The sequence below is a fragment of the Paenibacillus sp. alder61 genome (genome assembly GCF_020179875.1).
Lineage (GTDB): Bacteria > Bacillota > Bacilli > Paenibacillales > Paenibacillaceae > Fontibacillus > Fontibacillus faecis.
Map to the genome: position 1 here is coordinate 57,672 of NZ_JAIUDG010000019.1, position 57,671 is coordinate 115,342.

General features: G+C 50.9%; 50 protein-coding genes and 1 pseudogene (1 of these 51 only partly in view). 16 read left to right on the forward strand and 35 right to left on the reverse strand.

What is annotated here, in order from left to right; all coding sequences use genetic code 11:
• Positions 1–211: the beginning of a phosphoenolpyruvate synthase gene (gene ppsA, locus LBW89_RS19580; RefSeq protein WP_225039939.1), read on the reverse strand. The gene continues 2,390 nt to the left of window position 1, outside the view; the window shows 211 of its 2,601 coding nt (coding positions 1–211); it begins with the start codon at positions 209–211; its stop codon lies beyond the left edge, outside the window.
• A gap of 570 nt (positions 212–781) precedes the next feature.
• On the opposite strand from ppsA, the gene LBW89_RS19585 reads away from it, so the two are divergent.
• The 6 genes from LBW89_RS19585 to LBW89_RS19610 all read left to right on the forward strand — a co-directional run bounded on the left by LBW89_RS19585 (position 782) and on the right by LBW89_RS19610 (position 9,989).
• Positions 782–4,303 (forward strand): S-layer homology domain-containing protein, encoded by a 3,522-nt coding sequence (locus tag LBW89_RS19585; RefSeq protein ID WP_225039941.1) that lies wholly within the window; start codon positions 782–784, stop codon positions 4,301–4,303.
• 144 nt (positions 4,304–4,447) lie between these two features.
• A complete protein-coding gene (locus LBW89_RS19590) occupies positions 4,448–5,797 on the forward strand; it encodes a sodium-dependent transporter (protein WP_225039944.1) in 1,350 nt (449 codons plus the stop codon).
• A 187-nt stretch (positions 5,798–5,984) separates the two neighbouring features.
• On the forward strand, positions 5,985–7,520 hold the full coding sequence (locus LBW89_RS19595) for a spore germination protein (RefSeq protein WP_225039946.1): 1,536 nt from the start codon (positions 5,985–5,987) through the stop codon (positions 7,518–7,520).
• A complete protein-coding gene (locus tag LBW89_RS19600) occupies positions 7,517–8,701 on the forward strand; it encodes a Ger(x)C family spore germination protein (RefSeq protein WP_225039948.1) in 1,185 nt (394 codons plus the stop codon). The genes LBW89_RS19595 and LBW89_RS19600 overlap by 4 nt, the downstream gene beginning before the upstream one ends.
• Positions 8,698–8,895 (forward strand): hypothetical protein, encoded by a 198-nt coding sequence (locus tag LBW89_RS19605; protein WP_170287195.1) that lies wholly within the window; start codon positions 8,698–8,700, stop codon positions 8,893–8,895. Before LBW89_RS19600 ends, LBW89_RS19605 begins: the two co-directional genes overlap by 4 nt.
• A gap of 11 nt (positions 8,896–8,906) precedes the next feature.
• The gene (locus tag LBW89_RS19610) at positions 8,907–9,989 is read left to right on the forward strand and encodes a GerAB/ArcD/ProY family transporter (RefSeq protein WP_170287196.1); all 1,083 of its coding nucleotides are present in this window, start codon (positions 8,907–8,909) and stop codon (positions 9,987–9,989) included.
• Positions 9,990–10,002: 13 nt separating this feature from the next.
• On the opposite strand, the gene LBW89_RS19615 is transcribed toward LBW89_RS19610, so the two are convergent.
• The 3 genes from LBW89_RS19615 to LBW89_RS19625 all read right to left on the reverse strand — a co-directional run bounded on the left by LBW89_RS19615 (position 10,003) and on the right by LBW89_RS19625 (position 14,713).
• Positions 10,003–10,767, reverse strand: a complete 765-nt coding sequence (locus LBW89_RS19615) for a TerC family protein (protein ID WP_148457680.1) — start codon at positions 10,765–10,767, stop codon at positions 10,003–10,005.
• A 189-nt stretch (positions 10,768–10,956) separates the two neighbouring features.
• On the reverse strand, positions 10,957–12,588 hold the full coding sequence (locus tag LBW89_RS19620) for a catalase (protein WP_148457681.1): 1,632 nt from the start codon (positions 12,586–12,588) through the stop codon (positions 10,957–10,959).
• A 145-nt stretch (positions 12,589–12,733) separates the two neighbouring features.
• A complete protein-coding gene (locus LBW89_RS19625; RefSeq protein WP_225039950.1) occupies positions 12,734–14,713 on the reverse strand; it encodes a stalk domain-containing protein in 1,980 nt (659 codons plus the stop codon).
• 229 nt (positions 14,714–14,942) lie between these two features.
• On the opposite strand from LBW89_RS19625, the pseudogene LBW89_RS19630 reads away from it, so the two are divergent.
• A pseudogene (locus tag LBW89_RS19630) lies at positions 14,943–15,169 on the forward strand (IS1595 family transposase); the annotation flags it as partial.
• A 33-nt stretch (positions 15,170–15,202) separates the two neighbouring features.
• On the opposite strand, the gene LBW89_RS19635 reads toward LBW89_RS19630, so the two are convergent.
• The 7 genes from LBW89_RS19635 to LBW89_RS19665 form a co-directional block, all read right to left on the reverse strand.
• Entirely contained in the window at positions 15,203–15,649 is a 447-nt protein-coding gene (locus LBW89_RS19635; RefSeq protein WP_018885565.1) for a DinB family protein, read from the reverse strand.
• A 73-nt stretch (positions 15,650–15,722) separates the two neighbouring features.
• A complete protein-coding gene (locus tag LBW89_RS19640; RefSeq protein ID WP_211373381.1) occupies positions 15,723–16,163 on the reverse strand; it encodes a 2-hydroxyacid dehydrogenase in 441 nt (146 codons plus the stop codon).
• Between the two features lie 50 nt (positions 16,164–16,213).
• Complete coding sequence (locus LBW89_RS19645) at positions 16,214–17,134, reverse strand: VanZ family protein (RefSeq protein WP_318249416.1); 921 nt, start codon at positions 17,132–17,134, stop codon at positions 16,214–16,216.
• Between the two features lie 300 nt (positions 17,135–17,434).
• On the reverse strand, positions 17,435–22,717 hold the full coding sequence (locus LBW89_RS19650) for a tandem-95 repeat protein (RefSeq protein ID WP_225039952.1): 5,283 nt from the start codon (positions 22,715–22,717) through the stop codon (positions 17,435–17,437).
• 215 nt (positions 22,718–22,932) lie between these two features.
• Positions 22,933–23,826 carry a hypothetical protein gene (locus LBW89_RS19655; protein WP_225039953.1) on the reverse strand — a complete coding sequence of 298 codons (894 nt, stop codon included), beginning with the start codon at positions 23,824–23,826 and terminating at the stop codon, positions 22,933–22,935.
• Positions 23,827–23,943: 117 nt separating this feature from the next.
• The gene (locus LBW89_RS19660; protein WP_225039956.1) at positions 23,944–25,149 is read right to left on the reverse strand and encodes an MFS transporter; all 1,206 of its coding nucleotides are present in this window, start codon (positions 25,147–25,149) and stop codon (positions 23,944–23,946) included.
• Between the two features lie 139 nt (positions 25,150–25,288).
• On the reverse strand, positions 25,289–25,873 hold the full coding sequence (locus tag LBW89_RS19665; RefSeq protein ID WP_148457687.1) for a TetR/AcrR family transcriptional regulator: 585 nt from the start codon (positions 25,871–25,873) through the stop codon (positions 25,289–25,291).
• 206 nt (positions 25,874–26,079) lie between these two features.
• Between LBW89_RS19665 and LBW89_RS19670 the strand changes: the two genes are divergently transcribed.
• Complete coding sequence (locus tag LBW89_RS19670; RefSeq protein ID WP_225039958.1) at positions 26,080–27,786, forward strand: DUF4127 family protein; 1,707 nt, start codon at positions 26,080–26,082, stop codon at positions 27,784–27,786.
• Positions 27,787–27,881: 95 nt separating this feature from the next.
• On the opposite strand, the gene LBW89_RS19675 is transcribed toward LBW89_RS19670, so the two are convergent.
• From LBW89_RS19675 to LBW89_RS19715, 9 genes are all read right to left on the reverse strand, one after another.
• A complete protein-coding gene (locus LBW89_RS19675; protein ID WP_225039960.1) occupies positions 27,882–29,228 on the reverse strand; it encodes an LLM class flavin-dependent oxidoreductase in 1,347 nt (448 codons plus the stop codon).
• Between the two features lie 95 nt (positions 29,229–29,323).
• Positions 29,324–29,791 (reverse strand): DinB family protein, encoded by a 468-nt coding sequence (locus LBW89_RS19680; protein ID WP_148457690.1) that lies wholly within the window; start codon positions 29,789–29,791, stop codon positions 29,324–29,326.
• Positions 29,788–30,966: a M20 peptidase aminoacylase family protein gene (locus LBW89_RS19685; protein ID WP_225039961.1), complete on the reverse strand. Its 1,179-nt coding sequence runs from the start codon at positions 30,964–30,966 to the stop codon at positions 29,788–29,790. The genes LBW89_RS19680 and LBW89_RS19685 overlap by 4 nt, the downstream gene beginning before the upstream one ends.
• A gap of 29 nt (positions 30,967–30,995) precedes the next feature.
• Entirely contained in the window at positions 30,996–32,045 is a 1,050-nt protein-coding gene (locus tag LBW89_RS19690) for an LLM class flavin-dependent oxidoreductase (protein ID WP_225039962.1), read from the reverse strand.
• Between the two features lie 12 nt (positions 32,046–32,057).
• Complete coding sequence (locus tag LBW89_RS19695; protein WP_213505733.1) at positions 32,058–32,810, reverse strand: amino acid ABC transporter ATP-binding protein; 753 nt, start codon at positions 32,808–32,810, stop codon at positions 32,058–32,060.
• Entirely contained in the window at positions 32,807–33,517 is a 711-nt protein-coding gene (locus LBW89_RS19700; RefSeq protein ID WP_225039965.1) for an amino acid ABC transporter permease, read from the reverse strand. The genes LBW89_RS19695 and LBW89_RS19700 overlap by 4 nt, the downstream gene beginning before the upstream one ends.
• Positions 33,514–34,299, reverse strand: coding sequence for an amino acid ABC transporter permease (locus LBW89_RS19705; RefSeq protein WP_148457694.1), 786 nt, complete (start codon positions 34,297–34,299; stop codon positions 33,514–33,516). Before LBW89_RS19705 ends, LBW89_RS19700 begins: the two co-directional genes overlap by 4 nt.
• A gap of 32 nt (positions 34,300–34,331) precedes the next feature.
• Positions 34,332–35,165 carry a transporter substrate-binding domain-containing protein gene (locus tag LBW89_RS19710; protein ID WP_225039967.1) on the reverse strand — a complete coding sequence of 278 codons (834 nt, stop codon included), beginning with the start codon at positions 35,163–35,165 and terminating at the stop codon, positions 34,332–34,334.
• Positions 35,166–35,299: 134 nt separating this feature from the next.
• Positions 35,300–36,181, reverse strand: coding sequence for a LysR family transcriptional regulator (locus LBW89_RS19715; RefSeq protein WP_148457696.1), 882 nt, complete (start codon positions 36,179–36,181; stop codon positions 35,300–35,302).
• Between the two features lie 269 nt (positions 36,182–36,450).
• Here LBW89_RS19715 and LBW89_RS19720 point away from each other — a divergent pair, with 269 nt between their 5' ends.
• Complete coding sequence (locus tag LBW89_RS19720) at positions 36,451–37,002, forward strand: GNAT family N-acetyltransferase (protein ID WP_225039968.1); 552 nt, start codon at positions 36,451–36,453, stop codon at positions 37,000–37,002.
• A 102-nt stretch (positions 37,003–37,104) separates the two neighbouring features.
• Here LBW89_RS19720 and murI read toward each other — a convergent pair whose 3' ends face one another.
• Positions 37,105–37,893, reverse strand: coding sequence for a glutamate racemase (murI, locus tag LBW89_RS19725; protein WP_225039970.1), 789 nt, complete (start codon positions 37,891–37,893; stop codon positions 37,105–37,107).
• A gap of 210 nt (positions 37,894–38,103) precedes the next feature.
• Here murI and LBW89_RS19730 point away from each other — a divergent pair, with 210 nt between their 5' ends.
• The gene (locus LBW89_RS19730; RefSeq protein WP_225039971.1) at positions 38,104–38,844 is read left to right on the forward strand and encodes a hypothetical protein; all 741 of its coding nucleotides are present in this window, start codon (positions 38,104–38,106) and stop codon (positions 38,842–38,844) included.
• Here the strand turns inward: LBW89_RS19730 and LBW89_RS19735 are convergent, their stop codons facing one another.
• Complete coding sequence (locus tag LBW89_RS19735) at positions 38,845–39,681, reverse strand: SPL family radical SAM protein (protein WP_225039973.1); 837 nt, start codon at positions 39,679–39,681, stop codon at positions 38,845–38,847.
• A 151-nt stretch (positions 39,682–39,832) separates the two neighbouring features.
• On the reverse strand, positions 39,833–40,504 hold the full coding sequence (locus LBW89_RS19740; protein ID WP_225039975.1) for a L,D-transpeptidase family protein: 672 nt from the start codon (positions 40,502–40,504) through the stop codon (positions 39,833–39,835).
• 227 nt (positions 40,505–40,731) lie between these two features.
• Between LBW89_RS19740 and LBW89_RS19745 the strand changes: the two genes are divergently transcribed.
• The 3 genes from LBW89_RS19745 (at position 40,732) to LBW89_RS19755 (ending at position 42,970) form a co-directional block, all read left to right on the forward strand.
• A complete protein-coding gene (locus LBW89_RS19745) occupies positions 40,732–41,406 on the forward strand; it encodes an SOS response-associated peptidase (protein ID WP_225039977.1) in 675 nt (224 codons plus the stop codon).
• A 116-nt stretch (positions 41,407–41,522) separates the two neighbouring features.
• On the forward strand, positions 41,523–42,389 hold the full coding sequence (locus LBW89_RS19750) for a helix-turn-helix domain-containing protein (RefSeq protein ID WP_225039979.1): 867 nt from the start codon (positions 41,523–41,525) through the stop codon (positions 42,387–42,389).
• 14 nt (positions 42,390–42,403) lie between these two features.
• Positions 42,404–42,970, forward strand: coding sequence for a DUF5823 family protein (locus LBW89_RS19755; protein WP_225039981.1), 567 nt, complete (start codon positions 42,404–42,406; stop codon positions 42,968–42,970).
• Between the two features lie 40 nt (positions 42,971–43,010).
• Here the strand turns inward: LBW89_RS19755 and LBW89_RS19760 are convergent, their stop codons facing one another.
• The 4 genes from LBW89_RS19760 to azlC form a co-directional block, all read right to left on the reverse strand.
• The gene (locus LBW89_RS19760; RefSeq protein WP_148457704.1) at positions 43,011–43,946 is read right to left on the reverse strand and encodes a helix-turn-helix domain-containing GNAT family N-acetyltransferase; all 936 of its coding nucleotides are present in this window, start codon (positions 43,944–43,946) and stop codon (positions 43,011–43,013) included.
• Positions 43,947–44,582: 636 nt separating this feature from the next.
• Positions 44,583–45,113 (reverse strand): hypothetical protein, encoded by a 531-nt coding sequence (locus LBW89_RS19765; protein WP_225039983.1) that lies wholly within the window; start codon positions 45,111–45,113, stop codon positions 44,583–44,585.
• Between the two features lie 61 nt (positions 45,114–45,174).
• A complete protein-coding gene (locus LBW89_RS19770; RefSeq protein ID WP_148457706.1) occupies positions 45,175–45,507 on the reverse strand; it encodes a branched-chain amino acid transporter permease in 333 nt (110 codons plus the stop codon).
• Complete coding sequence (gene azlC / locus LBW89_RS19775; RefSeq protein ID WP_148457707.1) at positions 45,504–46,217, reverse strand: azaleucine resistance protein AzlC; 714 nt, start codon at positions 46,215–46,217, stop codon at positions 45,504–45,506. The genes LBW89_RS19770 and azlC overlap by 4 nt, the downstream gene beginning before the upstream one ends.
• Before the next feature lie 112 nt (positions 46,218–46,329).
• Between azlC and LBW89_RS19780 the strand changes: the two genes are divergently transcribed.
• A complete protein-coding gene (locus tag LBW89_RS19780; protein ID WP_225039985.1) occupies positions 46,330–47,721 on the forward strand; it encodes a PLP-dependent aminotransferase family protein in 1,392 nt (463 codons plus the stop codon).
• 31 nt (positions 47,722–47,752) lie between these two features.
• Here the strand turns inward: LBW89_RS19780 and LBW89_RS19785 are convergent, their stop codons facing one another.
• The 4 genes from LBW89_RS19785 to LBW89_RS19800 form a co-directional block, all read right to left on the reverse strand.
• Entirely contained in the window at positions 47,753–48,547 is a 795-nt protein-coding gene (locus LBW89_RS19785) for an SDR family NAD(P)-dependent oxidoreductase (protein WP_225039987.1), read from the reverse strand.
• A 115-nt stretch (positions 48,548–48,662) separates the two neighbouring features.
• Positions 48,663–49,673: a helix-turn-helix transcriptional regulator gene (locus LBW89_RS19790; protein WP_225039989.1), complete on the reverse strand. Its 1,011-nt coding sequence runs from the start codon at positions 49,671–49,673 to the stop codon at positions 48,663–48,665.
• 21 nt (positions 49,674–49,694) lie between these two features.
• Positions 49,695–51,050: a sensor histidine kinase gene (locus tag LBW89_RS19795; protein ID WP_225039990.1), complete on the reverse strand. Its 1,356-nt coding sequence runs from the start codon at positions 51,048–51,050 to the stop codon at positions 49,695–49,697.
• Between the two features lies 1 nt (position 51,051).
• On the reverse strand, positions 51,052–51,741 hold the full coding sequence (locus LBW89_RS19800) for a response regulator transcription factor (protein WP_148457712.1): 690 nt from the start codon (positions 51,739–51,741) through the stop codon (positions 51,052–51,054).
• Positions 51,742–51,928: 187 nt separating this feature from the next.
• On the opposite strand from LBW89_RS19800, the gene LBW89_RS19805 reads away from it, so the two are divergent.
• Together LBW89_RS19805 and LBW89_RS19810 are read left to right on the forward strand one after the other, a co-directional pair.
• Complete coding sequence (locus tag LBW89_RS19805; RefSeq protein WP_148457713.1) at positions 51,929–52,972, forward strand: DJ-1/PfpI family protein; 1,044 nt, start codon at positions 51,929–51,931, stop codon at positions 52,970–52,972.
• The gene (locus LBW89_RS19810; protein WP_148457714.1) at positions 52,969–53,649 is read left to right on the forward strand and encodes a DUF2306 domain-containing protein; all 681 of its coding nucleotides are present in this window, start codon (positions 52,969–52,971) and stop codon (positions 53,647–53,649) included. The genes LBW89_RS19805 and LBW89_RS19810 overlap by 4 nt, the downstream gene beginning before the upstream one ends.
• A 211-nt stretch (positions 53,650–53,860) precedes the next feature.
• On the opposite strand, the gene LBW89_RS19815 is transcribed toward LBW89_RS19810, so the two are convergent.
• From LBW89_RS19815 to LBW89_RS19830, 4 genes are all read right to left on the reverse strand, one after another.
• Entirely contained in the window at positions 53,861–55,108 is a 1,248-nt protein-coding gene (locus LBW89_RS19815; RefSeq protein WP_148457715.1) for a cytochrome P450 family protein, read from the reverse strand.
• A gap of 42 nt (positions 55,109–55,150) precedes the next feature.
• Positions 55,151–55,912, reverse strand: coding sequence for an SDR family oxidoreductase (locus LBW89_RS19820; RefSeq protein ID WP_148457716.1), 762 nt, complete (start codon positions 55,910–55,912; stop codon positions 55,151–55,153).
• A gap of 177 nt (positions 55,913–56,089) precedes the next feature.
• On the reverse strand, positions 56,090–57,004 hold the full coding sequence (locus LBW89_RS19825) for a TetR/AcrR family transcriptional regulator (protein WP_148457717.1): 915 nt from the start codon (positions 57,002–57,004) through the stop codon (positions 56,090–56,092).
• 120 nt (positions 57,005–57,124) lie between these two features.
• A complete protein-coding gene (locus LBW89_RS19830; RefSeq protein WP_148457718.1) occupies positions 57,125–57,592 on the reverse strand; it encodes a cupin domain-containing protein in 468 nt (155 codons plus the stop codon).
• Between the last annotated feature and the right edge of the window lie 79 nt (positions 57,593–57,671).

Here is a 57,671-nt window from a genome sequence, read left to right on the forward strand (position 1 = left end):
CTTCTTTTAGCGTGGCTAGTCGATTCAATAACGCATGATACATTTCATTATGTTCGATGGCTTGTCGATATCCCGCGGTTGTGACACAAAATCCTTCCGGAACGCATATTCCTTGGATGTTGGATAGTTCCCCCAAATTCAACCCTTTTCCTCCGACGAGCGAATGCTGTGTCTTATCCATTTCCTGAAAGCCTAGAACAAGAGAACTCATTGAACATCTCTCCTAACCATCGATTTGAGAAAAAAACAGTTGACACAAGTTTGCCGCCATGATACTATAAAGATGTAAGATGCGATACTTATGACAATAAGACATAAAAAACTTGCGTTCTGATTATAACATCGAGTTTTCTTATATGCAATCCACAAACCTGATAAACCATCAGGTTTTTTTATTTTCCACTCCCCTATCTCTTTATTTGATCTCCCCTACCTTTTCTAAGTGCATCCGATCTTGACCGATGGCCGCCGCTATGCCTGCGATTCGACTGTTTCGATGACGGCGCCAGATATGCAAGCTCTAGTAAGAAATGCCTGCAGATTTGCATCTTTTTAGGAGTTAGAAGAGTCGGAAAATGCGCCAGGCCTTTGATCTCCGAATGGTTCAATATAATTTTTCTCCTACTACGATGTCTGAAGGGGCACTAGTCCCTCCCCCTCCCTTTGCGAACTCTTCACCGCCTCTTTTTCCATCAAATTTGAAACAAAGACGGAACATTTAGTTTGCTTAAACATACTATAATTTTTTTCAGTTACGGTTTACATAAAAGGGGAGTGTTAAATGAAGAGACGCAAATCAACGATGGCAATCCTGCTTGCCGGCCTCATCCTCATAGGGCAGATAGGGCTATACGGCATACCTGCTCTTGCCGGTTCCCATGCGGACCCTCAAGGGGCTGTACCGCCGATGGAGAACGGCTGGGTGCTGCTGTCCGCACCGGAGCAGCTGGCCTACATTAACCGGAATCAAGAGCAATATCTGGACAAGCAAATCCGCCTGGTCAACGACATCGACCTAACCGGAGTGACCTGGGTTCCGTTCGGCGGCAATGACTTTGCTCCATTCAGCGGAATCTTCGATGGGCAGGGTCATACGATTACGGGTCTGAACATTGAGGGCGATACCCGGCTTAACGTCGGTTTCTTCGGGGAAGCCAACGGCAGCATTCGCAACCTTAGTCTCAAGGTGAACATAACCGGCGGCTCCATTACAGGCGGAGTGGCGGGTTACCTGTCGGGTGGCAGTATCGTGGGAGCGTATACGGAAGGTAATGTGACCAGCCTTGTACCCCGCGACCCAAATAAAGTGACCTCTACCGGCGGGATCACCGGGATATTGGGACATGCAAGGATCGAGCGTTCCTCTTCGTCCGCTTCCGTCACCGCCAGCTGGGGTTTTAACATGTATGGCGGAGGCATTTCCGGCTACGTTTTTGGCGCCTCCATCCTCGACTCCTTTTTTACAGGACAGATCCGCAACGTGGCCGATGCTGGTAACTCTCATGTATACACGTCCGGAATAGGCGCCTACTTTTCCGGCACACCGGGGAATGAAAATACCGTCAGGAACACGTATTCCCGCGGACGGATTCATCCGGAGAATCCGGGCTGGTATACAGGCAGGTCCGCGATCGCAGGCTATACGAACACAACCGGCATATACAGTTCTTACTTCGATAAAGAAACTTCAATGGTTAGTGTAGGCGTGGACAGCACTTATAATTCTGGTCCGCTCGAAGCCGCAGGGTTGACGACCGCCGAGATGAAGCAGCGGGTTAATTATATCGGTTGGGATTTCGAACACACCTGGAATATCCATGCCAACGTCAACGACGGTTATCCGTATTTGCGGCCTCGGGTGCTAACCGAGGAGATCCCTTTTGCGGTGCAGGGCGAGCCTTACTCATTGATGCTGGCTGGCTTCGACGGAACGCACGCCGGTTTGACCTGGAGCGCCACAGGCCTTCCCGATGGCCTGAATCTTAACCCCTCGGGAGAGATCCACGGTACGCCGACTTCCGCTCTTTCCGGCAACTCGAGTTATGATGTTATCATTACAGCGACCGATGAAGGCGGAGCAACAGTAGTGCGTTCATTTCAGCTTGATCTAAAAACGATGGCTCCCCCGCTCGAAAACGTCTCGGTGCAGCCTGGTGCGGAGATCGGTACGACGGCTATCACGGTAACACCGCTGCAAACCGGCGCTACCTTGGCCTTTGTTCTGGACCGGACGGACGCGGAACCTCCGTTGTACGAAGATACGTTACCGCCGGACGCCGTATATTATGTACCCGGTTCGGATATTCCCGGTATGCAACCGGGGCAAACCGTTGACTTGTACGAAATAGATGCCCGACAGCGCATTAAGGCCTGGCATCGCTTGATCCTTGAGGCGGACCATATCCGACAGTTTATCCCGGTCAACGGCATTTGGGTTGAACCGTCGGATCTCACGCTCATGGTTGGTGATGAACCGGTCAAGCTTAACCTGATCCTGGAGCCGGAGACAGCCACCAATAAAGAAGTAACATGGGTGTCCGCCGATCCGGCCGTAGCCGAGGTTAATAATCTGAACGGCGAAGTGCTGCCTGTAAAACCTGGGCAAACCGTTATTACAGCCACTGCTTCGAGCGGCTTGACGGCAAAAGCCGCCATTACGGTCCAACCCGCTACGGGAAGCGTAACAGGTGCCGTGTACAGCACCGTGAGCAGTTCTGTCTATGACAAAGAGCTGATCCCGCTGGCGGGGGCATCGGTATCCATAGGCGGGGGCAGCGTATTAACAAATATTCAAGGTGACTTCAAACTTGATGAGGTTCCCGTTGGACCGCAGACATTGACCATAGAGGCTTCGGGGTTTGCTCCTTTTGTGCAGCGTTTGGATGTTCAGGCTAATCAAATTTTGGATACGGGGATCATTGTGCTTGCTGCCGACAAGACCCCCGAGCCTGAACCACAGCCTGACCCGGAACCGCACGAGCCTTCCCCATCATCTCCTCCGGAGCCGGGGACCAATGCTGCTTCGGGTCGTTCCGCACCCGCCGCTGAGAGCAACGCCCGTTCGTCATTAGCGCAGTTAACCATCAACCATTCCAAGGTCTGGGTTGCCGCGTCGCGGGAGACTACAACCGACGGACAGACCGCTATTCGTCTAAAGCCGGACGCCTCTGCACTGGCTCGGGTTTTCACGGCGAATCATGAAGTGCTTATGGAATATCAGGCCGACGATACGCCCGCCGTATATCTTGACCTGCCGGGGAAATTTTTGGTGGATATGCTGAAACGGGCGGATACAATTGAATCCGGTTATTCCATCACGTTCAAAGTGAACGGTACCGGCTTTCAACTGCCATTACATTGGCTAAACGGGAGCAGGCCCGCGTTAGATCCCGACAGCGTAGTCACCATCGGGGTCCGTCAACCCGCACCAACTATAGTAGGCAATCTAAGTGCCGTGCTTGCCCAGCGGGGAGCGAAGCTAATAGAAAGTCCCGTCGCTTTCTCGGTTGAAATCAATGGGCAGCCGACAGAAGAAAGTATCCCAAACGGACAAGCGAACAGGTATTGGAATAAGACGATCGCCCTCCCCGCTTCAGCGGATCCGGTAAAGTCTACAGTTGTATGGGTGGACGGCCAGGGCGGGATGCATTTTACTCCATCGGTATTCCACAATGATCCGAGTGAAGCGACGATTTATTCGCAGCAATATGGCCTGTTTGCAGTTATTTCGTCCCAGCACACCTTTGAGGATATCGCAGGACATTGGGCCAAAGACGAGATTGAACTGATGGCTAATAAATGGATCGTACAAGGCAGAAGCGACGGTTTCTTCTCTCCGGATGCCCATATGACACGTGCCGAATTGGCTGCGCTGCTGGTACGCTCGCTGGGTCTGACGGATTCCGTGGCAAAGAAAGGCAGCCCGTTTGCCGACATTTCCCCCGATGCCTGGTATGCCGGAGCTGTTCGCACGGCCCTGGAAAGAGGCCTCTTTACCGGGGATCACGACGGGATGTTCAGGCCGGATGCGTGGATCACACGCGAGGAGTTGGCGGTCGTCGTCGCCCGTGCGCTGAGCTTCAATGCAAGGGCACCGCAACCGAATTCTGCGGCACTGGGAGCCTTTTCCGATGCAAACACCATTTCCGCTTGGGCTGCCGAGCCCGTGGCGAAGCTTACGGAGTCCGGTCTCCTTCAAGGTACCTCAGCAGCTTGCTTTTCACCAAGGAAGTATGCAACCCGCGCGGAGAGTGCCGTCATGCTAAAACGGATGCTGCAATATTTGAAGTTCATCAACAGCTAGTCGAATAAAGTACAGGTTTATAAAAAATGACGCATCGGATCGGTCGATTCGATGCGTTCTATTTTTTGCAATAATTTCATATCCCTTTCCGTCGAAATATGCAATATAATAATAGGATACAAAATTTAAACTGGGGGAAGCTTTATGACATCATCGCAACACAACCCAGTAGAGGGAAAAAACGATCGTTTTTCCTCATCTGGGTTCATATTGGCCGCCATCGGAAGTTCCGTAGGTTTGGGCAATATGTGGAAATTTCCTTATATTACGGGTGAGAACGGAGGTGCCGCGTTCTTTCTGCTGTTCATCGTCTGCTTGATCCTGATCGGCCTGCCTCTGCTTTTGGCCGAACTGGCTATTGGACGTTCCGGAAGAGGCAGTGCGGCTACGTCCTTCGTAAAAGCCGGCGGCTCCAAAGTATTCGGTCGCCTCGGTCTGCTGCAGGTCATTGCGCCTTTCCTGATTCTGACCTTTTACGTGATCGTTGCCGGCTGGACGCTTCATTATGCCGTGCAATCTTTCAGCGGTGCCCTTTACAGCAACTCCGACTATAGCGGACAATTCGGCGCGTTTACCCAAGGCTACATGCCGATCGTTTGGCAGGCAGTGGCGATTCTGATCACCGGATGGGTTGTCGGCAAAGGCATTTCCGGAGGTATCGAAAAATTCAACAAAGTACTGATTCCCGGTATGATCATCCTTCTGATCGTATTGATGATCCGTGCCGTTACCTTGCCGGGAGCCGGAGCTGGCGTATCCTTTTTTCTCCAGCCCGATTTCTCGAAATTAAGCCCGAATGCGGCATTGGTAGCCCTGGGACATGCCTTCTTCTCCCTGTCGCTCGGGATGGGTATTCTGCTTACCTATGGAGCTTACGTGGACAAGCGTCAGTCCCTTGGAGCGGCTACGCTTGCGATCGGAGCCGGGGACTTGATATATGCGTTCATCGCGGGGCTTATCATATTCCCGACAACCGCTTCTTTCGGCATTCAGCCCGACGCGGGTCCCTCCCTCGTCTTCATGGCGCTTCCCGCCGCATTCTCGGCGATGCCGCTCGGAGCATTCTTCGGCGGACTGTTCTTCGTACTGTTGGCGATAGCGGCGTTAACTTCCGCGGTATCGCTGCTTGAAGTACCGGTGTCCTTCGCCATGGATCGTTGGGGCTGGGGACGGGTGAAGTCGGTAGTACTGATCAGCGTCTTGGTGCTGCTGGTCGGACTCCCTTCGGCCTTCTCCTTTGGAATCACGCCGGCTCTAACGGATATGGGCGGGAAAAGCTTCTTTGACTGGCTTGATTTCATCACATCGAATATTCTGCTGCCGGTAGGCGGGCTCATAACGACCGTGTTTGTGGGATATTTCTGGAAGAACGCTGCGGAAGCCGCAGGGCTTAAAGCGGGCTGGTTCCGGGTGTGGTTGTTCATGGTCCGGTATATCGCTCCGGTTCTCGTGTTCCTGGTGTTGCTGCACACCACCGGAATTCTTAAATTGTAGAAAAAACAAAGGCAATCTTCAGGTGGTGCGTCACCGTGAAGATTGCCTTTTTTATTGTTTTTTTCATTTTACCTTTTTCCCCCAAGAAACAGCGCATAAATAAATTCCTGCTGTGGCAAACTTTGGTTGTCGATGATGCGGAATTCAAACAGCGCTTATGAGCCGGGTTAACGGGGGAAGATCCAGGATGTCCAATAAAGAAGCCGCCATACCGACGGGGAAACTCGTCCTCGAATTGGATCGCAACGTTCAAACGCTGCAGGACGTATTCACCGATTGTGCCGATGTGATCTTTCGGCAACTAACCGTGGTGAACGGAACGAAAGCGTGCCTTATCTATATCGGCGGATTAGTGGAAACGAAGGAATTGAGTGATAATGCCCTTCGCCCGTTCATTGAAGCCTCCACCGCTCTCGGGGACGAGTCGTCTCCGGCGAAGCTTCTGAGTGAAAGTCTTCTCTCTGTTCCGTCCTCCACCACCTTCACGCGGTTGGCCGATATCGTCAGCGAGCTAACGGAAGGCAGCGCCGTTCTGTTGATGGATCAATGCGCCGAAGCGGTTATCGTTCGCGTCAAGGGTGGCTCGAGACGATCTGTCGAGCAGTCGACGACGGAAGTAAGCATCCGCGGTCCGAAAGAAGCGTTTACGGAGGATATTCAAAAAAATACCGCCCTCCTCCGCTTCAAAATGAAAACGCCTCAGCTAAAGATGGTATCGGCCCTCGTTGGGGAGCAAACCAAAACGACGGTGTATGTCGCTTATTTAAAAGATGTGGCCGATGAGCAAATCGTTCAAAAAGTGTTGGAGCGCATTCGGGCCATTCAAATCGACGGCGTCCTTGAAAGCGGGTATATCGAAGAGTTTATCGAAGATCATCCCTTTTCCCCCTTTCCGCAGCTTCAGTACACGGAACGGCCGGATACCGCCGCGGCGATGCTGCTGGAAGGACGCGTGATCGTTCTGGTCGACGGTACACCGTTTGTCCTGTCGGGGCCAATCACCTTTTGGCAGTTGATGCATTCTAGCGAAGATTACTATGAACGTTATTTTATCGGGAATTTGTTGCGATGGCTTCGTTACAGTTTCTTATTCGTTGCGCTGTATTTGCCCGCTCTGTATATTGCCGTGACGACGTTCCATCAAGACATGTTGCCTACCAGCTTAGTGTTCAGCATCGCAGCGGCACGGGAAGCGATTCCTTTCCCCGCCCTGATCGAGGCGCTGATTATGGAAATTTCGTTCGAAGCGCTGCGGGAAGCGGGCATTCGGTTACCGAAAGTCATCGGACAAGCAGTCAGCATATTAGGAGCATTGGTGATCGGACAATCCGCCGTGGAAGCGGGAATCGTGTCCGCGCCGGTGGTGATCGTCGTTTCTTTAACGGGTATCGCTTCGTTTACGATTCCTAGGTTCAATTTGGCGATTACTGTACGGATGCTTCGATTTCCGTTGATGCTGCTTGCCAGCATGTTTGGAGTTTATGGCGTCGTCATGGGGACGGTTTGGACGGTGATCCATCTGTGCGGACTGACCTCTCTTGGTGTACCGTACCTCACCGGGGTCGCGCCATTCCGCAAGGGAGATCAGAAAGATATTCTCATTCGCGCCCCTTGGTGGGCAATGAGCCGGCGTCCGTCCTTTTCGTCGCGTAACCGTAATCGGATGAAGAACGGAAGGCTCTCGCAAGGCGGTGATTCAAAGGATGGTGGAAAGTCTCCATGAAAAAAATAGGTATCTCGATCGTTTGTCTGGTGCTGCTGGCCGGTTGTTGGGATCGGAAAGAAATCAACGACGTTGCCTTTATCGTTGGCTCCGCCATCGATATGGAAGATGGAGGCTATCGCAGTACGATGCAGATTGCAGCGGTCGGACAAATGGGAGGTCCGCAGGGCGGCGGCGGAAGTTCGGGTTCGAAAGCATGGCACGTAGAATCCGCCTTTGGCCGGACGATCCACACCACAAGGGAGGCGGAACAGAAGCATCTTTCGCGGATTCTCCACTTCTCCCACCGCCGGGTGCTGATCGTCAGTGATTCGCTTGCTCGGCAAGGCGTCATTCCTCTATTCGATTCGATTTTCCGGTTTCCCCAAAACCGGTTGAGTTCGTTCCCGCTCATTGCGATGGGCGAAGCCAAGGAAGTGCTCACCGCGGAAGCTCCGCTCGAGAGAACCCCTGCGGAAATGATTCGTGAACTTGCTCAAATGGCCACGCTTGAACCGATCAACATGCGAATCTTTGTGTATTCCCTGTTGACCGAAGGGATTGACCCGATCGTTCCGGCGATCCGTAAAATTCCGGCGGCGGCGAATTTGAAAAAGGACCAAAAGACTACCGTTGAGTTGGCGGGCATTGCTGTATTCAAACACGATAAATTAGCGACCATACTGGAGGACCGCTTAGCTACCGGTTTATTGTTGGCGATGGGTCAAGCGCGGAATCCGGCGATCGAAGTAATGGTTCCAGGAGAGGAACGAAATAGAAGAGCGATTGTTCTTCAGATTAGTAAGTCCGAGTCGCAAATTAGACCTAAGCTCAAGAACGGCCGGATCGAAATGGACCTTTCGTTGACCATGACGGCGAACCTTGCCGAAAATACGTCCGATTATGATTCGACGGACTACCGTTGGCGCGCCTTGTTGGAGCGTGCGGCGGAGCAACGGGTAACGCGGTTGGTCGAAGACGCCGTCGCCGCCTTGCAAAAGCATAAATCGGATGCTTTAGGCTTCGGAGACGCTGTGCACCGGCGTTACCGAAGCCACTGGGCCCGCCTGCGCGATCGCTGGGAGGAATCCGAATTTCCCCAAATCAAAGTTACAGTCAAGTCTGACGTTAATATGGAGAATGACGGAGCGTTGATTCGATCGCTCGACCGAAAATCAAAGGAGTTGAAGCCTTCCTCATGAAAGATTTTGCCCCGGTCGTCGTCTTGATTGTCCTTGCTCTCGTTTCGGAGTGGAAAGGATATAAATCCGCCGTCGCGGCGAACCGGTGGTTTGCCGCGGCTCTATATACAGCAAGCATTCTAATCTGGGTATGGATGACGAGCCGCCCCGATCTCCCGCGACCGGGGAATTGGATAGACGGTATCTTTCGTTAGGGGGTTGCCGGATGCAACAAAACGTTTCCAAGCTGCAAACGAATATGATCGCCGTGCTCTTTATGGTGTCCATTGGGATCAAACATCCGCCTGTTCCGATGATTCTTGCGGCACGGCAGGATGCCTGGATGGGATACATTGTAGCGGGAATCGCCGTCCTCCTTCCCCTGTGGCTGATGGACGCTGTGCAGCGGCGTTTCCCGGATGTTTCGCTGGTTGAAGCCATGATTTCACGGCGGCCTTGGGTCGGTAAAGGCGTTCTTCTCCTTTACGGATTTGTTTTTTTCTTTACCATTTCGCACGACATCCGTTTTCTGGTCAGTTTGCTTAGTGTTTACCTGCTCCCGATGACCCCCTTGTTCGTCCTTGCCGGTACCGCCGTCTTTACGGCCGTGCTTTTTGTCAAAAGCGGCATCGTCGTAACGGCTAGAGCGAGCGTTATTCTGGGGCCCCCATTCGTGGTTATGGTGTTTTTCCTTCCGGCGCTTTTGACGGGGCAAGCCCGCTTGGCTTTTTTAAGCCCCGTGCTGGAGCGGCCGCTCGGCGTCGCGGAAGCGTCCTTATATGCTTTCGGTCATTTTGCCGAGTTGATGCTGATCCCGTTGTTATTCGGACAACGGACCTTCCGCCTTGCCGAAATATTGCCTGGCATCGCCGTCGGAATCGCCGTCACGACCATTATGATTTTAGGTGAATTGGTGCTGTTCGGACCCGACCTCACGACGATGTTTTGGGATCCGCCGTATGAACTGATCCGGCAACTCCGGGTTACCGATTTCCTGGATCGGCTCGATATGGTGATCGCAGCGGCGTGGATGCCTACGGCGCTGCTTAAAATCGGGATCACCCTTTATTTTTTGTGCCAAGTCGCATGCTTAATCGTACCGAATTTGAACGCTAAGCTGGCCGCTGCTCCCGTCGGCATATTGGCTCTCGTTTGTTCCATGTGGTTCTTCGATTCGGCCGTGCAGTTGGGCGAGTTAACGGAGAGCCGTCCTATCCTGTTCGGGGTCTTCGCACTATTCGTACCGCTACTGCTATTCGTGGTGCTCCGGCCCAAGAAAACGAAGAACAAAGTACTGCACAGAAAGTAATCCGCGACTTTTATTAATATTTCGACTTTTTACTGAACGGAGCAAACCACCCAAGAAGTGCAATCAGAACCAAAACCCCATAGAAAATAAGTGTCCAAGATGTACTGTGCGGGAAATGCGGATCCAATATTCCAATATCTTCATGGGCGAGAGTAATTACGGTAAGCTTGACCCCCACCCAGGCAACGATGGCATAGGCTGTCGTCTCCAGAGAGGGGCGCTGCTCCAGCAATTTCACAAACCATGTAGCCGCAAACTTGATCAGAATTAATCCGGCAATGCCGCCAAGGACGATCACAATGAACTGTCCTCCGTCCATTCCTCCAAACTCCCCCAGTGGAGAGTCCGGCAGCCCCAAGGCGAGTGCTACCGCCGCGAGAATGGAGTCGATGGCAAAGGCCAGATCCGCAAAGGCGATCTTCCCGACAGTAGGCCAAAAACCTTTGCTGGCGGGTGGTTCTGCCGCTTCAGCATGCAGCGGCTCCGCATCTTTACTTTTGCGCGCTTTAATGATGTGTTTTAACCCGAGATATAAAAGATAAATTGCCCCTATCGCTTGTACTTGCCAAACATTGGCTATAAAGGAAATGGCAAAAAGAGCGGCGAACCTAAAAACAAACGCCATAAGGATTCCGTAATTTATCGCTCTTTTTCTTTGTTCAACCGATAAGTGTTTTGCAATAACCGCCAATACAAGCGCATTATCCGCCGACAACAAACCTTCCAACCCAATCAGAATAAGTAAAGCCCACACATATTGCAGCCAAAATGTGTCCAATCACCAGCGCTCCTTTCGTTCGCCTGCTCCCTTCGCCAACTATAGGCTTAAGGAAAAGATGTGTGATGCTCCTAATCGTCATTTATTATTTGATATTGCTCTTCGCATTATCACACAAAATTGAAAAAGGGTCCCCGGGGACACCAGAGACCGGAAAACGGTTATTTCATTCGGTATCGTACGTTTGATTTAATACGGGTCAGCTTTATGGCTTTGCTTGACTGCTTCCTCCGCCGCCTTGGTCGCCGCACGTGGCCCTTGGCCAAATTTCGATTGACCCGCTTCTCGACCGGGAACTTGGTGCTCTCTCTTCATTTCTTCAGTTATCTTAGCGATACCCTCCTTCACCCGACGACCATAATCTTCATCGGCTTGGGTAAAGTGATGGATCATCGCCTCCTGAATTCGTTGATCGCAAACCGCAAGGGCTTCCGATAAGTTTTTAATCAATTCATTACGTTCCCAATCTTCAAAACTGCGATAGGTATGACCGGCTTGGCCGTAGTTGTTGGGACGGTCGATCGGAGCGCTCATGACCGCCGCGTGATACATCGGTTGATGCGGTATCCGATCTTCTTTGCTCGCCTCTTGATATCCTCCCACCATGGAAGGCTCATAGTTGATATGCGGGTTTTCACCGGACTCCTTAGGGTCCCGAATATCCATTTGCCCGCGATGCTGGTTCGTGCGTACAGGTACTTTCGGCGCATTTACCGGCAGCTTCAGGTAGTTTGCGCCAATACGGTAACGCTGCGTATCGGAGTATGAGAAGGTGCGCCCCTGCAGCATTTTATCGTCCGAAAAATCCATCCCGTCGACAAGAACCCCCGTACCGAAAGCGGCTTGCTCAATCTCCGCGTGAAAATCGACAGGATTCCGGTTCAACACCATACGACCCACCGGCAACCAGGGGAACTTGTCCTCCGGCCACAGTTTGGTATCGTCAAGAGGATCAAAATCCAGCTCAGAATGGTAATCATCTTCCATTATCTGGACAAAAAGCTCCCATTCCGGATATTCTCCCCGCTCAATGGCCTCATATAAATCTTGCGTCGCATGCCCCACGTTCTTGGCTTGAATGCTTGCGGCCTCTTCTTGCGTTAAATTGCGAATTCCCTGTTTGGGCTCCCAGTGATACTTCACCAACACCGCGTCGCCCTTGTCATTTACCCATTTGTAGGTGTTAACGCCAGAACCTTGCATGTGCCGGTATGTTGCCGGGATCCCCCAAGGTGAGAAAAGAAAAGTGATCATATGCGTGGCTTCAGGCGTACGGGAAACGAAATCAAACATACGCTGGGGGTTGGGCACATTCGAAGCCGGATCCGCTTTAAACGCGTGAATCATATCCGGGAATTTCATCGCATCGCGAATAAAGAAAATCTTCAGATTGTTTCCAACGAGATCCCAGTTCCCGTCTTCCGTATACATTTTCACGGCAAACCCCCGTGGGTCCCGCGCGGTTTCCGGGGAGTCCTTCGCTCCTGCGACGGTGGAAAACCGGACCATGAGAGGCGTCCTCTTCCCTGCGCCCGAAAAAACTTTGGCACGCGTATATTTCTCGACCGGTTCATCCCCTACTTTTCCGTAAGTTTCGAAATATCCAAACGCCCCGGTTCCGCGGGCATGTACCACACGCTCGGGGATCTCCTCCCGATCAAAATGGGAGATTTTTTCTATGAAGTGGTAATTTTCAAGTGTGGCGGGACCGCGATTCCCGACAGTACGAATATTTTGGTTATCCGTCACGGGATGACCCTGCCGAGTTGTTAATGTTTCGCGTTTTACATCTTGCTCATTTGAAGAATTTCCTTCAGCCAATGTAAATTCCTCCCTATAAGGTGTTTTACCTATTTTGCCCAATAAGCAGCGTCATCATAAGTACACCATCGGCAGCGCTCCCGATCAAAAGAAACGCGACAACCGGGGAATGGCTGGTGCTCTTCTTTTTTACATTTTAAGTATATCAGTTAATAATGACCTTCACTTTGCCATTAACGAATGCGACGGTATCGAAATTGGCGTATACCCAGGTTTCGATGGTTTTGCCGTCCGCCTGAGTCGCACTTTTACCAGCGGGCTCTCCCCAGGAAAGGAGCACCTGCTCTTTCGTCATGCCTAGAGCGATATGCCCTGCTTTAATTTGGTTCCAGACGGAAGAGGACCATTGATACTTCTTATAGGGATCAAAATTAAAGAAGGCCGTTCTGTTACTGAGCAACTCCGCTACATGACCAGAGGTCATAGAGTAGCTTTTCAGCGTTTTGCCGGTTGCGGTTTTAAATACGATGACGAAACTTCCTGTATCATCGGGCAGAATATCCGTAACCGTTACTTTCATAAAACGGTCCCACCCTTGGAAATAATTAACCCAATAGCTTTTCCCGACATAATTAGCCAAACTGCCCTGCATCGCTTTCTTGACCAAAGCGGCCGTTTCTGTCGATACAACCGTCATATTGGCAGACCCAATAGAAATATTCGCCTCTTGCCACTGACTATCCCACTTAACTGTCGCTCCCAGAGCCTCCGTTAACAAGGAAGTTGGAATGAGCGTCTCGCCCTTCTCGGTTATGGGGGCAGCCTTTAGTTGAATATTCCCTTCGTTCAACTTGGCACTCTTTTCATTCGCTTTAAAAAACAGCGAGACAGCACCAACCTTAGCCTCAAGCCCGCCGCCGGAGGAAGCGACCGTACCGCCCAACGCCTGAACAACCGCTTTTGCGGGAACGTATACGGTTCCTCCGACAACCTTGGCGTATTTTAAGTTATTTCGCAAGCTGGCCGAAACCGTTACCGTTTTCGAAAGGCCGCTTGAGTTTACGGTGACGTTAGATTCGCCCACGCCAAGCACTTTAAGGCTTCCGTCCGATTCAACCCGAAGCAAGTGAGGATGATCGACTGTAACATTTGTAGAATCGCCTTTCACTTTGATGTCAGCCCCGTTCGTGTAATGCTCTTGAATATCCACCGAAATCTTGTCACCTACGAACGGGTTGGCTTCCGATACCGAAACATTCAAAGCGCTCACCCGCGGGGCATCCACCGGTTTTATCTCGCCTTCTTCATACAAAAGCCAGCTGCCGTCACTGCGCTGCGCGTAAAAATGGTCCATGTCCGAGAACACGGACGTTCTGACGATCTGGCTTAACCCCGGGTATTGCTCGGTCAGTTTTATCCGGTCCCGGTAATCTCCCGTCGCCCACACCGTGCCGTCCTTGCGCGTAACGATCATCGCATCCAGGGAGCGCCCTTGTCTGCTTTTGGCAAACGTGATATGAATCGCATCATCCGTTACGGTAAAGGGGATCGGTTTGCCGTTGTCATCAAAATCGAAAGTTTGATAAAGTACTACCTTGCCGTTGTTATATAGCAGTGCAGCGCGCTCATCATAAACGGCAATTCCCGTCACAGCCGACGGATCGGGTACCGTTCCGACCTTGTGGAACACGTACGCTTGGTATGAATCTTGAAAGTAAAGTTCCCCACTCGACGACAAAGCCGCAAAAAAACGATCTCCGTAACCGATATGCTCGATATTCTCGAGGCCTTTCATTTTGCCCTTGCTGGTCCAGACCGTTCCATCCTCTTTTAGCCAATAATAGCCCGCGACCTGCTTTAGTCCCGTTTGACCTTCCACCGCGCGTGGACTGAGGCCCATATCCCATTCGATCAGCTTACCGTCCCGGGTAACCCCCAAACCGGCATACCTGGAAGTCTCGGAAATCGAAGCGACATTACCGGGGGTCAGCACCTTCCCTTTTCCATCAATCATCAAAGTCCACATGCTGCCATCATCCATCAGAATGGCATTGTCGTATGCAATATCTTTGATTTGCTGCCCTCCCTCAGCTGCCGCATCGGCCATGTTCGGTCCCCAGATGCCCTGCCCTAAAACCAGCATTAAGCCGATCGTCAGGATGAAATTCAATGCTTTTTTCATCATTTGTCCCTCTCTCAATTGAACTTTTCACGACCTTATAAATTTCCCCAAAAATAGACATAATTCCTTCTGTGTCGGGTAAGGAAAATTGGTCGGATAAGTGCCATAAGCCCTAAGCCCGATTCGAAATCTGACGCTAAAGAAAAAAGCCGCGGTTTCCGCGACTTTGCTAGGGTGTGATCGAATGCTTTTTTAATAAAATGGCTTTGCTAAACTTTGTTGTTGATATTCGATAGCGCATGTCACCTTGTTTTATTGGCGGCATAAGATTCTCTCTGCTTTAAAGCAGATTCCAACCGATGCGTTTCAAGATACTGTTGAAATGGACGTGACTTATTTCTTGTTCTCTGAAAAAGGTAGACGTAACATCACCGAACGCAAGCCACGTAACGTGGAGGTAAAGCTAATTATCGTGGTATAAGCCACGATCAAGTGTGCGTACTGGTTACCAAACTTCGGATTTCTGCTTATTCTTGGTAAGCTAACTGGCAGTTATGTACTAAAAATTTGTTCGAGATGGTGTTCCAAGTGCTCAACATAGTCTTTTATAAGCCACTCTAACGTAACAAGTTTTTCTTCACCAATGTCGCATAAATACAGCAACTTGTCTTCAGGAATGTTTGCAATGACTTCAGCCACTTGCTTATTCAACATAACCCATAGAGCCAAAATATGATCAATACTTAGGTTTTGGTAGTTCATGAGTTCCACCCAATGATTCTGGGCGTATTTTAACACTGAGTAAGGTTGAGATTCATATTGAGAACGCACAAATCGTTGTAAATTAGTAAGTGCGGAGTCACACAGATGCCCTAATATTTCCTTTTTTGACCAACTGTTTGGTCGGGTTCGAATAGAAAAATCGAGTTCAGAATAAGTATGGATTCTGGATGGAACATCCGTAATCCTAAAATTAAGATGTTGTAAGATAGCTTCCATGGTATTTCCTCCAATTTGTTTTATAGATTGTACCAACACTGATTAAGCTTGCTTTCAGGTTCTTCACCGTTTTTTATATGGTTCTGTTTTTTAAAGCAGCTATTAAGTCATTTTCATTGACAATCCCGCCACGAGCCGTATTGATAAAAAGTGCGGTATTCTTCATCTTTTTGAATACTTCTTGATCAATCAGCTGTTTGGTTTGCGGATTCAGTGACGCATGTACAGTGACTACATCTGATGCACTTACAAGATTATCGAAATCCGTCATTTGAACATAGCTGTCAGGTTGTACACCGGCTTGTCTAGCATGAACCAGCACATTCATATCAAAAACCATGAAACTATCCAGGTAGGGTATGTTTTTATAATAAGACAACATCAGCGCCATCACATGCTCGGCCACTGCCTGCGCATTCACTCCTGCAGCATTGGCTGCCCAAATACCGAGTTGCGTGCATGCATCAATATCTACTTTATCATACCCTGCACCCGTTTGTAATTGGTGTAAAATGGCCTACTATAAGAATTTTCATGATGAAGCCACCTCCCATTTCTTTGCTCTTACTCCCAGAAATATTTCATCTCTTTATAGCCGATATCCCACACTTTTTCATTTCCCTCCACGGTGATCTTAAGCTCGTCCGCCTGTTCGAAAAACCATTCGAAACGATTCGGCGCATGGCCTTGAATATCTGCGGAATTGGACAGGATTTGCTGACCGTCTACCACGACGCTTATACTTCCTTTAAAATTGCCTTGATCGGGAATTCCGTACTGCATAGAAAAATAAAGCTCCTTATTCTTCAACTTATAGGTGTAGGTTTTCGCTTCTTCTCCTTCGGCGCTGTATACATTGAATTGAGGCGTAATCTCTTGACCGCCTATTTTAAAATGATAGGGTTTTGTGTTCTTCGCCGCATGACCGAGGCTATCGTCCAATTCGCTCAACGCCACAAACGGACCTTCTTGTTTGGTGAGAACCGAATCGATGGCGCTGCCGATTCCCCACACTCCGATCAGGAGGATGACGGTGGAAAGGCCTGTCACGGCAATTTTCCGCCACATGCCGGTTGCGCGTCTTCCCAATGCGTAAGCTCCGAACCCGATCGCCGCGCCGGATGAATTTTGCAAGACATCGTTAATATCGAAGCTGCCGAGCAAAGTAAACGCCTGTATGGTTTCGATGACGAGAATCGACAGGATAAACCCGGCAAGGAATCGAACGAATCTAATCGGATAGAGCAAGGGAACCAGGATGCCGAAAGGGATGAATGCTGCGGTATTTCCAATACTTACAAGATCCATCAGGGTAGGGTGTAGGAGATCTGACGGATTCGGCAGCTTTAAGAAATTTTCGGGCAAAAAAATAAAAGTGTAGCTCGTCGCTTCGGAACTTGCCCGGTCGAACGCGAAAAACATACAATAAAGAACAAAACAGGTATAGAGTAGAGTTGCGGCTAAAATCGCCTTGCGTTGTTTCAACAAAATCAGCTCCTATTTTTTTCCCACTCAGCTTCCTATAATCCGTCCAAAATAAGACACGGCCCATATCACTGCATAAAGTAACATAATCATCCAAGTCGCAAAGCTGATCCCTCGAATAAGTTTTTCATGCTTTGTTTTGTTATCTCTATCTTCCATAAGACGTCAAGACTCCATTCATTATTAGCTTCGTTTTTTCTATAATATCCCTTCCCTGGGTATTCGTCTATCTTACAGAAGAAAGCCAACCGGTATTGGGTATACTGGTTGGCTTTTGTTTAGCTTCTTACTGGCTATTTACTACTCGTCCTCGGCAGCGATCTCCACGGTAACGTTCTTATGCACTCGCAGGTTCCGGGAGGCCGATTCGATATCGGGCGCAGCCCAGCTCGCTGGATGGACATCGGACCATCCGGACTCGCCGATCTCTTGGCGATCCAACAGCGGGCGCCCGAAGAGCCGGTTCAGTACAGCGATGGCTTCCGCGCGCGACATCGTCTGGTTCGGACGGAATGAACCATCCTCGTATCCGAGCATGTACCCCGCCTCACGTACCGCGTAAATGGCGCCGGCCGCCCAATGACCTTGGGTATCGGTAAACGCCGCGTTTGTATTTGCAAGTTCAAGCCCTTGCAGTCTGGACGCAATGACCGCCATTTCCGCGCGGGTTACTCCAGCCTCCGGGCGGAACCGCCCCTCCAGATCGCCGGAAAGAATGCCCGCCCCGGTCAGTTGGAGAACCGCTTTCGCGGCCCAATGCGACGCCGCCAGATCGGAGTACGGATTTACGGCGCCTTCGCTGAATTCCGTTTGGACGGCGATCAACCTGGCCATCTCGGCGCGCGTCACGGATTCGGTAGGGTGGAATTTCCCGTCCGGATAACCGGAGATATACCGTAAATAAGTTTTGTAGTCCGCTTCCGTAGAAATAATCGTGAATGTGCTAAATTTCCGGACGTCGATTTCAATGCCGATCGGATGCCCTGTTTCATCGTAAACCGGCTGTCCGAACTCGAGCTCTTTCTCCCCGTCGCTGTGTTCGATGAACACCGCCAAACCGTTTAAGAAGTTCTTACGATCCTGGGCATCCTCGGGAAGATCAATACCTGTCAGCGGAAACATGACTTTCGTGGCCCGATTTGTGTAATTCGTTTCGATCGTCATCGGTTGACCGACGGCACGCGCGTTCCGGCCCCTGGCGTACTCCCGGAACTCCTGTGCCGACTCTACCCGATCTTGAACCGTTTCGGTTTCGGACGTTTTACGAATCGGGACGACCCGGAAATAAAGGTCTTTTCCATCATCGTTCAGTTGGCCTAACGTATCTAAAGGCAAACTGATCTTGGCACCGCCCGCCTCGATGGCTAGCCCCAATCTCCCTTCTTTAAGCTTCAAAAGAGCTTCCTTGGAAATGCTGACATTGACTTCATCGGCAGGCTGGCCGGGAATGTCGTCGACGACGATTCTTGCCGTGCCGGCGCCGGAGGCTGCGGCTTTTGCCACGATTTCGTCAGCCTTTGATTTTCCGAATGTCACCGAGTCTACAGCAACCCCGTTCTTCAGGGTACGGGTAATTTCGACCCGCGCAACATTCTCTTCACTCTCCCCTGCTACTACCTTGGCCTGACGGATTACCGGAGAGGGACTTGCCGGAGTAAGTTCATCCGGGGGATTGGAATTTGAGTTCGAATTTGAGTTCGAATTTGAGTTCGAATCCGAGGACGGATTCGAACCGGAACCGGAATCAGGCCTTGGTCCCGGCGTCGGAACCGGATCCGGTTTCGTGTCTGGAATCGGCTCCGGCTTGTTTGGCATGGCCGCTCGCGTAATATCCACGTCATACATTTTAATAGCTCCGCCTGGGGCTGTGACGATGATGGTCACATAATTAACGCCGTCGGCCAGGGACAAGTTTCTCGAAGTTCCCGCCAGTCCGTTAATCGTTACCGTTGCCGCCGGATCTTCCAGGTAGGCCGAAACAGTGATGGAGCTTGTTTCACCTGGAACTTCCGCGGAGTAAGACGTTACGCCGGGTTCGAACAAAGGGGTCAGGGCTGCGGAACCGATCGACAAATCCACCAACTCGTCGGAAATGACCTGGACCGTCCTGGTGGCTTCTGGGGCTGCATTTCCGCTGTCATCCTTTAAGTTGTATCGTAGAATATAAGATCCTATTACGCCGGAGTAAACATCCCCCGTTACGGTAACCCGATCCGTCAAATCACCGTCGACTTCGTCTTCAGCGGAATAGCCGGGTTCTACATATGGCTCACCCTTCAACAGATACATTAACGATTCACCGGCTAAGGTAATAAAAGGCTGATCTTCATCCAATATATAAAAACTGGCTTCCGCCGTATACGTTTTCGGATCGTCATTTTCGCCGGTTCGGCCGTTATCGCTGACCGTATAATTGAATTTGGCCAGGCCGGAGAACCGGTCCGACGGTCTGAACTCGACGCGGCCGTTGGCCAGTTCGACCGATCCTCCTTCCACCGCTTGAACGTCGGTAATCGTCAAGGACTGCCACTGCGTTTCATCAAGCGGGCCTGCCTCATCGTTAGCCGTAAGTTCGTTAAAGGTGAAATTGACTTGCTCGGTCCCTTTCTTGACCTTGCCTAATCGGTCGTCTTTTGCCACCGGCGCGTCATTGACTTCGGTTACATGGACGACCGCTTCCGCTGCATCGCTCAGCAATGCCCCGTTCCCATCCGCCGCCGCCTGGACCATGAAGCCGAATCCCGAGCTTCCATGGGCGTTTTCATTAGGCATAAACTTCAAGCCGTCGGCACCTTCCGAAACCGAGATGAACTCCCCATCCTGGATCGGTGTTGAACCGTTATGTTGAAAGAGTCTCCCCCCGGTGATGCCGCTGATTTTGAAATGCGTCGCCGACGCTCCTCCGCCATCCGTCGGAGTAATCACGAGACCGGTTGAATTCATGGTATCCTCTTCCGTCTCCGTTCCGGTAACTTGCGGACGATCGGTGATCGGAGCTACGGTGATAAAAGCAAGGGCCTGGCTTTCCAGCCCGCCGTCATCCGCTACCCGATAACGGAACGAGGCAATATCCCGAAAACCCGGTTCAGGCGTGAATACCACATTGCCCGAGTCATCAAGACGCACATCTCCCCCGCGAACCTTTTCCACCGAGATAATCCGCAACGTTTGTCCAAGCTCATTATCCGCTCCTTTGCTGTCGTTTTTGAGCAACTCGGACGCAAGAATCGTATGTTCGCCCGAATTTTCCGGCACCGCTTCCAGATGATCGTCATCGACCGCCACCGGAGCGTCGTTAACGGCATGAACTATAATCGTCACCATCGCGGGGGCGCTCAGCCCCCTGCCGTCTTGATCCATCGCGGCCTGTACCTGAAACGAGAAAGCGTCTCCGGCCTGACTGTTGGCGTTAGGGTTTGGCGAAAACTTCAATCCGAGCGAACCTTCGCTCATGGCTACGTAACTGTTCGCCGGAATCGGGGTAGTTCCGTCATTTTTGTACAACGTGCCTCCCTGAATATCGGTGATCTTCAAATACTGAATATCCACTCCGTCAAAAGCGTTTCGTCCAATCTGCAAGCCTTCGGAGGTTTGCGTGTCTTCCTCCGTGACGCCATCAGTTACGACGGGGACGTCCGCCATCGAGCGGATCGTGAACGAAACGGTTCCTTCCGTCTCTTCCGGCGACACCTCACCATGGGTCGTCCCGTTATCCGTCAATTTATATTTGAAGCTCGCCGCACCGTTATAGTTCGGCTTTGGCGTAAAGACCAGGTCGCCGTTATCCAACCTTACGGTTCCGCTCTCCGAATCGTTAACCGGCGTAATCGTCAAGGTCTGGTCGTTCTCGTTTATGGGGCCGGCGGAGTCGTTTTGCAGCAAATGAGAAATCGGGATACGCACGGGATCGGCGTCTTCGTCAATATCGTCCCACGTATCGTTGAGGGCGACGGGAGGATCGTTGACTTCGGTTACCGTAATTTGAGCGTGCACCTTTTCGCTTAATTTTTTGCCATCGGTCTCCGGAGCAGCTTGCACAGAAAACCCGAATCCGGAAGTGCCATGCGCATTCGGACTCGGCGTGAATTTCAACCCTGCAAGGCCTTCGGACACCGTAATGTAGGAACCTTCGGGGATCGGGGTTGTTCCATTGGTTTTAAACAAGGTTCCCCCGGCGATTTCGGAAATTTTATAGTAGTTGGTTGGCGCTCCGATCGCTGAGTTTGCCGTAATGACAAGACCGTTTTGGGTCTGCTGGTCCTCGGCCGTCGCGGCGTCGATCACGCTTGGGGTGTCGGCGACAGCTTCGATCTGGAAGGTGACTATAGCTTCATTTTCACTGGTCTTCGGGTCGGGATTTCCCCCGGTTAATCCGTTATCTTGAACCTTATAAGTAAAAGAGGCCGGTCCTGCATAATTGTGCGCGGGCGTGAAAATAACGCTATTTCCGTCTTGGGAGATCTTTGCCGTACCGACACTCGGGTCAGCTGAGACCGAAGCGATCCGCAGCGTGTCGTTTTCGTTAACCGCGCCCGAATCGTCATTCCCGAGCAATTGCGAGGCGAGAATCGTATAATCGCCCGAATTTTGTTCGATCGACGGAAGCGCGTCGTCATGCGCGATCGGACTGTCGTTCACCGCGGTGACAGTAATGCGCGCCTCAGCCGTGCCGCTCAAACCTTTACCGGCGGCGTCCTGCGCCGCTTGCATCAGGAAAGAGAAGGTTCCATCGACGCTGTTGGCGTTTGGATTCGGAACGAATTTCAACCCGGCCGAACCTTCCGCCGAAGTGATGAATTCTCCATCGTGGATGGCGACCGTATCATTAAAGCGGTACAATTTACCTCCCGTAATGCTTGTGATCTTGAAGTGCGTCACATCCGAGGTATCTCCCGGAACCTTGGCAACGACGAGCCCTTCGGCCACAGCATCTTCCTGAACGGTCCCGTAGATCGCGCCTGGCGGTTGGGAAGGCGTAACGGGCGGAGCCGCATTTTCCGTTACCAACACAAGCTCCGGTTGATCGAAGGGGGCATCATCGGAATTATAGAATATTTCCAGATAGTCCATGTTTCCGCCAAATGTCTCATTCGCAAGCAAGGCAAAAGAAACGATCCCGTCCGTTTGCCGCGATACAAAATCGGTGACATCGTATTCAAGCCAACCCGGCCGTAGATCGCCCCCCGTTTTCGTTTCCAACGCTTGGTCCGTATCATTCAGGGGAAAGGAATCCCCCCAGGCATCGACCGTGGATCCATAGAGTGTCAAAAAAGGAATCAGTTCAGCATCACTTTTTTCAATAGCTTCGACTTTAATGCGCAGTTTAGCCGAGGTAACCGACTGCCCGGTGAGATCGGGCAGCTGGAACTGGAGTGCCGACCGATAATACGCTATTACGGCATCCGCCGATTTTCCCACAAGGTTCTGCTCTATATCCATGATAACGTTGGGCGGCTTTCCCCAAGTTCCGTCCTGCAGCAATGTCGGCTGCATCGGGCTTGCCTTGGCCTGCCCATAGAAAGCATGTTGCGGAGTCAAAGCGATAAGCGATGATACCGCGAGGATGGCGATCTTTTTTTTCATCTAAAAAACTCCCCCAAAAACTCAAAATGTTGAGCAAAGACCGCACAGTGTTCTGCTATTTCGTAACGGTATGTGAGAATCATTGTATAGAAACATTCGACAAAAGTCGACATATTTTTACCACTCCGACCTGGTTTCACCAGCATCTATTTTGCCGACGCAGAAAATAAAAAAAGCGCCATTGGCGCTATGAAAATTTCATTTTCTGACAGAACCTAACCCAACTTATGTTGGAGTATAACCGCCAGTTCTTCTACGCTCTCCCAAACAATGGGACGAATCTCTTCGATTCCGGGAAGTTGTATATGGGCCCCACTGCTGTGAACCGTCCAAATGATCGGGATATTCAAACCGAACGCATAACCGGCCGCAAAATAAACTTCGGAAGATTGCCCCGTTAAATCGGCGATCATCAGTTTACTCTCCGAGATTCTTTCCAAAGAGAATTCCTCTTCCCCGTTTTTCGCACCCGAAAGCGTAACAACGCGAGGCTGGTAGCCGTACTTCTCGATTTTTGGCAGCAGTCCGCCGAGCCACTCCGATCGCAGCTCTTCCTGATCAGGAAGAAGCACGGAGCACGGGGTCCGTTTTTTTCCTCCGCCGATAGCGGCTGCTTCGCTCCACCCCTTTTCGGTAAGCTGAAAGTTGATTCCCTCTCGGACGAGCAGATGCTCGTTCCTCAACTTATCGATAATGTACACCAGTTCTTGTAGATTGGGAGAATACGTCAGGTTATAGTTGCTGGAGAGCGGATGAATGACGACCGATTCCCCCGGATTGCCGGCGTGTCTGTATAAGTACTGAAGTAAACGATGTCCTTTGTCCTCAAGGGTCAGGGGAATTTCTGGCGAGTTTGCGATGGATTCCAAATCGTTGACGGTTAGCGTAACCTTATCATCAGAGTCCGTCCGCTCCCGGATATAAGCGGATATTAAATGAAACATCTCTCTCTTCTTTTGGTGCGTGAACGACTGGATAGCTTCATAGCTGTCTGACCGCAGGCTGTAGTATCCGCCGGGAGAACAGGAGCAGCCTATATATCTGTCATAATTGCTTTCCGATTTAGTAGGGACAATCTCATCGCAAAATAAACAGCGTTTTTTCATCATGTTAGCGTATCACCTCTTCATGGTTTGCTCCCCCTCCTACCTTACCAAGATTTTTTCGAAAAATAGACAAGAAAAATTTCCCTGAACCCAGTCAATAGGGAACCCAAGTCGTGTGCATCAAGCCGCTTTTCCCTTTCTTTCCGTAAGGAAATACACCAAGGCCAGGACGGGAAAAAGAACGCCAAGCCACATCGCCGCTTTCCATCCGCCCGTCGCGTAAGCCCATCCCCCGACTGCGGAGCCTATGGCCCCACCGGCAAAAAAGATCGCCATATACAAACCGTTCAGCCGGCTTCGCACCTCAGCTCCCAAAGCGAAGATCGCCCGCTGCCCCAATACCAGGTTGGCGGAAACGCCCATATCCAGCAAAATAGCGGCAAGCACCAGGACAACGACGGAGAGCAACGAACCTCCGGCAAACACAATCGGCAAAATGCCGGAAAGAATCACCAGCGCGATGGATATAACGGTCGCCGGACGGATCAGGCCCCGATCGGCAAAGCGGCCCGCTATAGGCGCGGCTGCCGCTCCGGATACCCCCGCCAAAGCGAACAAGGCGACACCGGTGGACGAAAAATGGAACAACGGACTCGTCAAAACGAGGGGAACGGTCGTCCAAAACAGACTGAACATGGCGAACAGGCAGGCGTGATAAAGGGCCCGGCGCCGTAAAATCGGCGTCGTCTTCAACAGCTGCAGCATGGATGAGAGGATTTCCGGGTAGTTGAGCGTGATTTGCGGCCGTCTTGCCGGAAGCAATTTGGCCAAAACAAGAGCCAGCACCAGAAGCAGAACAGAAGAAAGAATAAAGATCGCACTCCAGCCGAAGTAATTTTCCACCAAACTCGAAACCGGACGGGCCAGCATAATGCCGAGTAACAAACCGCTCATTACGTTGCCGACATTGCGTCCTCTTGTCTCATCGGGGGACAGATGGGCCGCATAGGGAACCAGAACCTGAGCCGCTACGGACCCAACACCTATAAACAACGAGGCGGCAAGAAACCATGCCGCGCTCCGGACTTCGGCGGCGACGATCAATACACCGGCCGTCAGCACCAACAACGTCACCACCAGCTTGCGATTCTCCAGCAAATCTCCCAAGGGGACGATAAATAATAAGCCGATTCCGTAGCCGATTTGGGTGAGTGTGACGATTAAACCGGCAGCTCCCGAAGACAAACCAACCGCCGCACTGATCGATTCCACCAGCGGCTGGGTATAGTACAGATTTGCCGCGATGAGACCGCACGCCACAGCAAGAATCAGCATGATCCCAGACGAAACGGCACTTTCCACTTTTTTCTTCACGATGGTAGTCATCCAAAAACATCTCCTTTAATGGGATACTTCTTCCTAATATCGGAACGATCATTCCGTTTTGGATACACTCGACCTGCCTTCTTCGCTTCGAACAGAAGGTTTTTTTGGAATGATTGTTCCATTTTGTTTAAAAAAAATATTACAGCATCTCTAAGACCGCATTCATCATGGCGCGGACTTTTTGAATATCGCCTTGGCTCCTGGCGATCACATTGATGCCGTGGTTCAGATTCAGCAGCAGGTAAGAGAACATTTTAATATCTTTATCCGGAGCGATTTCCCCCGTCTCTTGCCCTTTCTTCAACTTCTCATAGAACAGCCGTTCCAACTCCGTAAATCTTTCGCGAATCGCCTCCCGCAACGGCTCATCTACCTCATCCAGACCGATCGATGCATTCGTGATCAGACATCCTTTAGGGAAAGCTTCGCCATGCGCGGCAAAAGCGTTCGTGATATGTACCTCAAAATACTGGCGGATGCCCTCGATAGCGGTAGGAGCTTGGATCAGCAGATCGCGTTTTTTTTGCGACATTTTCTTGTAATATTGAATAGCTTCTAAATAAAGCGTCTGTTTATCCTGAAATGTTTCATACAAACTGGATCTGCTTAACCCCATGGAATCCAACAAATCCGGTATGCTGGTCGCCGCATATCCCTTTTCCCAAAAAACGACCATCGCTTGACGTAGCACGTGCTCCCGGTCAAACTCTTTGGTCCGTCCCATACTACCTCCTCCTTTCGAGTTCAAGTATAATCCAACTGGAATGAATAGTCCAGTATTTTTTTCATTTCCGTTACAGGCGGGTAAAGGCAACTTAAGCCCCCTTTTTCTACCATTTTAAAAAAAGGAATTGCCGGTTGTATCCTTGTCCCTATTATTGCCTATATAAGTGAAAGCATGTTGATCCTCATTTTGAAAGGAGTAGAAATATGAAGAAGATCTTATACGTACCGTTAGATGACCGGCCGGTCAATTTGGATGATGTCATTCGGCAAGGGCAATCCGCAGGGCTGCAGCTCATTACGCCCAGAAGGTCCGATATCCGGAATCGGCTTGATTCCGTAGCGGACGCTTGTGACGATCAGCTTCTCGGCACATCATCACCCCGCTTCGGCCGCACGGCTAATATCCGTGAATTTATCTTGGAACACGCCGCATCGGTCGACGGCTTTATCATTTCCATCGATATGCTTGTTTATGGCGGGCTTATCGGCAGCAGGCGTCTGCGGACGAGCGGAGGCGGCATGTACCCGGAATATGATGCCGATGCGACTCATCTGCTCGATGTGATTCGAAAGGTGAAGCGGCAATACCCTCGCAAGCCGGTTTATGTGCTTGATACGATCATGCGGCTGGCCACAAACACGTTTGTCGAGAATCTAAATTTTGACGCCTATACGGAAGCCCGGAACCATATGGGTCAGCCTAGGCAGCCGTTCACTGAATTCAACGAGATTATAAATGGATACGACCTATCGATTGACGGCACTCCTTACGGGGACACTATCTATTTTAATAAGAATCACTACTACCATGCGCGCCAACATAAATTTAAAACTAACCTGTACGTTTTGGACCAGCTTGTCAAGCCCGGATATATTGATTTTCTGGCCGTTGGTGTGGACGATGCGAAGACGGAAGGCGTTCAGATCAATGAAATCCGTTTCGTGGAAAATTATATTAACCAGGCTTTAGGCGGCAGCGGCGGGCAAAATCCGGACCGAGCGATTATCCTGCCGGATGCGGACGGTTTGGGACATTCCCTCTTGGCCCGCATGGCGAACCAGTTGCATAGGGAAGGTGCCAAAACGAAAGTCAGCATTCAATATTACGGTCCTCATGGTTCCACAATCATTAATCCGTATGAATACATGAATTTGCATGAAAACCTTCTGCGGCATATCGATATCATCGGCGGTCAGTTTGTTTCGGAAGATCCGGATATGGAGGTGATTGCCGTCACCGCAGCGGACCGGGCTTCCGATGCCGCTAACAGAGTAGCAAGCAACGGAAGCGATCATCAGGCTACCGTGGTGGTTGATTTTGTAGGAGGGGGAGCCTCCGATTCCGCTGTAACGGAAGCGTTGTTGGCAAGTTCCTGCACCGGGCGTATCCTGGGTTACAGCGCGTGGAACACCGCGGGGAATAAAATCGGAATTTCCCTCGGCATGGGACAAGCCCGCTATGCGTTTCTGGTTACGGAGAAGCATCCCGCCGCGCTTGGCAAGGCGGTTAATGCCCACGGTTCCCTCCTGTTCAAGCGTTTTCTGAAAGACTACTATTATAAAACGATGGCCATAGCCGAAGTCCGGAATTATTCAAGAAGCCACATGAAATATACGAACCTGCCGCAAAGTGTAGCCGATCAAAATATGCTCATTTTCAATACGCCGTCCGATTTTCAACATTTGACCGAACTGCTTCGGGATCAGATGCAAACCTATACGGACCTGCTTCGTACCAAACCCGCTTTTCTGAGGGGTGACACGTCCAAAGCGTATAATGTTCGGCAAATTCAAGGTTCTAACTGGTCGTTGGCGGAATACAGGAGAGCCGAACTGGATCGTGACAATCCGCAGTATATTTGGGGACGCGCCTTTGAAATAACGCTTAATCCAACGGTTGTTCTTCACTGATCAAACCATAAAAAGGCTGAACAGCGACCTGATCCCGGATCAAACCGAAGACTCCGGGATCGGCCGCTGTTCTTTCGTTTAAGGCCTCGTGCTTTTTAGGTCGGCGTGACGAGGGCTTTTTGTTTTGCGTAACGGTTTTCGGGCACCGGCAATCCCAAATTGCCGCGCAATGTATCACTCTCGTACTCGGTCCGGTATAACCCTCTTTCCTGCAGAATCGGCACCACGTACTCCACGAAGTCCTCAAGCCCTCTCGGTACGCCCGCGGCAATCATAAAGCCGTCCGCGGCGTCCCCTTCAAACCATTGCTGAATTCGGTCGGCCACCTGCTCCGGCGTCCCGATGAAATCGCCGCGCGGCGTCGCCGCCCGCAGCGCCACTTCCCGAAGGGTAAGCCCTTTCTCCCTGGCATCCTTCTTGATTTTATCCGTGCCGCTCCGGAAGCTGTTCTTCCCGAGATCGCCCAGGTCGGGGAACGGCTCATCCAACGGATATTGCGAGAAGTCGTGATGCTCGAAGAAGCGGCCAAGATAATCGAGCGCATTCTCGATCGTCACAAGGCTCGCCACTTCCCGGTATTTCAGCTCCGCCTCCTCCGGGGTGCGCCCGATAATCGGACTGATCCCCGGAAAGATCAGCACTTCGTCCGGCCGGCGTCCGTACGAGACCGCGCGGGACTTCACGTCCTTATAAAAAGCTGCGGCATCCTCCAAACTTTCATGACCGGTGAAGACGGCATCGGCTTCCTTCGAGGCGTAATTCTTCCCGACTTCGGACGCTCCCGCCTGGAAAATGACCGGCTGCCCCTGCTTCGAACGGGCGATATTAAGCGGTCCCTTCACCGTGAAGAACTCTCCCTCATGATTCAGCGTGTGCATCTTGGCGGGATCGAAGAACACTCCCGTCTCCTTGTTTCGCACGAAAGCGTCGTCTTCCCACGAATCCCAGAGACCGCGGGTGACCTCCAAAAATTCCGTAGCGATCCGGTACCGTTTGTCATGCTCGGGATGTTCCGTCTTTCCGTTCCTGCCGTAGTTTAACGCGGAGCCTTCGAGCGGCGAAGTCACCACGTTCCAGCCGGCGCGGCCGCCGCTGAGTTGATCCAGGGACGCGAACTGGCGCGCCACGGTAAAAGGGTCGCTGTACGAAGTGGAAAGCGTGCCGACGAGTCCGATATGCCGGCTGACCGACGCCAAGGCGCTCAAGAGGGTGATGGGCTCGAACCGATTCAGGAAATGGGGAATGGATTTCTCGGTAATATATAGGCCATCGGCAATAAAAATCAGATCAAACTTCCCCTCCTCGGCCTTTCGTATCCAGTTCTTGTAGAGCCCGAAATTTACGCTGGCGTCAGGCTGTGCATCGGGATGCCGCCACATCGACGTTCCTCCTCCCACACCGTGAAGAAGCGCGCCTAGCTTCAATTGCTTCTGCTTTGCCATATTTCCCATTCCTCCCTTATGAATGATGCTACGGACTTCGGCGCTTCGCTTTCGTCCTGCGTCTTGCGGCCCCTAAGCGCACTGTCCCGCGCAGCTCAAACCGGCGCGGCCGCCTGCTTGATGCGCTCGATCTGGCCCAGATGGTTCTCCACATGCCGGATGAATCCACGGACGATATCCGCCACACTGACGATCTCCCCCTTCGCGTTGACGGCGGTTTGGTCGAAATCCGCTCGCTTCAGCCGCCTTAGAAGCTGCGCATTATAATGCAGCAGGGCCGTGAACGTCTCCAAAATATCGGACACGGCGCCTTCGTTGGCATATTGCCCGCTGATCCAAGCGTCTTGGTTGAATAAGGGCAGCCGCTCCTCCGTTCCCGCCAAAATATCGCGAAGGCGAAACGAGGTGATTATACTGTGATCAACCAGATGGGCTAACACTTCCTGCACGCTCCACACCTTCGGCGCCTGCTTCCACTGCAGCTGTTCCGCGCTTAGTCCTTCAATGGCGTCTAGCAGCCGCTGACGGGTATTTAAAAAGGTTTCGATGAAATCGCCGCTCATACCCTCTCCTCCATTCGACTTACTTTCCATGTCTCAAGCGCCTTTTCCGCCAGTTTCGTAAAAAAATCCACGCTGACCGGAACGGCCTTCTCATCCAGATCGAATGCCGGATGATGCCATTCGTGGGGGCCTGCGGTCCCCATGAACACGAACAGGCCGGGTATTTCCCGTTGATATACGGCAAAATCTTCGCCGGCGGGCGACGGCGCGGGAACCACCGCCTCGTAGCCAAGTTCGGCTGCCGTTTCCCGGCCGATCTCGGCCAGGGCGGCGTCATTGATTACGGGAGGCGGGCCCCCGATCCAGCGGACGGCCGCCGTTGTATCGAAGGCGGCGGCGACGCCCGCTACAACCCGGCTGAATCGTTCCAGCACCCGTCGCCTTACGTTCTCGTCAAAGGTGCGGATCGTCCCTTCCAGCACCGCTCTGTCCGGGATGACGTTCCAGGTCGTCCCGCCATGCAGCTTCGTCACGCTGACGACCACGCTCTCCAGAGGACTCACACTCCGGCTGACGATCGACTGCAGCGCCGTCACGATGTGGGACGCCGTCACGATCGGGTCCAGCCCCGCCTCGGGAACGGCGGCATGCGAGCCTCGGCCGGCCACCTCCACGATGAATCCGTCGGCCGCCGCCATCAGCGGGCCTTCTTTGATGCCGATCGTGCCGACAGGCAGGTCCGGCTTATTGTGCATCCCGAATATCGCCCGGACCCCCTCCAGCGCCCCGCTGTCGATAACCTGACGGGCGCCCTTGGCCTTCTCTTCGGCCGGCTGGAAGATCAGGCGGACCGTCCCCGGAAGGTCGTGTTCCCTCTCTTTTAGAGCATGGGCCGTGCCGATCAGCGCCGCGGTATGAAAATCGTGCCCGCAAGCATGCATCCGGCCCGGTATCTCCGAAGCGAAAGGCAATCCGGTCTCCTCCTGGACGGGAAGCGCGTCGATGTCCGCGCGCAGGGCGATGACCGGCCCCTCCCGATACCCGCCCACTTCGGCGACAATGCCGGTCGCTAGCGGAACGTCCAGGATGCGAATGCCGGCTTCCCCCAGCCATTCCCGGATGCGGCGAGTCGTCTCGAACTCCTCGCCCGACAGCTCCGGGTAACGGTGGAGCCGGCGCCGGATTTCAATGAAGCGGTCGGCTTTGGCTTCGCCGATTGTTGTTGGATATGGCATAAGACTCACCTGCCTCCTTGTCGTCGCTCTTATTCGTTTATGCCTCCTCCGGCAACGGTTTGAAAGGCCGCCGTGGAGCTTTCCGCCACCGCGGCATACAGCAGTTCGAACGAGCGAACCCGTTTGTCGAAAGACTCGATAGGACTCGTCACGATGAATTCGTCGATGCCGGATGCCCGCTGCAGCTCCAGGAGCTTGGCGCGGACGGTCTCCTTCGTCCCTTTCGTCACCGCGGGCTCCAGCTCTTCGATCGAATACGGCTCGCCGGATTGCCGCCCGAATTCCTCCGCTTGCTTCAACGTTCCGAGCGTCAGCGACCTGCCGCCGGCCAGATGGATCCGGACAAGCGTCCGCGCCGCGGCCAGCCTCTCCGCCTCCGCCTCGGTATCGGCCACGACGACCGAGAGCGCCAGCAAGACCTGCGGTTCCGTCCCGTGGGAGCCGTTAAAACCCCGGCGATAGCTCCGAATCGCCTCCAGCGCCGCGCCCTCGTCCCCATTGATGAAGAGGGAAAAGACATAAGGGAGGCCGAGCTCGGCCGCAATCTCGGCGCTGGCGGTGCTTGCGCCGAGGACATACAGCTCCGGCGCCGTCTCCGGCAGCGGAGCGGCACGCAGTCCGGCGAGCGGATGATCTTCGTCCAGCTTGTTGTGGACGAAATTCCGGAGCTCGACGATTTTCTCCGTCAGCGACGCCGGGTCTGGCCCGCCGCGCTGGAGCGCCCGCGTACTGCGGGGCAAGCCTCCCGGCGCGCGGCCGATGCCGAGATCCACGCGGCCGGGGGCGAGCGACGCCAGGACGTTAAAGTTTTCGGCCACTTTGTACGGGCTGTAATGCTGGAGCATAACGCCGCCCGAGCCGACGCGGATGCGCTTGGTCTTCGCTAGCAGATAGGCGATGAGCACTTCCGGCGAAGAACCGGCCACTTGATCCGAATCATGATGCTCGGATACCCAGAATCGCCGGAACCCGAGCTCTTCGGCCTTGCGGGCCAGCGCCACGGTATGCGCAAACGCTTCCTCCGCCGTTTCTCCCGGATAGATCGGACTTTGGTCCAGCACGCTAATCGTTAATCCCATGTCTTTCGCCTCCTAAATACTATAATTCGGCACCGGCGCGATCCGCTTAAGGAATTGCCGGGTCCGTTCTTCCCGGGGATTCTGGAACAGCTCCGCAGGCGTTCCCTCCTCCACAATGACGCCGCCGTCCATAAACACGACGCGGTTGGCCACGTCCCTGGCGAATCCCATTTCATGGGTCACTACGATCATGGTGATGCCCTCCTTGGCGATTCGGCGAATCACTTCAAGCACTTCCCCCACCAGTTCGGGATCGAGGGCCGAGGTCGGCTCGTCGAACAGGATGACTTCCGGCTCGAGGGCCAGCGCTCTGGCAATCCCCACCCGCTGCTGCTGCCCGCCCGAGAGCTGGCTCGGATAAGCGTCCAGCTTGCCGGCAAGCCCCACCTTTTCCAGCAGGGCCGCGCTCTTCTCCCTCGCCTTGGCCTTCGGCCATTTTTGGACGACGATCAACCCTTCCATCACATTTTCCAGCGCCGTCTTATGCCGGAACAGATTATACTGCTGGAAGACCATGGCCGATCGCTGCCGAAGCTCGTGGATCTCTTTCTTGGAAGCGCGCCTGCAGCGAAGCGAGAAGCTGCCGATTGCTATTTCCCCGCCGTTTGGCTGCTCCAGATAGTTCATGCACCGCAGCAGCGTCGTTTTGCCGGAACCGCTTGGTCCGAGAATCACGACCACTTCGCCCGTGTTCACCGTCAAGTCGATTGACTTCAGCACCTGTTGCCTGCCGAACGATTTGGATAGATTCGTCAGCTTGATCATGTGATACCTCCCCTGTTATACAATGTGATACGCTTTTCGATGACAGCGCTCAGCCGTTCGAGGAGGAGGGTTAATCCCCAGAAAATCCCCGCTGCGGCCAGATAGGATTCGAAAAATTTCCAATTGGTCGAAGCAACGATCTGTGCCTTTGCGTTGATGTCCACAACGGACACCGTAAAAGCGAGCGAGGAGCCGTGCAGCATGCCGATGACCGAGTTGGACAGGTTCGGCAAGCTTGCCGCCAGTGCCTGGGGGAGGATAATCCGTTTTAAGGCTTGCGGCGTGGCCATACCGACGGAATACGCCGCTTCGAATTGCCCCCGGTCCACCGCCAGCAGGCCCGAGCGGATGACCTCCGACATATAGGCTCCTGCCGTAATCGAAAAGGAAACGAAGGCAAAACCGATCATCGGAATCGCGGCCGGATCAAACTTCCATCCCATCCCGGCTGACAGTACCTCCAGCAGCATCGGAAGTCCAAAGTAGATCAGCAGCAAATGGGTCAGCATGGGAGTTCCCCGAATGAAGGTCACATAGCCGGCGGAGAGTTGGCTCAGCACGGGAACCTGATACAAACGGGCAAATGCCGTAAGCAGACCGATGACAAAGCCTGCCGTAACGGACACAACCGTAATCAGCAGCGTAGTCGGAACGGCGGACAGGAGGTTGAGGAACGCGGTCCAGATAAACGAGGGATCGATGTTCAAAGCTTCACGCCTCCTTTCCCGGTTTCCAATCCGGCGGCGAATCGCCGGCGGAGTCCCTTTCTCCGCAGCCCGAACGGCTGCTTCGTCGGCGCCTCCGGAGCCTCATGCTTCCTCAGCCGAAGTTCGGCTCTGAGCAGCAGTTTCTGCAGCGTCATACTGACGGCCAGATAGATGGCGGCCAGCGCCAGGTACGCCTCGACAAAATGCTGGGTAATGCTTCCGAGGGTCTGCGCCTTCCCTGTCATCTCCATGAGCCCGAGGGTAAAAGCCAATGAAGTGTCTTTCAGCAGGGCAATAACCGTGTTGGAAAAAACAGGTAGCGCGATGCCGAGCGCCTGGGGCAGGATGATCCTGCTAAAGGCCTGATGACGCTTCATCCCGATCGCATAGGCGGCTTCAACCTGGCCCCGGTCCACGGCCATGACCGAGGCTCTGATCATCTCCGACATGGATGCGCCCGTGTGAAGACCGTACGTCAGGATAACGAATAGCAGCACTGGTGTCCGGGACAAGTCGACGTCAACCAGCTTCAGGATTTCGGGCAAACCGTAATAAAACAGGAACAATTGGATCAAGATCGGCGTTCCCCGGAAAAAGGACACATATACCTTGGAGAACGTCCCGACTAAGGGGACGTTGTACAAGCGGGGCAGCGCGATCAGGAAGCCGACCACGATCCCGAGCAATAAAGATCCGGCGACAATAAGAAGCGTAATGCCGAGCGTGGCCGCCAGCTTGGGCAGGAAATCAAGCACATACGAGAAATCGAAAGGCGCACCCATTAACTCCCCTTCTCCCTATTTTGGTGATCGCATCATTGGCTAAAGTCGTCTCCCAACCACTCCCGGCTAAGTTTAGAGAGTGTCCCGTCGGATTTCAATTCCCGAATCGCCTTGTCTATGGCGTCCGATAGTTTCTGGCTTTCCGGATCATTCTTGCGGAAGACGAATAGAATGTCCCCTTCGGAGAGCGGTTCACCCGTCGTCTTCAGCTTTCCTTCCGGATCGATCAGCGGCAGCGTGAAGTCCGCCCCGATCGTGGCTTCCACCCGCCCTGTCGTGATCTGGCTAACCGTGTCATTCGCCGCGCCGTTCTGATAGACGATATCGATCGCATTACCGTTCTCCTTGTTGTAATTCTCCAGGATTTGGGCGGCTGCGCTGGTGGCGCCCGTCAGCACTTTTTTTCCCTTCAGGTCGTCCAGAGTTTGGATACTGTCGTCATGATCTTTGGCTACGATGATTCTGTTCCGCCAGTGCGCATACGGCTCCTTATTGAACAAGTATTTTTCCGTACGCTCCGGGTTCTTCTCCATTTCATGGGCAACGAAGTCGATTTTCCTCGTCTCCAGACTAAGCAGCAGGTTCGCGAATTCCTGGGTTTGAAACTCGAATTCGTACTCCGGCAGCCGCTTGTCGATCTCCCGAACCAATTCGACGTCATACCCGGTCAGTTTCCCGTTTTCATCGATAAAGCAGATGCGAGGAAAAGACGTGCCCGTGCCGACGATAATCTTCGTCCTATTCTCCCCTGCGGCTTGTACCTGGCCCTCCTTCTGCACTCCGTTGCTTTGTGAGCCGCCGCCGCATCCCGCGATCACCCCAGCAAGCAGAATGACAATCACGGCTCCTAATGAAGATGGTTTCATCGCCTTTTCCCCCTTCCAACACGTTCAAACATTAACCAATAAATCTCATGTGTTTAGTATGATTTGGTTTGACACTTACTTTAACGCGATTTAAAGGGCGCGTCTAATAGAGTTTTTCTATGCATCCATCCAAATCATCGATAAGACCAAGGAACGCCCCACTCCAGCAAGGCGTCCAAAAACACGGTGTTTTGGCCTGTCAAGGCGACGAGATGGGTTTGTAGGGAGATCCCCGCGGTTTCGGTGATTTCCACCGGGATCAGCAATCCTTCCATCTCCTCGTGCCTGGCGCATAATCCCGGAAGGAAACAGATGCCCGCTCCTCCAAGGACGAGCTTCTTGGCCGTCTCGGCATTGTCCACCTGGAAAACGATATTCGGCGGCTGCTCCAAGCTTTCGAATACCCTGTGAATTCTTAGCCAGTCAAGGGATCCGCACTCGAAGAAGACGAGCGGCTCATGCCGTAGATCCCGGATCGAGGCTTTTCCCGCTGCCGCCAGGGGATGGTCGCGATATACATACAAACGGATCGGATCCTCGAATAAAGGATAAGATTGGAAGGCCGGGTTCATCTGCTTTCGGACGAAGGCCACATCGATTTCCTTGGCCGTCAGCCTGCCGGCGAGTTCATCCGTTCCAGCTGTAGTCAGTTTAAAGTGAATGCCCGGAAACCGGCGGCTCAGCGCCGTCAATAGATCCGGCATGAGATAATTGGATACCGACACGGTGCTGCCGATTCTCAGCTCGTTGGGAAGGGTGTGTTTGGATTGCAGATGATGCTTTCCTTTTTGGAAGGTGTGCAGGATCTCTTGGGCATAGGGTAAAAACTGTTTGCCTTTGTCGGTAAGAAGGATTTGTTTCCCGAGCCGGTCGAACAGCCTGCAATCCAGTTCCCGTTCCAGCGACTGAATCCGCGCCGTCACCGTCGGCTGTGACAAATAAAGCACGTCGGCCGCCTTGTTAAAGCTCCCGTAATGATTAATGTAGACAAAAGCTTCGATATTCTCGATATTCAAGGTAATCCCCCCAGTTCACTATAATTCCTATTTATCCAATTAGTTTAGGTGGTTTATATGCAAGAAATGGTGAATAATTATCCTTATCTTAGGCAGATGACAATTTTATGTCAATCTTATTGGAGTTCAATGTCTTATAGAATTTATTAATCAATGTATTAATATTAATAATTTCCTATGTGATTAATTGGTTTAAATTGATATACTATGCACAGTCTTTTGGGGCATCCAGCCCTTAAGTATCCAATAAATGAGTAAGGAGTGGTCGGATGAAAACCGTTCAGGAAGTGACGATTCGGGATGCGCGGGACGGGGAGCGCGAAGCCATTGCCAACCTGATGCTGGAAGCCTATCAACAGTACGCGTATGATCTGCCCGGGACCCGGTGGGAGGAGTACTCCCAATCCATACGCGACTCTGTTTACGGCGAGGTTCCCTATGCCCGCATCGTGGCAGAGTTGGAAGGAATTATTGTGGGAAGCGTCCAGCTCTTCCTCTCCTCTCAAGAGGCGTATGGCAAGCCGGAAATGGGCATTTCTTCTCCGATTATCCGACTTCTCGCCGTATCTCCGGCTGCGCGAGGACGCGGCATCGCCACGCAACTGATTCGCGAAGCGGCGGTGAGATCTCTTCGACTCGGTGCCTCGACGTTGTATTTGCATACGTCGGACATGATGGCGTCCGCCGTCCGGCTGTACGAGCGGCTCGGCTTTGAACGCGCTTATGAAACGGATACCTACAACAGCGAAACGCTGGTCAAGGGGTATCGGCTTTGCCTTTCCGATTCTTCGCTTCTTCCGTCGTCAACCCCGCCCTTTTAAAGCAAGCATTATTTTTTTTTAAAAGTAAGGTAACTAAAAAAAGCATACCTCCTGTGCCGGTAGGGTAACTACGGCCTAGGAGGTATTTTTCGTGTTGCATCTTTAATTTAATTTCTCCAGATCATCCAACATCTCAAAAAGCCCTTTATATTTTGACAATGTGTCTTTGTCCTCAACTTTGGTTCCCGACTTATAGAATTCGATGTCCCCTTTTCCCTCGTTAATTTGATTCTTATCTTCGAGGATACGTTTCAGGTGATTTGCCGTTCCTATACTTCCGGAAATCAAGTCAACTTCATCGGGGAAAAATTTACGAAGAGCCTTTACGAAGTAGGGAAAATGAGTACATCCGAGTACCACGGTTCCATACTGCCTCAAATCCAAAGCGGATAGCTCCTTTTCTAAATAAGGAATTACGCTGTTCTCGTCAAATTCAAATTTCTCAGCCAATTCCACAAGTCCCGGAAGAGGCAAGCTGTCAACGATGTCTCCGTGAGCTACCTTGCTGATCAGATCATGATACTTCTTCTCTTTTAAGGTTAAATTGGTGGCCAACACCAGAACCTTTTTACGTTTCCCTTCCCATCTCTCCACCGCCGGTTTAACTGCCGGCTCAATCCCCAGAATCGGAAACTCATACCGCCGCCGAAGTTCTTCAATGACAATGCTCGTGGCGGTATTGCAAGCGATGACCAGTGCTTTTACATTTTGTTGCGCGATAAATTCAACCGCGTCAAGGATATATTTCCGTACTTCTTCTTTCGATTTTTCGCCATAAGGAACGTGGGCCGTGTCGGCATAAAAGATGTAATCCTCTTTCGGTAAGAGTCGGATCGCTTGATGGAGTACGGTTAATCCGCCGATTCCGGAATCAAAAAAGCCGATCTTCATGTTTTTCACTCTTCTCTTTGTTAGTTAATTCTGTGCAATTCTTGAGACATCGATTGAACCTGTCTCCTCAGTGGTTTGGTTTGAAAGAACAATCCGAAAAAATTGTACCATATCCTAAGGAATCGACGATAAAAAATCAACAAAAACTTATGATTTTCCAGATATTAACCGATGTAATTATAGAATAAGTTTACATAGAGGTGATATTGTATGAAAATTGGCGGCAATTTCGCTAACAATCCGTTGTATAACGGAAAAATCCAAGCAATTGATCCGAATGGCAAGGACATCCTCGCGATCAAGAACCGGGTGGCGCATAGCCTTGATAACCAGGAGAAGGCAAAGGAAAATCTAACGCGGGAGGAGCTGCAGACCACTCCGCAAGAGAAACCAAGCGCTTTGCTAGACAGGGGCAAGTCACAGGAAAATTTAATCAACAAAGGTCTTGGTGTAATGGACGGAATCGAAGAAGCCTATCAGAGCTCGCTATCCCAAAGTCTCGATCCACTGCGCGCCAAGCTGGAAGAAGTAGACACATCGAATTTAGATCAGGAGAAAAAAGACGCCATGAAATCCGCCATTCAACAGGAAATGCAGCAGACGGAGCAGGCGCTTAAGCATTTTTACGGAAGTTTCCAACAGGCCATCACCAAGCTTTATGACAAGCTGACAGGAGGAGGCTTTCAACGGGTGTTGGATGATCAGGGCGGCCCTCCCCTGAAAGGCGATTTAACCATGCCCGAATCTTTAAAACAGGAACTCGGACCCGAATGGACGAAACAATTATTGCTTCCGGAAAGTGACGTGGGCGGGTTGCTGCAGAAACTTTTGGAATCAAGTGTCGACGGAAACCTGAACTTCAGCCTTCTCGATCATTACGAAACATATATCTCACAGGCTGCTTCCCGAACATCACCGTCAGGCAAAAATCGCTTGAATGTCCTAGTATAGTTAGTTTAGGGGAAAAGCCCCGCTTTTCGACACACCTATCATTTCAGCAGGATAAAATTTTCTGAAGTATTTTTCTACGTTGGCGTGAATATCCGGCCGGTACCACTTTGTTAGGTCATGGGCTTCAAATAGTTCAGGCATTCCTAGGCGTTTGGACCGCCGGCCGTTCATTCCGTCTCCTATATTCAACGTGTCGATCCAAATCCGATCCACCGCCCCATCCATCATTTTAGGAAAATCAGGGGTAAAGGGCAGTACCGGAGAAACGGAAGCTTGAGTAGATACGCCCGCATCATGTATCGTTTTCAATGCCTTTAACCGCAATGGAATTCCGGGGGCATACGGCGCAAAGATCCGTCGAATATCGTCCCGGTCCGTTTCGATCGTCATGGATACGAGGACTTCACATTTATTCTTTAAGGCGACCAAAAGATCAAGGTCTCGGGTAACGATCGGGCTCCTTGTTTGGATTTGCAGGAAATCGGGCGGATGCTCGATCATTTCTTGAAGGACTTTTCTTGTGATTTCCGCTTTCCGTTCGATCGGTTGATAAGGGTCCGTTGCCGAGGACATGAAAATATGGATCGGTTTGTTTTTTCGACGTAGCCCGATGACTTCACGCCGATAATTATCCGCAGCGTTGATTTTAATATCCACCCACTCGCCCCAGGAAATGTCCTTGAACTGTTGAATCGGCAATTCTCTGACGTAACAATAATGGCAAGAAAAGGCGCAGCCGCTGTACGGATTTAAGGAGTGGGTAAATCCTACGCTTAAATATCCCCTGGCCTCGCTCAATATTTTCTTCGATATAATCTCATTGATTTCAATGGGCATGTAATCATCCCCTATCCCGCCTATATCAGGCTGTCTAATCATCCTCTATAGTTTATACTATCTCATTATACAAAACATATGTTCTCCATCCAACAAAAAAGCCGCGTTTCCGCGACTCCATCCGTGCTAACCCATTCCGCTCCCTTTTATCTCATTCGATCAAACCCATTTGTTCATAAACCTGACGAGAAACAACCCCATTTGGAATCAGGTGATGGTCTCTCTGATATTTTTTCAGGGCCTCGGTTGTACTCGCTTTGAATCTCCCGTTACAAACCCCGTGAAAATATCCGGCGCTCCTTAAACGGGATTGTATAAGCTGTACGTCTCCCCCTGCATCCCCTTCAGCCAGATCCCTGGGATTATGGTTCAGGTCGCCAAGCACATGCCCGTATATTCTTACCGGAGTACCGACGGGAATCCAGTCGTATAATTCAACCACATCCTTGTTAAACATCCGGACGCATCCATGGCTGAGGTGCTGGCCTATCGAATACGGTTTATTCGTGCCGTGAATTCCGAAATGTCCCCAGGGTACGTTTAAGCCGATCCACCGTGGACCGAAAGAAGGACCCCAATTCGTACCTTTATAGATGACTTTAAAATCCCCGACAGGTGTCGGAGTCGACGGATTCCCTACGGCAACGGAATAGGTCTTGACAACTTGACCATGATCAAGAACAAGCAATTTATGCCGCATGGGGTAGATTTCAATTTCAAGACGATGGGGTTCTTTTTTAGCCGATATGGCGGAAGCTGATGAATCCAGCACGCTTAATACAACCAGTGCGATAAGAACAATCTTACGATTCAATGTGAGCATTCTGGATCACCCGTTTTCATTTCATTTTTTTCGAACAATTATATATTCTTATTCCTTATCTTTTTTTATTCAGTATTTTTAGCCGATTCTAGACCTTCCTTTGGTCCTTATCGTAGGTTCCCCCTTATCGCTGCGCCGGCTGGAAAAGTTAATTTTTTCCTGGGACAAATGAATAATTTTCCTCCTTTGGCAAACAATACGAGAAATCAAAAGGAGGCTGAAGCTTAATGTGTCAACGTTTTTCCATGGCGGCCGAGCTGCCTGAGGTTCAAGAACATTTCGAGATCGAGCGCGTGATGTTTTATTATAGAAACCGTTATAATATCCGACCGACACAGCCCATGTCTGTCGTACTTCAGCAAAACGGGGAGCGGATTCTGGATGAGTTTCGCTGGGGGTTCATCCCCTATTGGGGAAAAGATGCGGTCAATGCGGATCTAAGAAATGTGCATCGGAATCCGACCTATCGCAAATTGGTGGACAAGCAGCGGTGCATTATACCCTGCAACGGCTTTTACTATTGGAAACAAGAAGGGAAGCGGGCTTACCCGGTGCGGGTCGTCATGAAAAACCGCGGGATGTTCGGAGTGGCCGGTCTTTACGAGATTTGGCGGGATACAAGAGGAGAACCGCTCCGTACTTGCACCTTGGTCATGACGGAAGCCAATTTGCTGATCGGGGAATTTGAGAGCCGGATGCCGGCGATTTTGTCCAAGGAGGACATAAGCCGGTGGCTCGATGAAGAGACTTACGACTTGGAGGCGCTGAATCCGATTCTGCGTCCCTATTCGTCGGAAGAGATGATTTCGTATGCGGTGACACCGCTGATTGATATTCACGGAAACGACTCGGATGAATGTATTCGGGAGATGGATCTCAAACGGGCGTGGGTTAAGCGTTAATTCCCCCACGCCCCACCCTCCCCTTGCATCTAAATCACAGCAAAATATATCAAGTCTAGTATCTTAAGATGTTGTAAGATAGTCGGTGTCAGGAGGTGGTTTCCATATACGAGGAAATGATTCAGCGTAGTCTATCCTATGTTGAGCAGCATTTATACGAGAATCCCGGCCTTGATGACTTGGCAAGAGAAACGGGTTTTTCCAAATACCATTTTCACAGGATGTTTAAAAAGTATGTAGGTAAAAATATCTCACAATACATCCGTTCTCGAAAAATGGCCTGCGCGGTAGACCTGCTGCTATATACCGATGAAAGGGTTCTCGATATCGCTTTATTAACAGGTTTTGAAAGCCATGAAGCCTTTACCAGAGCATTCGGTAAAATCTATGGCTTGACCCCATCAAAATACAGAGAGCAGATGAGGGTATTTATTAAACAAAAGGGAGATGAGAAATTGAACAAAATAAAAGGATGGTTGTTTACAGGTACCACACCGGAGAAATATAGTTGCGAACTGGACAAGAAAGTTTTTATAAACAGTAACTGCTCCGTTACCCTACGCGCAAATGAAGGGGAAACCTTTCATGACAATGATTTCGGTACTCTTATGCAGCAATTTCAGGCGGCCGATTTTCTGGGGAAAAGAGTGCGCTTCTCGGGTTTTGTAAAGTCGGAGAACATCACCGGCTGGAGCGGTCTGTGGATGCGTATCGATGATAAATCAGAGAATATTCTGGGCTTTGACAACATGGAGCCCCGATGTATTAAAGGGACGACAGAATGGAATCATTATGCTTGCGTCCTGGATGTCCCAGAGGAAGCCAACCGGATTAATATCGGCGTTCTTCTATCCGGTTATGGACAGGTGTGGTTAAGTTCTTGCAGCTTTGAAGAAGTGGGGAAAGATATACCGGTAACCGATTCACTGGCTGCTGCAGATAAATACCCCCGCCAACCTCAAAATCTGAATTTCTCAGACTAGTTACGGGGGATCGGATGCTTTCACTACTTAAAACCATCTTGGGGCAAGGGATTGAACTGATGTCCGGTTTTTTCTCCGGCAACTTGCCTGTTATTTTCTATTACTGGTGTCTTGTACTGTTATTCATCGTAATCTTTCAAGTGATTAGAGAGAAAAAAATCGGCATTGAAAAAAGTAGTTACTTGAATAGGTTTGTCCTTGAATTTCTGCTGTTTTTCCTATTTTGGACAATGGGTATTGTACTATCCGAGTTTATTAAGGATATCATTTCAAACGGTGTGACCTCTCCACAGAAATATACCTTTACTTATATCGGGTTGATACCGACTACATCCATATATCTTTCGGCTCCATTGTTGCTGTCGTTAAGAAACTGCCGATTTAAAGAAGACACCTTCCGAATGATCGCTTTTATTACCGGATTTTTAACCGCTTTTATCCAGTTTAAAGCCATCGACAAGTATATCTTGCATATGGAAAAATTATCGCTTAGTTATCTGATCACTCTCTCTGTCGTCACGGGTATAACAGCCCTTCTGATCAGACTGGCATATAAAATAAGTTTTGAAAAAGACGTATAGCTATAGAGCAAACCACCCGATTAAAGGGTGGTTTTGTTTTTTACTGACCCAGCTTCAACTCGTAGGTTAATTCAAGCAAAGGCTTCCCCCAGTCGTTGCTTGGATGCTCCGCCACTTTGACAAACCCCGCCTTCGTATACATGCCGATCGCCTGCTGTTGATCTTCCGTGGTCTCCAGGTACACGGTCCGATATTTCTTCGCCCGGCAATAGTCTACTGCTTCATTCAAAAGCCTGCTGCCGAGTCCGGTACCGCGGTATTGGGGGTGCACGAGAAACCACCTCAGTTGCGCTTTGCTCGGTGAATGCTCCACGATGGAAATCGCGCCGATCATGTTCCCCTCGGTTTCCGCAAACCAGAACCGGTCCTTCCCCGGACGGTAGTGCTCAAAAAAATCGTAAAATGTTTTGCACACGTAACCTTCAAAACGGTGATTGTAGCCACGCTCCTGGTAAATCCAGCCGTGCAGATGGATCAGGTACCCCGCATCCCCGGGCCGCAGTTCATTGCGGATGCTGATCGGGTCCGAGGCAACTACCGGTTTGCCCGACAAAGCCGCTTCGATCGAGGTCATCCCGGCTACGAGCTGCTGCTGATCCTGCATCGGCAGGCCGCTGATGAGCTGATGAATCTGGCCGTCGGACAGCGCGTCCAAACGGACCAGCGTCTCTTCTCCCTTATCGGTCAGATATAAGTAGAACAGACGCCCATCCTCTTCGGACTGTTCCCTGCGGGTCAGGCCCTTTTTCTCAAAACGTTTGATCATCCGACTCAGGTATCCCGGATCAATACTCAGTTCCTCAATCAGCCGTTTGGCAGTACATAACTCCGTATGTCCGATTTCATACAGCACGCGGGCTTCCGATAAGGAAAATTCGCTGTTCAGCATATGCTGGTCCAGCAAACCGAGGATATTCGTATAAAATCGGTTAAACCTGCGGACGGCATGGATGGTAGGTTTATAAACGGAATTCATAAGTTTCTCCTCCAGAAAAACAACGATAATTTTTCTTAAATGATATTCCATTTACTTGACTTAGTCAACTAATTGAGGACTTAATCAAAACCACACGTGTGAACGGGTAGTTTGCTCTGCGGCTGAAAGCCTTTATTACCGGCTCGCGTCTAAAGGCGCTAGCTTTCATTTCGTTCAAGCTACTAAGTTTGCCTACCCTGAAAGGGTGCGTTTATTACTAGTACCCCTTTAGACAACCTTGATAATACAGAATTCCTGCATATCTGCATGCTTTTATCCTGTTTGGACTCAAAATTTCAAAATTCCTGCAAATCTGCAGGAATTTTTGACGAAACCGGCCCGTTTCTCTAAAATCGCTGGAAATTACTGCAGATTTGCATCTTTTTTCGCAATCTCCTCGGGGATTGGCCTAAATAGCTGCAGATTTGCATCTTTTTGGAGTTGGAAGTTTGGAAGCACTCTAGGCGCCTCTTTGTATGTGATAAATCACTTCGATTAGCCATTAACCCCCTTTAGCTTTCGTAATATGAACACTCCTATGATCACGACCCCATTAGCTGGTTTTTTGTTTCACACGCTTCGCGTGCTCAACTGGCTAAATCCACTAATAAAAAAACCGCGTCATTTCGCGGCTTCTTAAGCGTGTACATCCAGTGATCGAAGTTGCTGACTCAACTCACAGGTCAGGCCTGTGATCTTTAACAGATCACTTAGTAAATTCGAGTTCACTTTTTGTTTATTCGATTTTAAATAGTTTAGCAGCATATCCGCCTTTGCTTGCCGGCCCATAAGATCATAAGCTATATACCACACTTCGGGACTCGATACCCGGATCCCGTCCCAATTCTCCATGGGACTCACGGGCAAATGGACGACACCGGCTTCCGAACGCAAAGCAAAGCAACCTATAAAGTCTATTTTTAGAGAACGTAAACTTATTCGATACTCGCTGGTAAACAGGCCGTCCCCGCTTGGCTGTTCAATCCATTCATAACCCGAAATGGCCTTAAGCAAAGCTTCTTTTGGACAATCGACCGTGATGTCCCAGTCATTCACCGAATCCGTCAAGCCGAGAAAATACAGTAATCCGCTGCCGCCAAGCGCATATTTGATCCGATGTTCCTCTAACTTCTCTACAATTGGGAAAAGCTCTTGGTGGTTTATCATAAATCCCCCCCCATTTATCCCCTGACTCTTCACGTTGGCCCCTCTCCGTTCTAACAATACCTCAAAAAACAAACTGAATCAAAAACATATACAACACGGTCCCGCTAGCGATCGACAACAGCATGTTTCTTTTCCATAGATGCAGGAAAGCCACGATAGCCATGGCCAGGAGTTCAGGAACTCCATGGCTGCCCGCCGTAAAGTTTACGTCTTTAACACTGAAGATGACCAGTAGCCCCAAGGTCGCCGAGGGCAGCACTTTACCCAGGTACTGTATGTAACGGGGAGTGGGGCGGCCCGGAGGAAAAACGATAAACGGAATATACCGGGTCAGCATCGTTCCGGCCACGATCACACCAATCGTGATTACTTGTTCAACTATACTCATGGTCATGCCGTTTCACCCGCTTTCTTTTCCAATGGCTTTCTGGTCAACGTGAGTACGAAAAGAATCAATGCCATGGCGGGAATAATAAAGTTGCCCTTCCCGAAGAGGATCAAACATACGATGGACGCCGCCAAGCCTATGATAGCGCTGTAATGAACCGGCTCGTTCTTCCACTGCTCCAAAAAGATGACGATAAAAAGAGCGGTCATTACAAACTCAAGGCCCTCCATATTGATTTGTACGATGGAGCCGAACAGCCCGCCGATCGAAGCCCCTATTACCCAGTAGCTGTGATTCAGCAAGGTTACGAAGAACATATACCACCCTTTGTCCACGCCCTGCGGGATCTTAGCCGTGTAGTTGATGGTAAAGGATTCATCGCACAAACCGAAGATAAGATATAACTTTTTAAGCCCCGTCCCCTTGTACTTTTCGAGCATGGAGATCCCGTAGAAAAGATGGCGCGCGTTGACCATCAAAGTCAGGAACAAAGCGCCGAGCGGATTAAACCCGCCGAGTAAAAGATTGACCGCCACAAACTCCATCGAACCGGCAAAAATAAGCAGGCTCATTAAAATCGCGTACACGGGACCAAAACCCGAGACGTTCATAAAAATCCCGTAGGCGATCCCGAGAAATAAAAAACCGGCAAGGATCGGAAGGGTAACGGGAAAGGCGGCGCGAAACGCCGTCGCAACCTCGTTTCTGTCGTTCATGGTGCTTGCAACTCCTTGGTAGATGACTTATCCAGGTCATTTTAACAGCGAAAATCCATACAATCAATGTTATAATTGTATGGATTACAATTTTAAGAGGTGTCTCTATCCTATGCCGATCAATTCATTTACCGATTATCCTATGTCTTGGAAACCGGAACGAACAGCGCTTTCACGCCCGCTTTACCTGTCGCTTGCCTCTTTACTGGAACACGATATTACGAACGGCTTGCTGGCCCCAGGCACCAGACTCCCGCCCCAAAGGGAACTGGCGGATTTTTTGGACGTCAACTTTACGACGATTACGCGCGCGTACAAACTATGCGAATTGAAAGGTTTAATTTATGCCGTTACCGGAAGCGGTACGTTTGTCTCCCCCAATGCCGCACGCTCCATCACCATTTCCAAAGAGATGTCACATGAGTGCATCGAATTGGGTTTTGTCGAATCGTTTGAACTAACCAACAGCTTTGTTGCCGAAGCCGCCAAAAAAGTGATGGAGAAAGGTTATTTGGAGCAGCTTTTCAATTATAATCACCCTACGGGAATGCCGCACCAAAAAGCGGCCGCGCTGAATTGGATGAAGAGCTTTGGTATGGAGGCGGACATCGAACAGGTGTGCATTGTATCCGGAGCGCAGAACGCTTTGGCCGTCACGTTGTTGGGTCTGTTTGAACCCGGACAAAGAGTCGCGGTAGACATGTACACCTATGCGAACTTTATCGAAATTTCGAAATCGCTGCGTGTCAAGCTGGTTCCGATTCCCGGAGATGAGCACGGCATGCTGCCTCACGCCCTGGAATATCAGTGTCAACAATCGGATATCCACGGCGTGTTTGTCATGCCTTCCTGTAGTAACCCGACAGCGGTTGTGATGCCGGAATACCGGAAGAAGGAATTGGCCGCTTTGATTCGGAAACATCATTTGATCGTGATCGAGGATGATCCCCACGCCTTTTTGTCGGTTCAAACTCCCGACCTCTATAGTCCGCCGATCTATCGGCATGTCCCGGAACAAACGATTTATATTTGCAGCACCTCCAAGTCCATTTGTTCGGGGCTGAGAGTGGCTTATCTTGTTTTCGGCGATGTTTTTCAAAAGAGGATACACGAGGCGATTTTTAGTATGAATGTTAAAACCTCATCCCTGGATGCCGAAATCGTGACCGAGCTGATTTTATCCGGAAAGGCCAGCGCCATGGCGGATAAGAAAAAACAGTTGGCTCTATCCGCCAACCGTTTATTCGACGAGCTGTTCCCCCACTCTCCGCGCACGGGCCACCCGCTAAGTTATTATAGATGGCTGCCCATATCCGACCCTGCAGACGGAAACCGCCTGGAGAGTTTCTTTTTGAGTAAGGGGATTCGTGTTTATCATTCGGACCGATTTTGGACCGGGGGCAAAACGCAGGGCAACTATTTAAGAATTGCGCTCTCATCGACATCTTCGCTGGATGAACTTCGGAAAGGTTTGGAAATTTTAAAGGAACATCTCGAAACCTAACCGAAAGCGGCATTCTTCCCGCCTTACACATTTAAAAAATGGTCGGCACCATTCCTCCATCCATCCGGATGGGGGATCCTCTAAAAGCGGAGCTGTAGGGGCTGCAAAGAAACACAGCCAATCTTCCGATTTCCATCGGTTTGATAAATCGCTGAAGCTCGGACTGAGGCAGGTTCGCCGCCATAAAACGTTTTTCTTTTTCGGAAAAAGACAGTTCTTCCTCTGGATACGCCCCCTCGATGATTTGAAGCACTTTCTCGGAGAGGGTGGGTCCCGGCATCAACGTATTGACGGTGACTTCGGTACCTTTTGTCAGCTTCGACAAGCTTTTTGCCAAGGATAGCAGCATCGATTTGGTTATCCCGTACTGCGGCATCAGACCGGAAGGCATCACAGCCTCTTCGCTGGCAATAAAGATAATCCGGCCCTCGTTCTTTTTCAACATGGCAGGCAGATAAAATTGAGATAATCCGTCAGCGGTTAAAAAATTGGTACGGAAATAATTGTTCCATACTTCATCGTCGATATCCCCATACTGCATAATTTTATAAATCCCGATATTGTTCACCAGAATATCCACGTGGGGGTATTTTTGAAACAAAGCTTCCCTCTGCCCTCTATCTGTTAAATCGGCTGCTGCATTTTGCGGTGAGGTAGCCGGATAGGCTGACTTGATTTCACGGACCGTCCGCTCCACCTCTTCATGATCTCGGCCGTTTATTAGTAAATGAACCCCTTCTTTAGCAAGTTCAATGGCAATGGCTTTGCCGATCCCCTTCGTTGATCCCGTAACCAAAGCTGTTTTCCCGTATAATCCCATGTCCATCTTCAACTTCTCCTTGTCTTTTACTTATCCGGAACGTGATTATCATACCTTGTCGGGAGAGGTCGGTAACTAGTTTGTTACGCCAAAGTCCTTGCATCCTGCGCCAAATGAAAATTCAATACATCCCCCATTGTCGGTTACGCCAGTTCAAAGGCGTCTCCCCTTCCCAGAGGCGGAAGGCCCGATAGAACGAGTTCTGGTCTTCATATCCTACCAAAAGAGCCACCTCTTTGATCTCGAGTTCCGGATCCGCCAAATAATCGCGCGCCTGCTCATGCCTGGCTTGTACGAGCAATTGCTTGAAATTTGTATTCTCTTCCGCTAGCCGGCGCTGCAACGTACGTTCGCTCATGTTCAGTTCCTTCGCGATTACACGAATGTCGGGGCGTCCCCCTGTAAGGGAACGTTTCATCATCCGTATGACCGTTTCGGTGAAGGAACGGCTGCGCCGGTGTTCAGCCAGGGAGCGGTCCAAGGCGGGGGTGAGGAGTTCCAGCAATTCTTCATTGTAGGTGACAAAGGGAAGATCCAGATCTTTGCGCTGCAGCGTCATTCGATTGACGCCTGCGCCCACCCGGATAGGGCAGCCAAAATAAGCTTCCAAAGCCCGGATATCGCCCATATCGTCCGAAAATTCGACGAGCTTCGCCGTCAAAGGGTGCCCTGTACCCCGGCGTCCAAGCTCGAGAAGAAAGGCCAGCGTGATCCCAATCAGGATCTGCGGACCGGGTTGCCCGGGTTCTAGCCAGTCCAATTCGATCATACAATGCTCGCCGTCCTCGATGATATGCAGGCATTCGGGAGGACAAAGCGGTTTGTACCGCGTCATTCGGTTCAGGGCCTCACGATAATCGCGGGCGTGGTATGTCGCCAAAACGCTTGGCGGGTATTTTGCCGCTTCAAAGGCTGTGGCCAACTGGATGATCCCCTCCGCCGGGCCGTTCTTAAGCTCGGAATAGGCCTGCCATATCGCGAAATATTGAGCTCTAGTGACGGCGGACTCGGTAATTACCGTAACCGGCAGTCCCGCTGTTCGAGCTACATCTTGGGCGGCAATCCCCAACCTGTGCATTCCGGCCCAAAATCCCGGCGGAAATTTAATGCGATCTAAGTTCTGTGACTTCATATAATGTTCTCCTCCAGCGGCTTAGGTGTAATTCTCCGGATCATGAGCCACGGCGGACTTTAACCTGATCCAACCTGTGACTATCGCTCCCCCCTCCGAATGATTGCCGACGGCAAGTTGACCTCCATGCCGCCTAATGATCCTTTGGGAGATGGTTAAGCCTAGACCGCTGCCTCCGGTCGAACGGCTTCTGGAGGCTTCTCCGCGATAAAGCGGTTCGAAGACGCGCTCCATTTCCTCCGCATTGAAGCCTGCTCCCGTATCGCGGACCGAAAACCTTGCTTGATCGCCCTCTTTAGTATATTGGACGTTAACTTCACCGCCCGAAGGCGTATATCTGACCGCATTCTCCAAAATATTGTTCATGGCCCGCTCCAACAGGTGGGCATCCCCTGAAATCATGCACTCGTCCGTGCCGTGCATCGTGATGGAGATCCGCTTTTCACGGGCCAGAGGAGCCAAACTCTCCATCGATTTTCGGAGAACCGCTCCTAAATCGATCGTCTCCTCTTGAAGATCCGTCCCCAAATACTCCATCTTCGTATATGTAAACAGATCCTCTACCAGCCGGTCCAATTGTGCCGATTTTTCTTGACAAACCGCCAAATATCGGCTTATTTTCTCCGGCGATTGGGCAATGCCCCGCTCCAAGCCGTCCAAATAACCACGCAGGGCGAAGAGCGGAGTTCGCAAATCATGCGCAACGGCGGCAATGACGAATCGGCGTTCTTCTTCCAGCTCCAACTGCTTTCGATGGGAGCTTTGAAGCCCCTGTACCATCACTTCAAAGCCGTCGCGGACCTCGGCAATTTCCGCGATCCCGGACCCGGGCAATTGCACATTCCAATCCCCCGAAGCGATTTGCCTGGCTGCTGCACTCATTTTCTCGAGCGGCTTAAGCAGAAATCTGCGCATGGCAAGCCCGATCATCAACAAAGCCAAGCCAAAACCGAAAATAGCCGACATCAATTGGACCGTATAGGTTTTGGGCAGATAAATCACCACTCTCCCAACCAACCGGCCATCCTCCATAATAGAATACCGAACTGTTGACGACAAGGAGCCCCTGAGCTGCGGATTGGACCGGTAAACATCAACCCCGGAGGCGGACTGGATAGCCGCGTCGATCTTCGCTTTTTGAAGCTCCCCCAGCAATTGGTTTTGCCAAAGGGGATCCGTCCAGCGTTCCGCACCCGATTCAATCATGCGGAGCGCCGTATCCCATCGGGTTTGCCCGGTTTCATTCCGCAATTGGCTTTTGGTGAAGCTGACGGTTCCCGTCTCCACATAGTGAGCCGTGACAAAGAAGATCCACGGCAGGAACAAGATAAGAAGAAAGCAAAGCAATGTAAACGTACGGATCCGAAGTGTCCTCATCTCAACCTACCTCGAAGCGATATCCGACGCCCCATACATTGACCAGAACCCGAGGTTGGTCCGGATCGCTTTCGATTTTCTCGCGGAGCCGGCTGAGATGGACCCGGACGGTATGTTTATCGCCTACCCCGTCCCAAAATTTTTCAAGTAATTGTTCGTAGGAAAAAACCTGCCTCGGATGCTCGGCAAACAAACGCAATAGATCGTATTCCCGCCGGGTGAGCTCCACGTTCTTCCCTTCCACGACGACTTTTCGAGCGGATAAATGGATTTGGAAACGGCCATAATCCAAAATTTTTTCCTCGATCGGCTTTGGACCGGATGCGGAGCGACGAAGTACCGCTTTGATACGCGCCACAATCTCCCCGGGAGAAGCGGTTTTGACAATGTAGTCATCGCCGCCGAGCGTCAGCCCCCGAATTTTGTCCACATCATCGCTGCGGGCACTCAAGAACAAAATCGGGACGTCGCTCACCGCCCGGATTCGGCGGCACAGTTCAAAACCGTCTTGTCCAGGCATCATAATATCAAGAACGATGCAATGGATGACGCTCTGCTCAAATAAAGCCCATGCTTCAGCGGTGTTATACGCGGTGACAACCCGGAAATGCTCGTACTCCAAAAAATCTCTCAATAAATCAACGATACTTGGATCATCGTCAACGACAAGTACTGTCTTTAATTCATCCATAACAATCCCACCTTCATGCCAAGTTTATCATTTTTTCGGCCGGAACAGATGTCCTGGTATGTTTTGTGATGCTTTGTTTATAGTTTTGTGATTTTTTTACCACTTCGTTTGAGATATTTCCTTGTTACGATGTTCTTGGAATGAGGACCCATTGATCAAGTAAGAAGGAAAAAAAGGGGATTGATGTATGCTAAACGTACAAATCGTTTTGTTTGATGGCTTCGACCTGCTGGACGCTATTGCGCCCTATGAGGTTTTCTGCGCGGCCTCTATGTATGCCGAAAACAAGCTGGCCGTCGAACTCGTGACGGCGGAAGGAGCGCGGTCAGTACCAAGCGGCACAAACGGCTTGGTAATCCAAGCGAGCGGAAGGTTAAACCCGGACAGAGCGGGAATCCTGCTCGTTCCCGGTGCGTCGGGAGACGTCAAAGACGCCGAGGGGCCTGCTTCCATCCCTGCGATTCTTAGCCGGGCCATGAAAACAGAAATAACGGGTTTGATCGGGAAGGCTCTTGAGCGGGGAGAAATTACCGTAGCCACGGTATGCGGAGGCTCTTTGCTGCTTGCCATGGGAGGTTTGCTGGACGGCAGGCCGGCGGTCACGAACCAAATGGGCATGGAATTCCTCGGCGCGACCGGAGCCGTCCCCATTCACGCCCGTATCGTGGACGACGGCAATCTGGTTTCCGGCGGCGGCGTCACTTCCGGGCTCGATGTAGCGCTGTATCTGGTGGAGCGTGAGCTCGGGCCCCGCATCGCACATGCGGTGGAACAGCTCTTCGAATTTGAACGGCGGGGCACGGTCTGGAAAGACAAGGGCTTAGCGCCTGAGGGTCGGACATTAGGTGATGACGACGAACCCTCCCACTCTCCAGCGGCCCGAATTCCTTTCGAAAACCCTGTTGCTGCCGCTTCCATGTTTGAAGGGATTTGGGACGCGACCCTCGCCACACCCGTCGGGAAGCTGCAAGTCAGACTAATGATATCCACGAGCGATGGAATGGTCTTCGGCAAGGCTACTCAAGGAGATGAGACGCTGGATTTTTTAAACCCCGTTTTAAAAGAGGGGACGCTTACTTGGTCGCTCCGAATTACGAAACCGATGCGTTTAAACCTCAAATTTGAAGTCGTCGCCGATGGAAATCAGATGACCGGAACGGCTAAAGCCGGTATGCTTCCGGCCTCAAAATTAACCGGCAAGCGGCTTTCCCCGTCAGGAGGGATCTCATGATCAAACGCAATCCCTTTTATGCGCTTTTGGTTGCGGTCACTTTTCTTTTTATCATTCATACTTTGGTAAAAAATTACCTGGTAGATCCCGGCGCGACCGATTTCTTAAGCCATAAAACGGGACTTTCGCGCGAGCTCCATCTTCCGGTCTGGTTGAACGTAATGTACGTCCACGTGGCCTTTGCCTGTATCGCCATGGCGGCGGGGCTGCTTAATTTCTCCAATCGTATTCTGAAAAACAAACGCATGTTTCATCGCGTAAACGGCTACGTTTACATGGTGTCCGTACTGATTGTCGTACTGACGTCCGGATATATGGCGCCCTACGCGACGGGAGGAAAAATCAGCGGCATAGGCTTCAACGCGCTAAATTTACTCTGGCTGTTCATCACCATCATGGCCTTCGTACAAATTAAAAAGAAAAACGTGTCCAGGCATCGAAACTGGATGATCCGCAGCTATGCCTTTTGCTTTACGAACATGTTCATTCACCTGATCTCCACCCTGTTTCATCAGGGGTTCGGTCTCTCTTATATCGCCAGCTACACGGTTGGCGTCTATGGCTCTATCGTACTTCTGCTGATTATTCCCCAAGTTATTATCGGAATGCTCGGCCCCTACCACAATAGTACGGCTGGTAAGGCGCTTGAAAGAACAAAGATCGCCGACCTCGATTAGTGACTAGAAATATCAATAAACCCCTCGCCAAAAACGTCGAAAACTTCTTGTTTTCAAACCGTTAACCTCCAAATAAAGCTGAACTCACAAAGAAAAGCGATTAAAGGAAAAACATCCTTTAATCGCTTTAGGCACCATAGGTCGCTCAGCTCTTTTAAGTCCTTCGCGTTATAGCGGGCGGTTCGCCCCTTGTAAACTCATTTTCTTCCAGTTAAAAGGAAACCGGCAATGATTTCAAGCTCTGCGAGGATAAAGTTGTCTCCCAGCTTATGTCTTCTACAGGAAGGCTCAGTCGAAGATGAGGGATACGTTTAAGAAGCGTGGTAAAAGCAATATCTCCTTCCACTCGGGCGAGCGGCGCACCCAAACACATATGGACTCCATGACCGAAGGCAAGATGCCGCTTGATGTTCCGGGTAATCTCCAGTTCCTCCGGCTGGTTGAATTGAAGCTCATCGCGATTGGCCGACTTGACTAAAGGGATAACGACATCCCCTCTTTTAATTTGCTGTCCGGCGAATTCGATATCTTCGGTGGCAAAACGCGGGCCGGTAGCTGTAGCCGGTCCATGAAACCGCAGCAGTTCTTCGACCGCGGAAGGAACCAGACCGAGATCGGCTTTAAGTTTATTCCACTGCTCGGGATGGCTCAATAACAGGAAGGTGCCGGTAGCAATAAGGTTCGAGGTCGTCTCGTGCCCCGCAAAAATCAGCAAGGTGACCATAGAAATCAGTTCCTCTTCGCTTAACCGATCCCCTTCTTCTTCGATGGCAATCAATTGGCTGATTAAATCGTCGGAAGGCGACTTCCGCTTGGCTGCCACAAGCTGTGAAGTATAATGCCCGAACGCTTTCAAATGCTCCGCTACCTCGGGATCTTGTTTGCCGAAGCCCAGCCCCCGAGCGATCGCGCCCGACCAGATTCGGATTTGTTCCCGGTCCTCCCGGGGAACCCCGAGCATTTCGGAAATGACATGGATGGGCAGCGGATAAGCGTAATCTTTTACAATATCCATACTGCCTTGGGCTTGTACCCTGTCCAGCAATTCGTCGGCGATTTCTTGAACGCGCGGACGCAAACTCTCCATATATCTCGGTGTAAAAGCTTTGGATACCAAGGCCCGTAATCTTTTATGGTCGGGCTCGTCGACAAAGAGCATGGACTTGCCTGTGAAAAAAGTTTGCGGAGCCGTGGAATCCGTCTGCGGCCTGATATCGGACATGCCCGGTATGGCACTCGGATCCACGGTAAATCGGGCGTGGTCCCTAAGGACCTGCATAGCTTCTTCCATGCGGGTCACGATCCAGGCTTGTCCCCGTTCACCCAGCGGGTTCGGCACGGGAATCACCGGTCCCATCCCCCGTAGCCGGGCGAATAAAGGAAACGGGTCTTTCACGTCCTCCCCGCCGAAGAATGGCAATCCTGTTTTTTCCGGCATGTCGTGATTTGCGGTATTCATGACAACCATCCCTTCACAGGTTGATTTTTGAATAAACCTCGGTTAGAAAGCGGCCGTCCAACCGCCATCAGCGGCGATAACGGCGCCGTTGATAAAGCTGGATTCGTCCGAAGCAAGGAATAGAGCCACTTCGGCGATTTCCTCCGCCTGTCCGATACGAGGAATAACCCCTTGCGTCAGTTTGGTGCGGGAAGCTCCAAACTCGTTCACGTTCTTCATTGTGGAACTGATATTGGTCATCGTCGCTCCGGGCGCAATGGCATTGCAGCGAATGCCTTGTTGAGCATACATGAACCCGGTGTTTTTCGTCAGGCCGATTACCGCGTGCTTGGAAGCGATATACGCGGCGCCTGCATGCGCACCGCTAAAGCCCCCCGTCGATGCCGTGTTTATAATGACACCGCTACCTTTCTCCAAGAAGATCGGGACCGCTTTGCGAATCGCGCGCATCACGGCTTTCGTGTTGATGTCGAAGATCAGATCCCATTTTTCGTCTTCCACATCCCCTACAGGGGCCATGTTATCCATAATTCCCGCATTGTTAACCAGGATATCCAACGTACCGAATTGGTTGACAGCCGTATCGATCATCTTGTTGATCTCGTTAAGATCGGCTACATCGGTTCTTAAAGCCACAGCCGTTCCGCCGCTGGCCTGAATGGCATCGGCCACCGCCTGTGCGCCATCCGGATTCACGTCGCTAACAATAACGCTCGCCCCTTCGCGAGCAAATAACTCGGCTATGGCTTTTCCCATACCGGAAGCGGAACCTGTGACGACGGCTACTTTACCTTTCAAACGCATAACCTATTCCCTCCAAATATCTTAGTCGGTAGTAACTTGAAAAGCGTCTAGTCCTCCTCCCGCACAATTTAAATTTAAATAATTTAACTAAATTCAATTTTATACGCCTCGTATATTTAATGTCAAATTCTACATCTTAATCTATCGTATTCAATTTAAATTTAGCACTAAATTATACTATTCGTATATTTTTGTGACTATATCAGATTCCGTAGAATCCCCCGTTTCCCCCATGTACCTCCAGATCTTATCTTCGATCCTTCTGGCCACCGGGCGGAACGGTGTGGCCTCAAATCGCTTGCGGAATTCCTTCAATACGACTTCAATAAGCGACTTGTTCAACCTTTCCTCTTGAAGAAGCATGAAAAGCCCTTGCGTAATTTCCTTAGTTCTGACGGATTCCTCAGATGCTTGTATAGTTGAATCGAATTTGCGAAGCTCTTGAACTAGCGCGGCCTTATCTATGGCGCTATCATTCCCGCCGGAACTAAACTGCACAAGAACTTGTATGTTCAGGATATGTTCATTTTGTTCATGCATGATGTTCATGATCGCTTCTATGTAACTTAAAACCCGGGGCACGACCTCTTTCCAGTTGGGCTGCTGATCCTGAAATCCCCTTGAAATATTCGCGATTTGGTGAAGCATACCGTAACAGAGCATGGCTCCTTCTGTAGCATACGGTCTGATTTCGTCTCCAAATAATCCCGTCAACCGTTCAGCCAACCACTGCAACTGCGTGCGGATCAAGGAAGTGGAATCGAATTCACCCGAGTAAAACCCCGTCCAGAATAGTTCCAGTACACGCTGCTTGTCGGATAAAGTCATCGGTATGGCTAGTTGGTCCACCAACAAATCAAATTCGGAAGCGTAATCCCGCTTCTCCAAGTTGCTGAGCAGCACCAGATCTTCCCGCAAGCGCTGCTCAAATATGGCCGCAATGCATGCTTCCTTGGAGTCAAAATATTTATAAAAGGTCCCTTTGGATACTCCCGATTGATCCAGAATCATTTGAATGGTTGTATCGGAATAGCCATGCTCTATAAATAAAGCCAATGCGGCGTCTAACAAAGTCTGCCTGCGATTGCTCACGATTGTGAAATCTCCTTTTGGACAGCACCGGTTTTTACTATGATTGTACCATTAGGTAAAAGTCCAGGGAATGATGGTGGTTTTATCCGGAGAGATTTACTACATCGCCGCCCGTTCGATTCAATTATGTTTTTCCGCAGCCATCGCCGCGGCTTTGGTCTCATGGACCGTGCCGAAGGGATGCTGGGGTGGAGCATAAATCACATATACTTTGAGCGGTTTATTCCCCGTGTTGGTAATGTTATGCCATTTCCCGGCGGGAATAATAACGGCATATCCTTCTCGGGCCATTGCTTGGAAATTGAGATTCTCCCTGCTGTCCCCCATTTGCACAAGCCCCTGCCCTTCTTCAATACGTATGAATTGGTCCGTTTCGGGATGAACTTCCAATCCGATATCCTCACCGACGTTAATATTCATCAAAGTGACTTGAAAGTGATTTCCGGTCCATAAAGCGGTGCGAAACGTACGGTTTTGTTCGACGGCCTGCTCTAGGTCAATCACTAAAGGTTTTAAGCCATAATCCAAAATGGGAATGTACCCTTGTTCCGGATCGCGGTATGGATATCGAAGGTTCGTACGGTACATATTCATTCTCCTTATCGTTTTTTATATACTATGCAACCGCCCAGCTTATGGGTAGAAATATAGGCCGCAACCCAAAAAA

Excerpts from the sequence above, each read along its gene's own strand:
- LBW89_RS19585 (WP_225039941.1), top strand. The coding sequence starts at position 782 with ATGAAGAGACGCAAATCAACGATGGCAATCCTGCTTGCCGGCCTCATC.
- LBW89_RS19590 (WP_225039944.1), top strand. The coding sequence starts at position 4,448 with ATGACATCATCGCAACACAACCCAGTAGAGGGAAAAAACGATCGTTTT.
- LBW89_RS19595 (WP_225039946.1), top strand. The coding sequence starts at position 5,985 with ATGTCCAATAAAGAAGCCGCCATACCGACGGGGAAACTCGTCCTCGAA.
- LBW89_RS19600 (WP_225039948.1), top strand. The coding sequence starts at position 7,517 with ATGAAAAAAATAGGTATCTCGATCGTTTGTCTGGTGCTGCTGGCCGGT.
- LBW89_RS19605 (WP_170287195.1), top strand. The coding sequence starts at position 8,698 with ATGAAAGATTTTGCCCCGGTCGTCGTCTTGATTGTCCTTGCTCTCGTT.
- LBW89_RS19610 (WP_170287196.1), top strand. The coding sequence starts at position 8,907 with ATGCAACAAAACGTTTCCAAGCTGCAAACGAATATGATCGCCGTGCTC.
- LBW89_RS19625 (WP_225039950.1), bottom strand. The coding sequence starts at position 14,713 with ATGATGAAAAAAGCATTGAATTTCATCCTGACGATCGGCTTAATGCTG.
- LBW89_RS19635 (WP_018885565.1), bottom strand. The coding sequence starts at position 15,649 with ATGGAAGCTATCTTACAACATCTTAATTTTAGGATTACGGATGTTCCA.
- LBW89_RS19650 (WP_225039952.1), bottom strand. The coding sequence starts at position 22,717 with ATGAAAAAAAAGATCGCCATCCTCGCGGTATCATCGCTTATCGCTTTG.
- LBW89_RS19655 (WP_225039953.1), bottom strand. The coding sequence starts at position 23,826 with ATGATGAAAAAACGCTGTTTATTTTGCGATGAGATTGTCCCTACTAAA.
- LBW89_RS19660 (WP_225039956.1), bottom strand. The coding sequence starts at position 25,149 with ATGACTACCATCGTGAAGAAAAAAGTGGAAAGTGCCGTTTCGTCTGGG.
- LBW89_RS19665 (WP_148457687.1), bottom strand. The coding sequence starts at position 25,873 with ATGGGACGGACCAAAGAGTTTGACCGGGAGCACGTGCTACGTCAAGCG.
- LBW89_RS19670 (WP_225039958.1), top strand. The coding sequence starts at position 26,080 with ATGAAGAAGATCTTATACGTACCGTTAGATGACCGGCCGGTCAATTTG.
- LBW89_RS19675 (WP_225039960.1), bottom strand. The coding sequence starts at position 29,228 with ATGGCAAAGCAGAAGCAATTGAAGCTAGGCGCGCTTCTTCACGGTGTG.
- LBW89_RS19680 (WP_148457690.1), bottom strand. The coding sequence starts at position 29,791 with ATGAGCGGCGATTTCATCGAAACCTTTTTAAATACCCGTCAGCGGCTG.
- LBW89_RS19685 (WP_225039961.1), bottom strand. The coding sequence starts at position 30,966 with ATGCCATATCCAACAACAATCGGCGAAGCCAAAGCCGACCGCTTCATT.
- LBW89_RS19690 (WP_225039962.1), bottom strand. The coding sequence starts at position 32,045 with ATGGGATTAACGATTAGCGTGCTGGACCAAAGTCCGATCTATCCGGGA.
- LBW89_RS19695 (WP_213505733.1), bottom strand. The coding sequence starts at position 32,810 with ATGATCAAGCTGACGAATCTATCCAAATCGTTCGGCAGGCAACAGGTG.
- LBW89_RS19705 (WP_148457694.1), bottom strand. The coding sequence starts at position 34,299 with ATGGGTGCGCCTTTCGATTTCTCGTATGTGCTTGATTTCCTGCCCAAG.
- LBW89_RS19710 (WP_225039967.1), bottom strand. The coding sequence starts at position 35,165 with ATGAAACCATCTTCATTAGGAGCCGTGATTGTCATTCTGCTTGCTGGG.
- LBW89_RS19720 (WP_225039968.1), top strand. The coding sequence starts at position 36,451 with ATGAAAACCGTTCAGGAAGTGACGATTCGGGATGCGCGGGACGGGGAG.
- murI (WP_225039970.1), bottom strand. The coding sequence starts at position 37,893 with ATGAAGATCGGCTTTTTTGATTCCGGAATCGGCGGATTAACCGTACTC.
- LBW89_RS19730 (WP_225039971.1), top strand. The coding sequence starts at position 38,104 with ATGAAAATTGGCGGCAATTTCGCTAACAATCCGTTGTATAACGGAAAA.
- LBW89_RS19735 (WP_225039973.1), bottom strand. The coding sequence starts at position 39,681 with ATGCCCATTGAAATCAATGAGATTATATCGAAGAAAATATTGAGCGAG.
- LBW89_RS19740 (WP_225039975.1), bottom strand. The coding sequence starts at position 40,504 with ATGCTCACATTGAATCGTAAGATTGTTCTTATCGCACTGGTTGTATTA.
- LBW89_RS19745 (WP_225039977.1), top strand. The coding sequence starts at position 40,732 with ATGTGTCAACGTTTTTCCATGGCGGCCGAGCTGCCTGAGGTTCAAGAA.
- LBW89_RS19750 (WP_225039979.1), top strand. The coding sequence starts at position 41,523 with ATGATTCAGCGTAGTCTATCCTATGTTGAGCAGCATTTATACGAGAAT.
- LBW89_RS19755 (WP_225039981.1), top strand. The coding sequence starts at position 42,404 with ATGCTTTCACTACTTAAAACCATCTTGGGGCAAGGGATTGAACTGATG.
- LBW89_RS19760 (WP_148457704.1), bottom strand. The coding sequence starts at position 43,946 with ATGAATTCCGTTTATAAACCTACCATCCATGCCGTCCGCAGGTTTAAC.
- LBW89_RS19765 (WP_225039983.1), bottom strand. The coding sequence starts at position 45,113 with ATGATAAACCACCAAGAGCTTTTCCCAATTGTAGAGAAGTTAGAGGAA.
- LBW89_RS19770 (WP_148457706.1), bottom strand. The coding sequence starts at position 45,507 with ATGACCATGAGTATAGTTGAACAAGTAATCACGATTGGTGTGATCGTG.
- azlC (WP_148457707.1), bottom strand. The coding sequence starts at position 46,217 with ATGAACGACAGAAACGAGGTTGCGACGGCGTTTCGCGCCGCCTTTCCC.
- LBW89_RS19780 (WP_225039985.1), top strand. The coding sequence starts at position 46,330 with ATGCCGATCAATTCATTTACCGATTATCCTATGTCTTGGAAACCGGAA.
- LBW89_RS19785 (WP_225039987.1), bottom strand. The coding sequence starts at position 48,547 with ATGGACATGGGATTATACGGGAAAACAGCTTTGGTTACGGGATCAACG.
- LBW89_RS19790 (WP_225039989.1), bottom strand. The coding sequence starts at position 49,673 with ATGAAGTCACAGAACTTAGATCGCATTAAATTTCCGCCGGGATTTTGG.
- LBW89_RS19795 (WP_225039990.1), bottom strand. The coding sequence starts at position 51,050 with ATGAGGACACTTCGGATCCGTACGTTTACATTGCTTTGCTTTCTTCTT.
- LBW89_RS19800 (WP_148457712.1), bottom strand. The coding sequence starts at position 51,741 with ATGGATGAATTAAAGACAGTACTTGTCGTTGACGATGATCCAAGTATC.
- LBW89_RS19805 (WP_148457713.1), top strand. The coding sequence starts at position 51,929 with ATGCTAAACGTACAAATCGTTTTGTTTGATGGCTTCGACCTGCTGGAC.
- LBW89_RS19810 (WP_148457714.1), top strand. The coding sequence starts at position 52,969 with ATGATCAAACGCAATCCCTTTTATGCGCTTTTGGTTGCGGTCACTTTT.
- LBW89_RS19815 (WP_148457715.1), bottom strand. The coding sequence starts at position 55,108 with ATGAATACCGCAAATCACGACATGCCGGAAAAAACAGGATTGCCATTC.
- LBW89_RS19820 (WP_148457716.1), bottom strand. The coding sequence starts at position 55,912 with ATGCGTTTGAAAGGTAAAGTAGCCGTCGTCACAGGTTCCGCTTCCGGT.
- LBW89_RS19830 (WP_148457718.1), bottom strand. The coding sequence starts at position 57,592 with ATGTACCGTACGAACCTTCGATATCCATACCGCGATCCGGAACAAGGG.